The organism is Bacillus sp. SYZHCR11 (assembly GCF_057196865.1).
The window spans coordinates 344,901-401,166 of the sequence record NZ_JBXUND010000002.1 but is presented as its reverse complement, the minus strand read 5'-3'; the positions used below and the strand labels follow the sequence as shown (position 1 = coordinate 401,166).

The following is a 56,266-nucleotide window of genomic DNA, read 5'->3' as shown; positions in this document are numbered from 1 at the left end:
TGTATTTTTTGACACATGATATCCGGCATTGTTCAAAATCATGGCAAGGCTGGTCACCTCACAGCCATTGTACAGTCTGGGAGTATCCATCTGTCTGTACAGAACGACATTCAGCGGTGACGCGCTCCCTTTTAACGGTGTTTTCTCATCAGGCTCGTCGGACTGCTGATTGAAAAAATTTAAATGAATATCGTTTGTATAGATGTTATATCCCAGATAGACAAGGATGGCTGTCAGAATCAGCACACATAATGTTCCAAGCGTCTTCATTATCAATTATTCTCCCTTGTTTCTGATGAAGCTGTTCTATGTATTATAGCACTTCTGCTCAATATGATTCGATCGTTCCGATATGTTTACAGGTTTGTTCATTCTTTAGCCATGTTTATGGAAAAGAATAGGCGGACATTGGGCGTTGCAATCCATTCTTTTATCTGCTAACATATTATCATATTAGCGAACTAAAGGATTCGGAATTTTCCTTCAGACAAAGCGGAGGTGTAAAAGGCAAATGTTTATGTTTGAGAAACCGCATGGCATGAGAGATACGCTGCCCGGTTTATACGAAGCCAAGAAAAAAGTCCGTTCCACACTGACGGATTTAATTGATAAATGGGGTTATCAGTTTATGGAGACGCCGACCCTAGAATTCTATGAAACAGTAGGCGTCCAGTCAGCCATTGAAGAACAGCAGCTGTTTAAGCTTCTCGATCAGGACGGAAAAACGCTTGTGCTTCGGCCTGACATGACCGGACCGATTGCCAGGGTGGCGGCATCTAAGCTGCACAAACACAATCATCCGCTCAGAGCGGGGTACGCGGCAAGCGTCTATCGCGCTCAGGAGCGGGAAGGCGGACGTCCGGCCGAATTCGAACAGGTCGGCGCGGAGCTGATCGGCGACGGATCAACAAGCGCGGACGCCGAGGTGATTGCGCTGGCGGCCGGCGCTTTGAAAAACGCGGGATTGCAACGGTTTAAAATCGCGATCGGCCATGCCGGACTCGCTGATGAGCTGTTTGTCGAGGTTTTGGGTAATGCCGAGCGGGCGGATGTTCTGCGGCGCTTTCTCTTTGAAAAGAATTACGTGGGATACAGGGAACATGTCAAATCGCTTCCGCTTTCTTCAATAGACAAAAGCCGGCTGCTCGCACTTTTGGAATTGCGAGGCGGGAAAGAGATTTGCGCCAAAGCGGAGGAGATCATCGGAATCTCCGGACAAAGCTTAATTCAGGAGCTGGAAGACCTGTGGGACATTCTTGAGGATTACGGATGTGCCGAGCATATTCGCCTTGATCTGAATATGGTAAGCCATATGAGTTATTACACGGGAATTTTATTCGAAGTGTACGCGGCAAATGTCGGTTTCGTCATCGGAAGCGGCGGACGCTATAACAATCTCCTCGGCCATTTCGGCAGTCCCGCTCCTGCCACGGGCTTCGGGCTCCGTATCGACAGGCTGATTGAAGCGCTCGGCATTCAGGAAGAAACAAGTGAAGCGGACGCCGTGATTTTCAGCAAGGAGCAGCGGGCCCAGGCTATTTTATTCGCGGAGGAAGAAAGGGCGAGAGGCAGAAAAGTCGTCCTGCAGGATCTGGCGGGCATTGAAAATATCGATCACATGACAAAATCATTCGCAAACGTCACATACTTTATCGGTGCCAGAAAGGAAGAGAGGAATGGGTAAGGTACTCACAATGGCAATGCCAAAAGGACGGATATTCGAAGAAGCGGCCGGGTTGCTGAGGCAGGCCGGATACAGGCTGCCCGAGGAGTTTGAAGAATCGAGAAAACTGATCATTGACGTTCCTGAAGAAAATCTCCGCTTTATTCTGGCAAAGCCGATGGATGTTACGACTTATGTCGAGCATGGCGTCGCTGATGCCGGTATTGCCGGAAAGGATGTCATGCTTGAGGAAGAGCGTGACGTGTATGAGGTGCTCGATCTGAAAATCAGCAAATGCCATCTCGCCGTTGCGGGGCTTCCCGGGGCGGATTGGAACGGAGTCGCACCGAGGATTGCGACTAAATATCCGAATGTTGCGTCGAGTTATTTCAGAGAGCAGGGCGAGCAGGTGGAAATCATTAAGCTGAACGGCTCCATTGAGCTGGCGCCTTTAATCGGGCTTGCTGACAGAATCGTAGATATCGTATCAACCGGGCGGACATTAAAGGAAAACGGTCTCGTTGAATCAGAACATATTTGTGACATCACATCGCGTTTTATCGTCAATCCGGTCAGCTACCGCATGAAGGATGATGTAATCGACGAAATGGCGGCCAGGCTGGCACGGGTTGTGGAAGGAGAAACGGCAAAATGAACATAACCGCAGTAAAAAGAAGCGAGCGGTTTTCACTGAAGCGTTCCATCGACAGCGGAACCGAAGAGCAGCGGAAAACCGTCAGGGGGATTATTGAAGACGTCAGACAAAACGGTGACAAAGCCGTTTTGGCCTATACAAAAACATTTGACGGCATCAGCCTGAACCAAATGGCCGTGAGCGCAGAGGAAATCACCGAGGCATACCGTCTGCTTGATGATCAGCTGCTGGAAGTGATCAGACAGGCGATTGCCAATATTAAAAAATATCACGAGCGCCAGCTGCAATCCTCTTGGTTTTACCATCGCAAAGACGGCTCGATGCTCGGACAGAAAATAACGGCGCTCGATTCCGCGGGCGTATACGTGCCGGGCGGGACGGCCGCTTATCCGTCTTCCGTTTTAATGAATGTCATCCCCGCGCTCGCTGCGGGAGTGGAACGGATCGTTCTCGTCAGTCCTCCGGGAAAAGACGGCCGCCTTTCGCCGGGCGTTCTGGCGGCGGCCTCTGAGCTCGGCATAAAAGAAATTTACAAAGCGGGAGGCGCGCAGGCGATTGCCGCGCTCGCTTACGGAACGGAAACGATACAGCCTGTTGATAAGATCACGGGCCCCGGAAATATATTTGTAGCACTCGCGAAGCGCGAAGTCTTCGGCGTTGTGGATATTGACATGATTGCCGGGCCAAGTGAAATCGTGGTCCTGGCAGACGATACGGCGGTGCCCAAAGAAGTCGCCGCTGACCTGCTTTCACAGGCCGAACACGATATGCTCAGTTCAAGCGTGCTTGTCACCGATTCACAGAAGCTTGCCGAAGCGGTATCAGATGAGGTGAATAAACAGCTTCAGACCCTGCCGCGCAAAGAAATAGCCGAAGCGTCGATCAGGGATCACGGCCGCATTTATATTACGGAATCGATGGAAGATGCGGTGGACACGGTGAATGAGCTGGCGCCCGAGCATTTAGAAATCATGACGCATTCGCCGGAGGCTTTGCTTGGAAGCATCAGACACGCGGGGGCGATTTTCTTAGGACGATACAGCGCTGAACCGGTCGGCGATTATTTTGCCGGACCGAATCACGTTTTGCCGACAAACGGAACGGCGCGGTTTTCAAGCCCGCTGAATGTAACAGATTTTCAAAAGAAATCGAGCATCATCTCTTACAGCCGGAAGGCATTTGAAACGCACGCGGACAGCATTTCCGCCTTCGCGAGACTGGAAGGGCTTGAAGCGCACGCAAGATCGATTGAAGCGAGAAACGGAGGAATGACCGATGAGAAAAGCGGAACGCGCCAGAACAACAAATGAGACGGATATAAGGCTGGCTTTCGAAATAGACGGAGAAGGAAAAGCCGACATCAGCACGGATGTGCCGTTTATGACTCATATGCTTGATTTGTTCACAAAGCACGGGCAATTCAATTTAACGGTTGACGCAAAAGGCGATACGGAGATAGATGATCACCATACGACTGAAGATATCGGCATCTGTTTAGGGCAGGCTTTTTTGGAGGCGCTCGGTGATAAAAAAGGGATCAAACGGTACGGATCAGCGCTTGTGCCCATGGACGAAGCGCTCGCCCAAGTCGCCGTAGACCTGAGCAACCGGCCGCACCTTGAGATGCGCGCTGCATTTCCGCAAGCGAAAGTCGGAACGTTTGATACCGAGCTGGTACATGAATTCCTATGGAAACTGGCGCTCGAAGCGAGAATGAATCTGCACGTCATCGTTCATTACGGCACGAATACCCATCATATGATAGAAGCCGTATTTAAGGCGCTTGGCAGAGCGCTTGATGAAGCGTCATCCATTGATCCGCGCGTCAAGGGTGTGCCGTCTACGAAAGGAATGCTGTAAATGATCGGTGTAATTGATTACGGTATGGGCAATTTATTCAGCGTGTCGAAAGCGCTGGAACGCGTCGGCGTCCCGTATGTCGTATCAGACCGGCCGGAAGAGCTTGAAAAAGCGGATGCTTTTATTCTTCCAGGTGTCGGATCATTCAGTGACGCCATGGACAATTTACGCAGCACGAAGCTTGATCAATTCATACACCGTATGGTTGACGAGGGTAAGCTGCTCCTCGGCATCTGCCTCGGCATGCAGCTCATTTTCGAAGAAAGCACCGAAAACGGCTCTGCAAAAGGACTTGGTTTATTAGCCGGAAAAGCTGTGAGACTCAAAGACAGAGATGCCGAAGGAAACAAGCTGAAGGTGCCGCATATGGGCTGGAACCGGCTGACGTTTCACCAAACGTCTCCTTTGCTTTCGGAAGCGGAAGAAGGCTTCGTTTACTTTGTCCATTCCTATTATATAGACGGGATGGAAGACGGCGATCTTCTGGCAAGCGCTGAGTACGGCGTTCGTGTTCCGGCTGTCGTCGGGAAACGCAATATCTTCGGTGCACAGTTTCACCCAGAAAAAAGCGGTACAGCCGGAATGGCGATCTTAACACAATTTACAAAAATGGCAGCGGAACAGAAGGTGAAGAAATGAACGCTTTTACATTATATCCGGCAATCGATATGAGAAACGGCAAATGCGTCCGCCTCATCCAAGGCGATTACGGCAAGGAAACGATATACGGTGACTCTCCTTTAGACATGGCGGCGCAATTTGCACAAGAAGGCGCCGAATGGATTCATCTCGTGGACCTTGACGGCGCGAAAGCAGGCAGGAAAGTAAACGACAGGCATGTTCTTGACATTGCGCGGCAGCTTGATGTCAAAGTCGAGATCGGCGGCGGTATCCGTTCTGAAGCGGATGTGTACGGTTATTTATCACAAGGCGTTGATCGCGTCATTCTCGGCAGCTCGGCCGTTTCCGATCCGGCATTTGTGAAGAGCATGCTGAAACAATACGGCGGCAAAATCGCGATCGGCCTTGATGCAAGAAACGGTTATGTCTCGACGGAAGGCTGGCTGGAAACATCCTCGGTAAGGGCGGCCGATCTGGGCCGTGAATTGGCGGCCGAAGGAGCGGAAACCTTCATTTTCACGGATATTGCAACTGACGGCATGCTGTCAGGACCGAACATCGACAGCACCGTTCAGCTCGCAAAAGCAACGGGAAAAGACGTCATTGCTTCAGGCGGAGTCAGCTCAGTCGCCGATCTCAAAGCACTGGCCCGCTTCAAAGACGCCGGCGTATCGGGAGCGATTATCGGAAAAGCACTGTATACAAAACAATTTTCATTGGCTGAAGCGCTCAGCGGGGTGAAGGACGCATGATCACGAAACGAATCATTCCGTGTCTCGATGTGAAAGAAGGACGCGTCGTCAAGGGCATTCAATTTCTCGGGCTGAAAGATGCGGGCGATCCTGTCGAGCTGGCCGAAGCCTACGACAGGGAGGGCGCTGACGAACTTGTTTTTCTCGACATTTCCGCCTCTCACGAAGGCCGCAAGACGATGACAGACGTCGTAGAACAAGTTGCGGCAAAACTGGCGATTCCGTTTACGGTCGGCGGCGGAATCAATCAATTAAGCGATATGAAACGAATGCTTCGCGCCGGCGCTGACAAGGTATCCGTTAATACAGCGGCCGTTCTCCGTCCCGAGCTGATTACGGAAGGAGCTGAGTTTTTCGGCTCGCAATGCATCGTAGCGGCGATTGATGCAAAGTATGACGAAGATTCGGATTGCTATAAAGTGTACACGCACGGCGGCAGACAGAAAACCGAGCGGGAAGTCACGGCCTGGGCAAAAGAAGCCGTCAGCCGGGGAGCGGGTGAAATCCTGCTGACAAGCATGGACGCAGACGGTGAGAAAACAGGCTTTAATCATACGCTCACACAGCTTGTCTCACGTGCCGTCCCGGTGCCCGTCATTGCGTCAGGGGGAGCCGGCAGCGCGCGCCATATGCTTGAAGCCTTCACAGTCGGTGAAGCGGACGCCGCGCTTGCAGCTTCTATTTTCCATTACAAAGAGACATCTATAAAAGAAGTGAAAGATTATATGAAGAAACACGGGGTGAATGTGAGATGAAACAGGCAGATGAACTGCGGTTTGACGAGGCCGGACTGATACCCGCCATCATACAGGATGCGGCAAGCAAAGAAGTGCTGACACTGGCTTATATGAACCGAGAATCCTATGAAAAAACGATAGAAACGAAAGAAACCTGGTTTTACAGCCGTTCACGCGGGGAGCTGTGGCATAAAGGAGCGACATCGGGGAATACCCAAAAGGTGAAAGCCATCCGTTATGATTGCGATCAAGATGCCCTTGTCGTGCTTGCGGAGCCCTCAGGACCCGCATGCCATAAGGGAAGCTACAGCTGTTTTTCCACGGAAAAAGCAGACGCGCAGGATCGTTTCGGCATCTTAAATGAACTGGAAAGCGTGATCGCCAAACGGCAGGCGGAGATGCCTGACGGAGCCTACACAACGTACCTGTTTCGGGAAGGCGTCGATAAAATCCTCAAAAAAGTCGGCGAGGAAGCCGCAGAGGTTATTATCGCCGCAAAAAACCGCGACCATGAAGAATTAAAATGGGAAGCGGCGGATTTGCTGTATCATTTGCTCGTTCTTCTGCGTGAGCAGTCGCTTCCTTTGGATGACGTGCTTGACGTCCTTGCGAAACGCCATTCAGCATCTGAGTAAAAACAAACCTCACGGAGAGATCCGTGAGGTTTTTATTCTGTCAAACTTAAACATTCAATAAAATATTCCTTATTTCCGCAACCGAAGGCAGATGAATTTGATAATATTGACTAATAGAGTTTATTTTGGTTTTTATCAAAAATATACGTTTTGTTCATATTCCGTTCATGCACATCCGTTATAGTATAAACAGTGATATAGGAGGAAAACATATGCCGAATAAACAACCAAAACCAAAAGGGAAATTCAACTCATTCTTTTCATTAGTCAAAAAAACAAAACCATCATACGGTATGCTGGCCTTCGCGCTGTCTCTCAGTATTGTGACAACGCTCGTCAGCCTGCTGATTCCGCTGTTGACAAAGCAGCTCGTTGACGGCTTTTCCGTGTCGTCGCTGTCAGGCGTGCAAATCGGAATCATCGCAGCCGTGTTTATCGTACAGGCCGCATTAAGCGCCTACGCCACCTACGCCCTGAACTACAGCGGCCAGAAAATCATCTCGGGACTGCGTGATTTGTTGTGGCAGAAATTAATTAAACTGCCCGTCTCTTATTTTGACAAAAACGCCACGGGAGAAACGATCAGCCGTGTCACCAATGACACAATGGTGGTAAAAGAGCTGATCACAAACAATATCAGCGGATTTATTACCGGAATCATTTCCGTTATCGGGTCACTGACGATCTTATTTTTCATGAACTGGAAGCTCACATTGCTCGTGCTGATCGTCGTTCCGCTGGCTGCGGTGATTTTAGTGCCGATCGGCCGGAAAATGTTTAAAATTTCTCGGGAAACACAGGATGAAACGGCGAGATTCACAGGATTATTAAACCACATCCTCCCGGAAATCAGGCTTGTAAAAGCGTCAAACGCTGAAGAAGCGGAATACGGACGCGGAAAAGCAGGCATCATGGCGCTCTTTAAACTCGGGCTGCGTGAAGCGAAGGTGCAGTCGCTCGTAGGCCCGCTTATTACACTTGTATTAATGGCGGCGCTGGTCGCTGTCATCGGGTACGGCGGGATGCAGGTGTCATCCGGTGAATTGACAGCCGGCGCACTCGTTGCCTTTATCCTGTATTTGTTTCAGATCATTATGCCGATGGGCCAGATCACTTCATTTTTCACACAGCTTCAAAAATCCGTCGGCGCAACGGAACGGATGATTCATATTCTTGCAGAAAAAGAAGAAGATATCCAAACCGGAAAAGCCATTGAAAACGCAGATCAGCCGATTAAGCTCGAACAAGTCTCATTCGGCTACAAAACAGATCAAACCATCTTAAAAGACATTACGGCTACGATTGAGGCCGGCAAAGTCACCGCGATCGTCGGACCGAGCGGCGGCGGGAAAACAACGTTATTTAAGCTGCTTGAACGATTCTACAACCCGACTGCGGGCAGCATCCTGCTCGGAAATGAACCGATTGATGCGTATTCCCTTGAGTCATGGCGGGAGCATATCGGCTACGTGTCGCAAGAAAGCCCGTTAATGTCAGGCACCATCCGCGACAATATCTGCTACGGATTAAAACGCGAGGTGACCGATGAGGAACTGAGGCAAGCGGCTGACATGGCCTACGCCCTGCAATTTATTGAAGACTTACCGAAGAAATTTGAAACAGAGGTCGGTGAGCGGGGAATTATGCTGTCAGGCGGACAGCGCCAGCGCATCGCCATTGCCAGAGCGCTCCTTCGCAACCCGAGCATTCTGATGCTTGATGAAGCGACATCAAGTCTGGACAGCCAATCTGAAAAATGGGTGCAGCAGGCGCTGGAAGTTCTAATGGAAGGCCGCACCACGATCGTGATCGCCCATCGTTTATCCACGGTTGTGGATGCAGATCAGCTTCTCTTTGTCGAACAGGGTGAAATCACCGGACGGGGCACACACCATGAATTAATGGCATCCCATTCGCTGTACCGCGATTTTGCGGAGCAGCAGCTGAAGCTGAATGCCGACTTAGAAAACAAAGCTGTGTAAAGCAAGACTTTATGAATAGAAAGCAGCTGAAAAAGCTGCTTTTTATTTTGCAGCCGGAGTTCTCTTCATAGAAAGCGGGGGTTAAATTATGAAAAAACGCACAAAGATTTTTTATTGTCACGCGGCCTTACTGCTCGTATTCATGACTGCCGGGTGTACGGACGGTAACGATGAAGAGCCGAGCCATTCTTCAAGTCCGGCCGGAGAAAGCAGCGGCATCAACAAGGCTGAAACAGCATCAGCGGCAGAAAAAAAAGAACCCGTAAACAAAGGTTCACATCACATCTCTGCGGACAAAAGCCAACCGAACAACATGTCGGCAGATTATTCTCCTCTGCAAATTGAATATGCCCGCATCTGGCTGCAGCTTGGGGAAAATCAGCAGATAGATGAATTGAACGTTCGCCGCATTCCGGCCGGGGCATACGTCAACCCTGACGATCATACGAGCGCCCGCTATCCCGAAGATGTTACGCAGTTAGCAGGCTCCCGGTTAGTCGATGGGTCAGTCACTTACAGCAGCGATGGTGACGGTACCATTCAGGTATACAATGTTCCTTTGCGCTGGGAGTCTCGTGAAGATACTGATCAAGGCGTAATGAAAGAAGTGACGGAGGAAATGATCCGCCATACAAAAAAAGTGTCTGTCGATACAGGAGACAATGAAAAAATAAGACGGTTAATAGACATCATGTCGATTCATTAAAAGAAGACAGGCAAAAAAGCAGAAGGAGGGATTTTTATGGCTGTCATATTGGTTGCGGATGACGACCGCCATATCCGTGAGCTTGTCCGACTCATGATGGAGCAGAGCGGCTTTGACGTCGCAGAAGCGGAAGACGGGGAAGCGGCGGTGCGGCTGATCGAATCAGCACCTATTGATCTCATCATACTGGATGTGATGATGCCGAAAATGGACGGGTTTGAAGTCAGTGAAGCCGTCCGCAGCTTTACGGACATTCCGATTTTGATGCTGACGGCAAAAGGCGAAACGCTGGACAAAGTGCAAGGTTTTACTTCCGGAGCGGATGATTATCTCGTCAAACCGTTTGAGCCGCTTGAGCTGGAAGCAAGGGTCAAAGCATTGCTGAAACGGTACCGGATCACCGCTGAAAAACTGCTGACCATCGGAAATGTCACATTAGATAAGCAATCCCGCACCGTAACGCGCGGCGGCGGAGCGGGATTGACGCTGCCCCGGCGTGAATTTGAGCTTTTATTTAAGCTCGCCGGTTATCCGAATAAGACGTTTTCAAGAGAACAATTAATAGAAGATATTTGGGGCTTTGATTATGAAGGTGACGAGCGGACGGTTGATGTTCATGTTAAAAGGCTGAGGGAACGGTTTCCGGAAAAGGACTATCCGTTTGCCATCCATACGGTGCGGGGGCTCGGGTATCGGTTTGTGGTGACAGAATGAAACGGATCTTCAGAACGGCTGGAAAAATCATCATCCTTCTCACCGTCACCGCATTCTTATGGCTGGCGGCTCATCTGATCGTTCAGGGATTCGGTCTCATATGGCCGATTTTGCTTGTGCCGTACGCCGAGCAGATTCTGACGCTCTGGCTTGTTTTCGGCCTGCTGTTTATAACGATGTTTATCTTTTCAAAGTCAGCACGTGAAAGACATCATGCGATCTGGGATTCGCTGACCGCCACGATCAAGCAAATGTCGAGCGGCAACTTCACAGCGGCCGCCTCCAGGAAAATGGAGAAGATTGAACGGGACCACCCCGTGACGAAATTGGCTGATGAACTGTCGACACTCGCCGCGGAACTGAGTGAAATGGAAAAGCTGAAACAAGAATTTATTTCGAACGTTTCCCATGAAATCCAAACCCCGCTTACTTCATTAAAGGGCTACGCGCACCTCCTGAAAAAACCGGATTTATCATATGAGGAGCGGGGGCGCTATTTACACATCATCGAGACAGAAACAGAACGATTATCAAAAATCAGTGAAAATCTGCTGAAGCTCACTGCGCTTGAACGCCAAACCGAACCGATACAAAAAAAACCGTTCCGCATTGACAAACAGCTGCGGCGCACCATATTGACCTGTGAGCCTGAATGGTCCGCCAAACAGATTGAGTTTCTCATTGATTTACAGGAGTCGTATGTGTACGGAGATGAAGCGCTGCTCAGCCAAGTATGGATGAATCTGATTCACAATGCCGTGAAATTTACCGGTGAAGGCGGCAGCATTTCCGTTAAAATTGTTGATCTGCCGGGAGCGGCGGCTGTCGAAATCGCCGACGACGGAATCGGAATGGAGCCTGAACAGGCGGAGCGGGTATTTGAACGGTTTTATAAAGCGGATAAGGCGAGAAACGCAGGGGGAAGCGGGCTCGGCCTGTCCATCGCCCAAAAAATCGCAGAGCTGCACGGCGGTTCGATAGAGGTTGAGAGCAAGCGCGGCGAAGGAACCCTTTTCCGCGTCATTCTTCCAGCCGAGCCTCGTGAAAAAAACAGCTAAAATCTGGTCGAACCAGCCAGTAAAAAACGAAGCCGATCCTGTCTTTTGAACTATTGAGGCGAAACCGTTTTATGGTATACTACTGACGGTAATACGTATAAAACGGAGGATATTTGTGGGAAAACACACTTCTGAACAGAAAAAGCACGCGCAAATTGTCCAGCTGCTTCAGGATGGACAATATTTTTTTCATAAAGGCTTAAAAGCATATAAAGAGCGGAATTTAAAACGGGCCAGCAAACTGATTCAGCGGGCCGTCCATCTCGAGCCGAATGATTCCGAAATGCTGTCACGGCTGGCCGTCATTTATTCTGAAATGGGCCACTACCAGCAGTCAAATGAGCTGTTCGACTTTATTTTGGTGAACCTGAAAGAAGAAATGCCCGAGTGTCATTATTTTAAAGCGAATAATTTCGCGCATTTGGGGCTCTTTCAGGAAGCATACAAAGAAGCGGCGGCTTATTCAGATGCCGATCCGGACGGGGAATTCAGCGAAGAGATTGAAAATCTGATGGAGCTTTTGGATTTCGGCGAAGCGGGTGAAAACGAATCACTCTATGACCAGGATGAGCTGCTGATCAGGCAGGACCGGGCAAAAACGCTTCTTGAGAGCGGCCAGCTTCATGAAGCGGTTGTCATGCTTGAAGAGATTACGGCCGATTACCCCGAGCTTTGGTCTGCATACAACAACCTGGCGCTCGCTTACTTTTACTCAGGCAATGTTACAAAAGCGAAACAGACGGTATTCGAAGTGCTTGAGAAAAATGAAGGCAATCTCCATGCCCTGTGCAACCTCCTTGTATTCTGCTATTACGAGAGGGAAGATGAAAAAGTCGGAGAATTGAGCGGAAAACTCGCCAACGTGTATCCGATTTTATTCGAACAGCGCTATAAGCTGGGGGCGACGCTTGCGCTTGTCGGCAGACATGATCTCGGTTATAAATGGCTCCGTTCTCTTTACAAAAGCGGGTTCGAAGGCGACGAAACGTTTTATTACTGGCTTGCCGCCTCAGCCTACGGGACAGGCCGCACAGAATTTGCAGAAACCATTTGGAAGAAGGCCGAAGCCGAATTTCCCGAATCAGACCGGCCCGCGCCTTGGGCGGAGCGGCAGGAATCGCTGCCTGCTTCACTGGAACAGCGGCTTGCCGCCTATTATATCAGCAGCGCTGAAGGAGAGCGGAACCAGCTTGAAAAAGTTCTGACGGCAAAACGCGCCGTTTCACCGTTTGAACAAGATTTCGTCAGACTGCTGCTTTCCGGTGAAAAAGGCGCTTCAGGCGTCTCCGGTGACGCGCTGTTCACGTATCGGACGGTCAAGCTTCTGGAGAAAGCGGAAGCCGACAGTTTAAAAACTGACGTCATGAGCTGCTGGGTTTTTCACGTCATTCAGCACATCCGCGCCGCCGCTGCCGTACAGAATGAGCGGGCATGGGCCGCAGCCATCGCATACGTATGGAAAGAAGCAAACGGCGAAAAAACGACGAAAAAAGAAACGGCCGCCGTTTACGGTATAACCCCGGCAACCCTTTCGAAATACATCAGACAAATAGATGATATATTAGAATAAAACCGATTCTTTCTATATAAAGAGTCGGTTCTTTTTTTTATCAGAAAGGGGCAAAACAGAACTTTACCGCCGAAAAAAGAGGTATTCATACGTATTTTTTTGCTTTTTGAATCGAAATCAGGCCGTAATCACCGTTTATTTTGCAAAATATGAGATTTGCAATCACATTGAAATATAACTGTAATAAAAATTGTCGAAACATGATGGTATAATGAGTCTCGTACATAAGAGATTAGTTTATTTTACATGTGCTGTATAATCTATACCAATTAACCAGATTCAAAGAATCGTACATAAAAATCATCAGCCTCACGGGCATGTGAGGGAGCGTAACTTTGATGTTCATAATAGAATTCCAAATGAGAACAGGTTTAAAGTAAAAGGGAGGAAAGAAAAAGTGAAAAAGAGTTTATTAACACTTGGTTTGGCTTCCGTCATCGGGACAAGCAGTTTTTTGATCCCGTTTACAAAAACTGCATCGGCGGAAACATTAGACAGCAAAAAAGCGAAAATTGAAAGCAAGCAATCTGAGGTGGCTTCAAGCCTTGAAGCAAAAGAAAGAGAATTGTCCAAGCTTCAGGACAAACAGGCTAAGATTGAAAAAGAATTGAAAGACATTAACGCTAAAGCGTTGGATACAAGCAATAAAATCGAAGATAAAAAAGCTGAAAACGAAAAAACGAAAAAGCAGATCGCTGATTTGAAAAAAGAAATCAAAGAAACAGAAGCGCGTATTGAAAAACGCAATGAAATCCTGAAAAAACGCGTTCGCTCTTTACAGGAAAACGGCGGTTCTCAAGGATACATAGATGTACTTTTAGGGGCGACAAGCTTCGGAGACTTCATTTCCCGTGCGACTGCAGTATCTTCTATCGTTGATGCGGATAAAGACCTGATCAAACAGCAGGAGCAGGATAAAGCGAAACTCGAAGACGCAGAGGCTGAACTTAACGTGAAGCTGAAAAAAGTTCAAGATGATCTTGCGAAACTCGAGTCTATGCAAAAAGATCTGAACAAACAGCTTGATCAGAAAGACAAGCTTTTCGACGAAGCGAAAAACGGTCAGAAAAAAGCGGCTTCCGCTATCTCTGATCTGAAAAAAGAAGCGTCACAGCTTGCAAACCAAAAAGCTGACACTGAAAAAGAACAGAAGCGCATTAAAGCTGAGCAGGCTGCAGCGGCTGCCCTGATCAAAAAACAGGAAGAAGCGCAAAAAGCTTCTGAAGACCAAAACCAAAAAGATGACAGCCAGCCGGCACCGGCGGTTAAAACTGTGAAAAAAGCGGCTGTTTCAACATCATCTGATTCATCTGACAGCTCAAGCAAACCGAAGAGCACTTCAGGCGGATCATCTCATAACAGCGGCGGTTCAGATGATTCTGACGGGGGATCTGTTATTTCAAATTCAGGCGGTATTGAAGGCGCGATCAGCGTAGGATCAAGCCTTGTGGGTCAATCTCCGTATAAATTCGGCGGCGGACGCACTCAATCCGATATTGACAACCGTATCTTTGACTGCTCTTCATTCGTACGCTGGGCTTATGCTAACGCAGGCGTTAATCTCGGACCTGCAAGCGGCACAAACACAGATACATTAATCGGAAGAGGTAAAGCAGTAAGCGCGTCTGACATGAAACGCGGAGACTTAGTATTCTTCAACACGTATAAAACAAACGGCCACGTCGGCATCTACTTAGGTAACGGAACGTTCCTGAACGATAATACATCACACGGTGTATCCATTGATTCTATGAGCAACCCTTACTGGAAGAAAGCATTCAACGGCAATGTAAGACGTGTCGTGCAATAATGAATAAGACAAGGGCCTTCTATCCCGGAAGGCTCTTTCTTTATTTGTATACCCGCTCAGGAGCTCCCTAATCACGGTTTCTCAGAAAAATGAGCAAAAAAATAGCGAATTGCCCTCAGATTTAATAGGATATGGGTAAGGAATACGATTGATGGGGATTCTTAGTCATATAGGGTGCGCCCCATTTCGAAAAGGAGTGAATCATGGTGTCAGAAGAAAAAATTTATGATGTGATCATTATCGGCGCGGGTCCGGCGGGGATGACCGCTGCTGTTTACACATCACGAGCGAACTTATCCACATTAATGATCGAAAGAGGAATTCCGGGCGGCCAGATGGCCAATACGGAGGATGTTGAAAACTATCCGGGTTTTGAAAGCATTCTCGGCCCTGAACTTTCTAATAAAATGTTTGAACATGCGAAAAAATTCGGTGCGGAATATGCGTACGGCGATATTAAAGAAATCGTGGACGGTAAAGAATATAAAACGGTCAAAGCCGGTTCAAAAGAATATAAAGCGCGCGCCATCGTCATTTCTGCCGGAGCGGAATACAAAAAGATCGGCGTTCCCGGCGAAAAAGAACTGGGCGGCCGCGGCGTATCGTACTGCGCGGTTTGTGACGGCGCGTTCTTTAAAAATAAAGAGCTTGTCGTTGTCGGCGGCGGAGACTCCGCCGTTGAAGAAGGCGTCTATCTGACACGCTTCGCTTCAAAAGTCACCATCGTTCACAGACGTGACAAATTGCGTGCGCAAAGCATTCTTCAGGCGCGTGCCTTTGACAATGAGAAAATTGACTTCAAATGGAACAAAACCGTAAAAGAAATCCATGAGGAAAACGGAAAAGTCGGCAGACTTACTCTTGTGGATACCGTGACGGGAGAAGAGGAAGAATTCAAATCTGACGGCGTCTTTATTTATATCGGTATGCTTCCGCTTTCTAAACCGTTCGAAAACTTGGGCATCACAAATGAAGAAGGCTACATTGAAACAAATGCCCAAATGGAGACAAAAGTCCCAGGCATTTTCGCTGCGGGAGACATCCGTGAAAAAACGCTCCGCCAGATCGTAACGGCGACAGGCGACGGAAGTATTGCGGCTCAAAGCGTTCAGCATTATGTGGAAGAGCTTGAGGAAACGCTCAAAACCGTTAAATAATCACTGTAATGTTCAGTTTTTGAATCGTTACTGTGTTTTAATTACGCTGTAACACGGGTGAAATACTGATGTTTTAAGATGAATGTAGTAATTGACCCCCTTTTTAATGAATACACTTTGGCACGGATTCCAGTATCCGTGCCCTTTTTTTGCGATTTTTTGTTTTCTGTCAAATAAAAGAAAAGGATGTCGGTGTCTCTGCATTGTGAGAGACATGCCGAAACGGTATAATGAAGAGACGATGATTTGTTGAGAAGGTTAGGTGACGTACTTGTGCAAAGAGTGACAAATTGTGTGCTGCAGACAGATGATCAGGTTCTCCTTCTCCAAAAGCCGAGACGGGGCTGGTGGGTCGCGCCCGGCGGGAAGATGGAAAGCGGCGAATCCGTCAGAGATTCCGTCATCAGAGAGTACAGAGAAGAGACGGGCATTTATATACTAAATCCGCAGTTAAAAGGCGTGTTTACCTTTATTATTAAGGAACAGGAACAAATCGTGTCAGAGTGGATGATGTTTACTTTCGTCGCCGACTCCTACACGGGGCGGAATGTCGCTGAATCAGAGGAAGGCGTTCTGAAGTGGCATGACGTAAAAGATATCCACAGCCTTCCGATGGCCCCCGGAGACGGGCATATCCTTGATTTTATGATCAAGGGCCAAGGGCTTTTGCACGGCACCTTTACGTATACGCCGGACTTCGAGCTGCTCAGCTATCGTTTAGATCCGCAGCTTATCAAATAAAAGAAAGACCGCAGGGGGGAGAAAGATGAGTATGAATGAAAACCATGATATTCAGCTCGTCATCATTACGGGAATGTCTGGAGCGGGGAAAACCGTCGCCATTCAAAGCTTTGAGGATCTCGGCTATTTTTGCGTCGACAATCTGCCGCCTTCCTTGCTGCCGAAATTTTTGGAGCTGATGAAAGAATCAAGTTCAAAAATGAGCAAGGTTGCGCTTGTCATGGATCTGCGGGGACGTGAATTTTTTGACAGGCTGATTGAGGCGCTGGATGAAATGGCGGAAAATCCGTGGATTACACCGCGCATTCTCTTTTTAGACGCTAAGGATTCCATCCTTGTGACGAGATACAAAGAAACGAGGCGTTCTCACCCGCTGGCCGCTACCGGGCTTCCTCTTGAAGGAATCGCGCTGGAACGCCAGCTGCTTGAAGAATTGAAAGGGCGCTCTCAGCTGATCTATGACACATCGGATATGAAACCGCGTGATCTGCGTGAAAAAATCGTGGCGCATTTTGCCACGAACCAAGGTGAAACATTTACAGTGAACGTGATGTCATTCGGTTTCAAATACGGGCTTCCGATAGATGCCGACCTCGTGTTTGATGTAAGGTTTCTGCCGAATCCGTTCTACATTGAAAGCATGAGGCCGCTTACGGGGAAAGATGAGGAAGTGTCATCCTATGTGATGAAGTGGAACGAAACACAAAAGTTTATTGAAAAGCTTGTTGATCTGCTCGGCTTTATGCTTCCGTCTTATAAGCGGGAAGGTAAAAGCCAGCTTGTCATCGCGATCGGCTGTACGGGCGGCCAGCACCGCTCCGTCACGCTCGCTGAGTATTTGGCTGACTATTTTAAAAAAGATTTCTATACTCATGTCACTCACCGGGACATTGAAAAGAGAAGCCGGAAATGAATAAGAAGCCGAAAATCGCAATCTTCGGCGGCGGAACGGGTCTGTCCGTGCTGCTTCGGGGGTTAAAGCATAAGCCCGTTGATATTACGGCGATTGTGACAGTTGCTGATGACGGCGGAAGTTCAGGCCGTCTGCGGGATGAACTTCAAATTCCGCCGCCGGGTGACATTCGTAACGTACTGGCTGCTTTGTCAGATGTTGAGCCGCTCGTTGAAAATCTGTTTCAGCACCGTTTCAACAAAGGAAGCGACTTAACCGGACATTCGCTCGGCAATTTGATTTTGGCAGCGATGACAAATATAACCGGTGATTTCTTTCACGCTGTCACCGAAATGAGCAAGGTGCTGAATGTCCGCGGCAGAGTGCTGCCTGCTGCCAACACCAGTGTCGTTCTTCACGCTGAAATGGAGGACGGGCAGGTCGTCTCCGGAGAATCGACAATCCCTTCTTACGGCCAGCGGATTAAACGGGTATTTCTTACGCCTGAGAAAATTGATCCGCTCCCGGAAACGATTGACGTCATCCGTCAGGCCGATTTAATCATTATCGGTCCGGGAAGCCTGTACACAAGCATTCTTCCGAATCTGCTCGTGCCGAAAATCGGAGAGGAAGTCGTCAAGGCCGCGGCCAAAAAAGTATATATATGCAACGTCATGACACAGCCCGGCGAGACGCTTCAATACAGCGCGGCCGACCATGTCAAGGCGCTGAACGATCATATGGAGCAGCCGTTTATCGACACGATCTTAATCAACAATGAGGAGATCCCTGACGAAATCAAAAGCAAATATGCGAAAGAGCTGGCCCGGCCCGTCGACTTCAATGTTGAAAAGCTGAAATCCATGGGGCTTGAGGTCATCAGGGATCAGATTATCACGTATAAAAATGGCGTAATCCGTCACGATACACATAAAGTGGCTTCTCTTCTTGTCGATTTATTAAGGGACTAGAGGCCTTTTGAAATGAGGTGGCTAATATGTCATTTGCATCGGAAACAAAAAAAGAACTGACGAATCTGGAAGTGAAGGACTGCTGCGCCAAGGCGGAGCTGTCCGCGCTGATTCGGATGAACGGTTCCCTGTCATTTTCAAACCGCCATCTCGTGCTTGACGTTCAAACCGAAAATGCGGCGATTGCCCGCCGCATTTATACATTGCTGAAGAAACAATATGATGTATCGGTCGAACTGTTAGTCAGAAAAAAAATGCGGCTGAAAAAAAATAATGTTTATATTGTGCGCTTTTCTGAAAATGCAAAGCTGATTTTAGAGGAATTGAAAATCCTCGGGGAGAACTTTGTATTTGAACGGAATATTTCTGAGGAACTGGTGGCGAAACGGTGCTGCAAACGTTCTTATATGAGAGGGGCGTTTTTGGCGGGAGGATCTGTGAATAATCCCGAAACATCGTCGTACCACTTGGAAATCTTCTCGCTTTATAAGGAACATAACGATTCATTATGCGCCCTGCTGAATGATTTTCATCTGAACAGCAAAACGCTTGAACGGAAAAAAGGCTATATTACGTATTTAAAAGAGGCGGAAAAAATCACTGAATTTCTGAATGTCATCGGCGCTCACAATTCACTGCTGCGCTTTGAAGATGTGCGGATTGTCAGAGATATGAGAAACTCAGTGAACCGCCTCGTCAATTGTGAAACAGCAAACTTAAACAAAACCATCGGGGCTTCTCTCAGACAGGTGGAAAATATTAAATACATTGATGAACGGATCGGTCTTGAAGCGCTGCCGGAAAAGCTTCGCGAAATTGCGCAGCTGCGGATTGATTATCAGGAGGTCACGCTGAAAGAACTGGGGGAAATGGTTGCAAGCGGGAAAATCAGCAAATCCGGCATCAATCACAGGCTGAGAAAGCTCGATGAAATCGCAGAACAGCTGCGTACAGGACAAAGCATCACTTTGAAATAACCGTACAGAAAAGGGGAGATCTTATGGTTCAGGGGAAAGTGGAAGTGCGTTTAAAGACGGGATTGCAGGCGCGCCCCGCTGCATTGTTTGTACAGGAGGCAAATCGTTTTGCATCAGATGTGTTTCTTGAGAAAAACGGCAAGAAAGTGAATGCCAAAAGCATTATGGGATTAATGAGTCTGGCGGTCAGTACGGGGACGGAAGTCACTCTGATCGCTGAAGGCGACGATGAAAAGGAAGCGCTGGAAAAGTTGTCCGCTTATGTGCAGGAAGAAGTGTAAACACTTTGTAAGGGGGACGGAACGATGAATGAGTTTCTGAAAGATTGTTATCAAACGATAGGCTGGGAAAAGGATTCCCTCGATTTCAGCAACCTGCCGGAGTTTTTAAAGGCGCTCGCGTATCGGTTTCCGTTTGAAAACCGCGCCGTTTTGTCCAAAAAAGAATATGACGTCACGAAAGAAGGACTGTGGCGGCACATGGTGAAGGAACCTCACGGCGGTCTTTGTTATGACTTGAACGGACTGCTTTATTTCATCCTGAAAGATGCCGGATTTGATGTCAAATTGATCCGCGGAACGGTCTGGAAAAACGGCTGGGCGCTGCCCGGCACACATGCGGCCGTACTTCTTTCCGCCGGGGGAAATGAGTACATCGCTGATGCAGGCTTCGGCCTCAATCTCGCCATGCAGCCTGTGCCGATGTCGGGAGACGAGACGGTATCAGCGGCCGGAGCGTTCCGCGTGAGGATAGAAGAGACGGAATTCGGGACATACGTGCTTGAAATGAACAAAGGGGACGGCTGGCAGACAGGCTACGCATTTTCGCTTGAAGAAATCGATGAAAAGGACCTCAAGTCTATGAAACAAACAATCTTTGAACATGAACGTTCTCCTTTCAACAAACGCCTGCTGGCTTCTAAGCGGACACCGGAAGGGCACATGGTTCTGTCTGAACGCAATATAACAATAAAAAAACACGATGGCACGGCGGAAAACAGCAGAATAGACCGCTCAGAGTTTGAAGAAAAATTTACTGCTCATTTTATATGAAGCTTGCAGATTCTCTGCAAAAAAACGGCCTCCGCAGGGAAGCCGTTTTTTGTATGTGTTTATCTCATTTTTGTAAAGGTTTGATAGTGGTCTGTCGTCTTATAAATCAGCCAGTCGCTTGAGTAAAGAATCCGGTCTGAATTTCTGAAGCCTGATGTATAGTTAATATCCGCTTCACGCCACGTCCGTCCGCTTTTTACAGGGAGTTTGCCTTCCCTGTTTGAGAAGATGTCCCCGCCGATGCTTTTCCCCGGGGCGACGTCCGCCAGATTCCCCTTTGATGCCACCCAGCCGAGGGCCTGTGCTTCTGATTTTGTAATGTAGTTATCAGGAAGCTTGTGATAGGTCTGAAGATAATCCGCAACCCCGTCAAACGTGTTGATAACCTGTGCTTCAGTGTGCGCCTTGTGAGAAGATGTATCCGTCTTGGCAGCCGTTGAAAACAGCATCCCCGCCGCGGAGAACAGCACCAGCAAACAAACGGAAATCCACGATAATCGTTTTTTCAAAGCAATACCTCCCATTTTTATCATGTGAAGCTGATTCCTTTTCATTGTATCAGCATCAAGAGAAAGGAATAGAAAGAATTTTAAAATAGTACTTTTGATCTAGTGAAAAATAAACCCCGGCTGAAACGGCCGGGATTTTTCATCTCATTGAAATTCCTTCGTGAGGTTTTTCGGTGTTTTTCCGTATACGGCGTCAATCATGTTCTGTGCGGCTTGCTTGAACATATTCAAGCGGATTTTTGCGGTTGCTGACCCGATATGCGGAAGCAATGTGACGTTTTCCAGCTGCAGGAGCGGATTATCTTCGGCGATCGGCTCTTTTTCAAACACATCTAAACCGGCGCCTTTTATCCAGCCCTCTTGCAATGCGCGGATGAGCGCTTTCTCATCAACTGTCTTTCCCCGGGAAATATTGACGAAACATGCCGTATCTTTCATCAATTTAAATTCCCTCTCTCCCATCATATGATATGTTTCGTCAGTAAGCGGGGTAATTAAAAGCACAAAGTCTGATGTTTTCAGCAGTGTATCTAAGTCGGTATATGTAACCCCGAGTTCCTTCTCGGCATCCGGTTTTCTGCTGCGGTTATAATACAGCACGTCCATATCGAAGCCGAATTTTGCCCGTTTGGCAGCTTGTTCACCGATTCTGCCCATGCCGATAATTCCTAATGTCTGATGGTGGACATCCATACCGAAAAGAGATTCCTCCTCAACGGTTCCCCATTTGCCGGCGCGGACGAATCGATCCAATTCGGCAACCCGTCTGGCGGAAGACAGAATTAATGAAAAAGCCAGATCAGCGACAGTGTCATCTAAGGTGTACGGTGTATGCGTGCCGACAACCCCGCGTCTTTTCATTTCTTCAATATTAAAATTATCATAGCCGACTGAATTATTGCTGACGACTTTCAGCTTCGGCGCGTGATCCAGCAAATCACTGTCAATTGCCGTTCCGGATGTCAGCAGCCCTTCAGCATCTTTCATTTTTTCGTACAGTTTCTCTTTTGGAATGGTATCTTCTTTCCAGATGTCATAGCGGCAATGCTCGCCTATCATTTGTTCGACTTCGGGCGGTATCGGTTTCGCGATGAATACATAGGGTTTCAACGGGCTTCTCCTCCTTTGTCTTTCTTCTCTATTTTATTATATAAGAGAAGCGGTAACGTGAGAAATAATCAAACGCATTACGATAAATTTCTGGTTCTTTTGAACTTAAAATGAAAGAAAAAGGAATGTACATGCTTGATTTCTCCAAACAATAACAGAATCCGCCTATATTTCTGAAGGCAAAATGAGCGGAACCGCTGTTTTCAAAAGCTTTATAGGTTGGTGTAAAGATAAATTTTATTATTTTTGAAAGATATAAATGAATATAATCTGAATTTACAGTCAAATTATCGTGTCTTTTTTTGAAAGCGCTTTTGAGGCCTTTTTCTGTGCTATAATTCCTTACTGTAAGCTGGGTAAGAAGGCTTGCAATACAATCGGATGGGAGATGAATAGAAAAATGGTTTCTTTAACAAGCATTTTGGAGCACAACCAGCAGTTTGTCCAAGAAAGGAAATATGAACCTTACCAAACGACAAAATTCCCGAAAAAAAAGCTTGTCATCGTATCCTGTATGGATACAAGGCTGACGGAGCTTCTGCCGCAGGCGATGGGACTCAGAAACGGCGATGCCAAAATCATAAAAAACGCGGGAGCCATTGTTTCTCACCCATTTGGAAGTGTCATGCGGAGCATTTTGGTTGCCGTTTATGAACTGCAGGCAGAGGAAGTCTGCATCATAGGTCACCGCGAGTGCGGAATGTCGGGATTAAATGCGGCTTCCATATTAAATAAAGCAAAAGAGCGCGGGGTGGAGGACAAATGTCTCAGCCTTCTGCAGCATGCGGGAGTCGATTTGGAAACATGGCTGACCGGTTTTCACAGCGTCGAAGAAAGCGTGGCCCACAGCGTGAATATGGTCAGGCATCATCCGCTCTTGCCTGAAGAGGTGCCGGTGCACGGGCTGGTGATCGATCCGGGAACGGGGACGCTGGATGTAGTCGTTGACGGTTATGAAACAGTCAAAGGAGGATGCAGCTGACGATGCAATTTACCGGCAGATATCAGGGATACAATTTGCAGAAATTTCAGAAAGACCTAATCGCGGGAATTGTGGTCGGAATTGTAGCGATTCCACTGGGGATGGCCTTTGCCATCGCCTCGGGGGTCGGTCCGGAATACGGGCTTTACACCGTTATTGTGGCCGGAATTCTGATTTCGCTGTTGGGCGGCTCTAAATATCAGATCGGCGGGCCTACAGGGGCGTTTGTTCCCATTTTATTTGCCATTGTGATGCAGTATGGTTTTGAGAATTTACTTGTAGCCGGTTTTATGGCAGGCGTCATGCTCGTCCTGTTTGGCGTATTTAAGCTCGGAAAGATTATGAAATTCGTGCCGAAGCCGGTGATCGTCGGATTTACGGCCGGGATCGCGGTGCTGATTTTCTCGGAGCAGATTGCCCATTTTCTCGGTCTGCGCGATATCCAAAAGCATGAAAGCTTTATCCTCAACATTGCGGAAATAGGCAAGAAGATCGGAACCTTTAATTTGTACAGCATCCTCATCGCGGGAATTGCTTTGGCCATTTTGCTGTTATCAGCCAGGCTGATGCCGAAGATCCCGGGCGCGCTTGTGGCGCTGCTTGTCTCTACAGCCGCGGCGGTCGTGTTTTTTCCTGACAAAATGGCGACAATCGGTTCTGCTTACGGAGAAATTCCGCGGCAGCTTCCGGCTTTCCAGCTTCCGGATTTCTCAATTGATAACATGGTGATGATGTTTCCGTCGGCTCTGATCATTGCGCTTCTCGGCGGACTTGAATCCATATTATCGGCGATGGTCGCGGACAATATGAAAGGATCACGGCATGACAGCAATAGGGAGCTTGTCGGGCAGGGCATCGCCAATATGGCAGCGCCGCTTTTCGGCGGCATACCGGCAACGGGAGCGATTGCGCGGACCGCAACAAATATTAAAAACGGCGCAGTTTCTCCGATTTCCGGTGTTGTCCACGGAGTCACCGTCCTCCTCGTCCTGCTCGTCTTCGCCCCGCTTGCCGTTCACGTACCGCTGGCAAGCATGGCGCCGGTATTGATGGTTGTGGCTTGGAACATGAGTGAGCGGAGAGAAGTCGCCAATATGATGCGGCTGAAAAACACTGATTCATTCGTACTGGCGGCAACCTTTTTGCTGACGGTTCTGTTTGATTTAATTATCGGCGTTTCTGCCGGTCTTGTGCTCGCTTTTATTTTCTTTATCAGAAAAATGAGCGAATCAACAAGCATTAAAACACCGCATGCCGCAGTCAAATCGGTTAAAAATGATTCGTCCGTCAGCACATATTCCATTGAAGGACCGCTGTTTTTCGGTTCAATTGATTCACTGGAATCATCGCTGCTGGAGAGGCTTCAGGAAAAGCCGAAGACGCTTATTCTGCTGATGAATAATGTGCATTACATGGATACCTCCGCAGAAGCGGTGCTGGGGAATGTAATGAACCGGATCAAACGGCATAACGGGAGATTGATGATCGTCGGATTGCAGTCACAGCCGAGAGAGCTGATCCGGAAGACGGGGCTGTTTCATAAAATCGGGAAACAGCATTTCTTTGAGCATCAGGACGAGATAACGGGATAAATTCAGATACGGCCTGTCCATGAAAAAGCGGACGGGCCGTGTTTTTATTCGGTTTCAAAGCGCTTGATCAGTTTTTCCTGATGGGCTTTCATCGCATCTTCTAACGTGATTCCGTACTTATCGGCAAGGATAGCCAGATTTCCGAGGACGTCACCCATTTCTTCAATCAGCTCCTGCCTGCGTTCAGCCTGGGTCGCGTCCTTTTCATCCGGCCGGTCTCTGCCGATTTCATATGCTCTTACCGCCCGGGCGAGCTCACCCGCCTCTTCCATTAAAAAGCCGATTCTGATAAATGGCCCGTACGCCGTCCATCCTCGTTTTTCGTAAAAATCTTTCGTCCATTGTTCTGCTTCAGCCATCTGCATGTGAAACACTCCTTATGTCCTGTATGATTCTTATTGATATTATCATATAGAGATGGGACAATATATAGTGTATTTTGGTTTATTGATGTACATATATAGATGCGGAGATGAAAAAATGAAAACCATTTGTGTATTTGCGGGGTCAAACCCGGGGGTAAATGAAGAGTACAAACGCAAAGCGGCCGAACTGGGTGAATATATGGCGGAGCAGGGAATCGGCCTTGTTTACGGCGGTTCACGGGTCGGTCTGATGGGAACCGTCGCTGATGCGTTAATGGCAGGCGGCGGAAAAGCTGTCGGCGTCATGCCGAGCGGGCTTTTCAGCGGAGAGATTGTTCATCAGAATCTGACGGAGCTGATTGAAGTCAGCGGCATGCATGAGCGGAAAGCGAAAATGAGTGAACTTGCCGACGGGTACATTGCCATGCCCGGCGGTTTCGGAACATATGAAGAGTTATTTGAAGTGCTGTGCTGGGCGCAAATCGGCATTCATCAAAAACCGATCGGGCTGTACAATGTGAACGGGTATTTTGAGCCGATGATGAAGATGGTCAAGTACAGCATCCAGGAAGGATTTTCGAATGAGTCTCATTTAAAGCTGATACATAGTTCCTCCCGGCCGGATGAGCTGATTGAGCAGATGAATCGGTATACATACCCGATTTTAGATAAGAAATGGCGTGAATTGTAAGGCAGCGGTCTAAAATATGTTTCGGCGGCTGCATCTAATTCATTCTGACGGAAAGTTCTTTTCTCCTTCTCATGCGTACCACGCCTTTCTTCGTAATAAGAGATATGTCTGAGAATAAGAGGCGAATGAGAATGCTGTTGGGGTTGAAAGAAGAACATCCATTTCCTCAAAGGAGATGGATGTTTTGCGGTTTCCAGACTGTATGCGTTTACAACTTTTGTTGCACGAAAGTTTCTTCCGATATGAAATCATCCTGCTCCATCTTTTGTTTTTTTGAACCGATTCCAAATATACCGACTGTCAGTGCACAAAGAAACCAGCAGCCTGTAAAGAATAAGAAAACACTTAAAAATCCGTAGCCTGAATACAGGAAACTGACGACAAAGGGACCGGCTACATTTGCAAGGCGTCCTACGCCGTAAGTGAGGCCATTTCCAGATGCCCTGGCTTCAACCGGATATAATTCCGGCGTATAAGCATATGCGATCGAACTGAAAGTACGCTCAAACATATGCATGAGAAATCCGCATACGATAATGACCATCGGCAAAGGATTGATGCCGTAAAAGAATCCAAGCGCCATAATAATTAACGATAAAACAGAAATGGCCCACTTTCGATCCACACGGTCAGAGATTTGCGCCGCAATGAGAGCGCCCAGCGGGGCACCGATCGTTCCCAGAGTGACGTATACGATAGACTCATCCATTGATACGCCTTCTTTCACCAGAAGGGTGGGAACCCACGTGCCAAAGCCTTGAATTGCAATGGTGGAAGCTGCCCACATCGTCATTAAAACAAAAGTTCTTCCTGCTAAAGGCTTTTGAAACAGCGTCCGATATGGAACGGATTTTACAGCGGTTTGTCTGCTTTGCAGAGCCGGAGCTGGTTCAGGCAGTTCACCCTTTTCATTTTCTGCTTTTGCCTCCAGTTCAAGCAGAATGCGGTGTGCTTGTTCGCTTTTTCCTTTCGTGTCCAGCCATTTCGGTGATTCTTCCAGTTTTCTGGCGATCAGCGGAAAAAAAATACCGACCGCGCCGAATAGAAAGACAAACCGCCAGCCGTAAGAGGCGGACGGCACGACCAATTTAGCCACCCAGCCGGCCGCAGGAATTCCGCATATGCCGATTGTAATACAGATTGCCTGGTATTTGCCTTTAGTTGCGGATGGGAAAAATTCGCTGATATACGTACTCGCCACAATCGTTGTGGCGCCGATACCTAAACTCGTAAAAAATCTAAAAACACCGAGTATTTCTGGGTTCCAAGCCAGAGAAGAGAGGAGGGAGAAGGAAGAGAAAAAGGTGACAACCAGAATTAAACCTTTTTTCCTTCCGAAACGGTCTGAAAACCATCCTCCGGCAGAGGCGCCGATAAACATTCCGAAATAGGAGACAGATGTAATAAAAGCGATAGTATGAGTGGATATGTTCCATTCCTTTAAAAGTGAAGGCGCCGCATATGAAAACGTATTTAAATCGATAAAATCAAAAAAGTAAGCGAATGAAAGGATAACGAGCACTGCTTGATGGGCCCTTGAAAAAGGCAGTCTGTTTAATCGATTAGACGCATTTACATTGATCATCTCGTATTCCTCCGTTTATCTTTGACTTGTCTGAAGACGGTATTAACCAATGTGATTGAGCGTATTCATGCTGTAACTTTGTTTAGTAAACACATAGCCTTCAGAGATTTTTCTTGCTGTGCGTACTACTTTAATCGTTGTTCCGTCCGGATCAACATCTGCCTCGGTTTTTAAAATACCGCTTGGATGCCCCAATCGGATCGTTCTCCCGGAGAATGAAAATTCAGATAATATTGTATCTTGCAATAGCATGCCGGCAGTCGTACATACCGCCCCTGTAATGGCTAAAGCTTGATGCGGTTTTTGCATGGACATCATACGAATGACAAGATCCATCTCTTCTGCGTGTCTCTTTATCCCTTTTGTATCGATATAATCCGCTGGAGATGAGATTAATGTCAGTTTTGGTACGGCCGGTGATTTTGCAGCAGCCTCATGTCTCGGAGCGAATCTGCATTTCTCGGCTGCAATCGATCGGATCATTTCGAGCTTTTCCAATATATCCGGGGTATATTCATCCGGAAGTTCTAAGCCGGTAAGCCCCGTGTCCTCTGCTTTTACAAAGACAAGCGGATTGGCGTAATCAATAATCGATACCGAGATATTTCCATACGGGGTATCGAGAACATCAATAGGCTGACCGGTGGGAAACAGCTTACCGGTCACCGCTCCTTCAGCCTGGTGAAATGAAAGATAAATAGGAGAAGCTGTACCTGGAACCCCCGGAATAGAGCAGTCCCCCTGGTAATGAAATGTTCCATTTCTGACTTCGACTTCTGCTGCGATCACTTTTTGAGTGTTTGTATTTAAAATTCTGACTTTTGTAACCGGCTCTTCAGCTTGAACGAGCCCTTTCTCAATAGCATAAGGGCCTACGGCAGAAGAGATATTTCCGCAATTGCCTTTGAAGTCGGTAAATTTGTCAGTCAGACTGACCTGAGCAAACGTATACTCAACATCTGCATCCTTTCTGGCGGATTTCTTAATAATGGCTGCCTTGCTTGTGAGAGAATGGCCGCCGCCGAGACCGTCAATTTGTCTCTCGTCAGGGCTCCCCATAATGTCTAAAAGAAAATCGCTCCATAGGTTTGTATCGTCTGGCATGTCTTTTTGAAGAATAAAAACGCCTTTGCTGGTGCCGCCTCTCATAACGGTTACAGGAACTTTTTCCATGCTGTCTCATCCTTACATCATTTTGTGTGGATAAAAAGGTACCGGTCCCTTTGGAAGATATCGTATGATAAATAAGGATTATAAGTAAAACATATAATTTTTATAAAGTTGAATAAAAAACTTTTATAATAGGAGAAAATTTTATAGCAGAAAAATATTTTGGGGGATTTCATATGGATGAAAAGGATTGGATTGTGCTCATTACATTATTCGAAGAAAAAAATATGACGAAGGCGGCAGAGCGATTATATATGACACAGCCGGCGTTAAGTTATCGGCTCAAAAACCTGGAAGCACAATTCGGAGTGCGCCTTTTTTATAAAAGAAAAAAAGGGATGGAGTTCACTTCAGAAGGTGAACATCTGGTTGATTATTCGAAAGAGATGCTGCAGGAGTTCAGAAGAGTGAAGGATGATATGCTCAATATGAGCCATGAAGTCAGCGGGGTTCTCAGATTAGGAGTCTCAAGCAATTTTGCTCAGTATAAGCTCCCGGCGATTCTAAAACGGTTTTCTGATCAGTATCCGTCTGTTCAATTCCACGTCAATACGGGATGGAGTGCGAAGGTGATGGATCTGCTTCATCATTCGGGGGTACACCTTGGGATTATGAGGGGGAATTATGATTGGCAAGGAGAAAAACAACTGCTGAATGAAGAGAGGCTGTACCTTATTTCAAAAACTGAAATCAACAGTGAGGACCTTCCCAAATTGCCGATGATTTATTATCAAACTGATGCTTCTTTGAAAAGTTTGATTCAAAAATGGTGGAATAACCAATTTACTGAACCGCCTTTCATTGCAATGGAGGTAGACAGGCAGGAAACCTGTAAAGAGATGGTGAAAAACGGCCTCGGTTATTCTGTTGTGCCGGAAATCTGTCTTCAGCCTTCTGATGAATTATACACATTGGCGCTATCCTATAAAAATAATGAGCCTGTGATACGCGATACTTGGCTCATGTATGATTCTTCAGCGTTAGAATTATCTGTCGTCAAAGCATTCATTACTTTTTTGAATGGGAATAAAGCATAAAAAAACCTGCAAGAGACATCATCTCTTGCAGGTTTTTTGGGCATTACTTCTGGTCTTCCGTATTGCGTGTCAGCACTTTATCGATTAAGCCGTATTCTAAAGCTTCATCAGCTGATTTGAAGTTGTCGCGGTCTGTATCGCGCTCAATGACTTCAAGCGGCTGGCCGGTACGTTCAGCAAGCACTTTGTTTAATTTGTCGCGAAGCAAGAGAATGCGTTTTGCGGCGATTTCAATTTCTGTCGCCTGTCCTTGCGCTCCGCCAAGCGGCTGGTGAATCATAACTTCACTGTTAGGAAGCGCGTAACGTTTGCCTTTTTCTCCGGCTGCAAGTAAAAATGCTCCCATAGAAGCGGCCATACCGATGCAGATCGTGGATACTTTCGGTTTAATGAACTGCATTGTATCATAGATTGCCATACCGGCAGTGATTGATCCGCCAGGGCTGTTAATGTAAATGGAAATATCTTTTTCAGGGTCTTCCGCTTCAAGGAATAAAAGCTGTGACACGATGGAGTTCGCAACGTTGTCATCAATCGCAGATCCAAGCATGATAATACGGTCCTTCAAAAGACGGGAGTAAATGTCATAAGCTCTTTCTCCGCGGTTCGTTTGTTCAATGACTGTAGGTATTAAATTCATAATGCTCCTCCTTCACCTTTTAGGTAAGTATGTATTTACATGATACATTTTTGGTCAATAAAGGTCAAACAAAACGCTGACCAAAATGCCAACCTTTTCTTCTAACACCATTTTTCCCATAAAACAAAAAGTTCAAACAGCAAAGTGAAAATGAGGATGATCAGCGCCGGAGCCTTGAGAAAATGATATGGCCGGAGCGCTCAAAATAGACCGCAGTCGCGTCGGTACATACGGCTGAACGGTCTGACTACGTTGTCCGTCCTTCCAAAAGCCGTACCGGCAAATACGTTTCCAGCGGCAAATCATCAAATTCGCCTTCAATTTCTTTTGCTAAAATCTCGATGGCTGTTTTGGAAATCAATTCGATCGGCTGCTGGATGGTTGTCAAGTCCGGCAGAACCGATTGAACGGTTTCAGTGCCGTCATAACCGATCACTTTTAATTGATTCGGGATGTCTTTCCCCCGTTTTTTGGCCTCGGTCATCACGGCAGCCGCCATGATATCATCGCTGGCAAAAATTCCGTCGGTGTCAGGCTGTTCATCGAATAATGTTGAAATAATATCATGGTAATGCTGATAAAAGGGTACTTCATATGTAATAGGCTTCCGTCCGTGTTCATGCATGACGTCTTCGTATGCTTTTCTTCTGAGGTTTGCCGGTGTTTCGAGTTCAATCGGGCCGTTGAGATGGACGATGTGCCGGCACCCTTTTTCAATCAGCAGTTCAGCCGCCTTTTTTCCGCCGTCATAGTTGTCTGAGCCGACGACGGGAATCGTGTCCGATAAGTAATGATCAATGGCGACAATCGGCAGATTCTGCTTGTGATAATTGAGAATTCCCCGGTTATAAGTCACGGCGATCACGCCGTCCACTTGGTTTCTTATCAGCATCTCCAAATATTTTTCTTCCTTATCCTTTCGATGTAAACTGTTGCAAAGCAGCAGTTTGTAGCCCATGGACGTACAAATGCTTTCAATATGAAAGGCGAGTTCGCCGAAAAACGGGTTGCTGGAGTTTGGGATGATAAGTCCTATTAAATTGGTTCGTTTTCGGAATAAAGAGCGGGCCAGATCGTTTGGAAAGTAATTGATTTCTTCCATCGCCTTGTACACTTTTTCTTTTGTTTTTTCGCTGATATAGCCGCGGTTATTTAATACCCGCGAAACGGTTGTAGATGAAACTCCCGCTATTTTCGCAACATCATGAATGTTAGGCTTCATTCCCGTGCCCTCCTGCTTACTGAAATGGCTTACAATTTCCGTCACGCACTTATTTTAGAGAATCAGGCTGACATGTGCAAGGACATTCCATGTTTCTGTTTTCATATAAAGAGGGTGCGTTTTGTTTGATTGGAATAATCAGAAAATCATATGTCAACCGATTGACATATGAAACCGGTTGACATACAATTCTTTTTGAAAGCGCTTTATTTACGGAGTGAAGGGAAGTGACGGGTATGGAGAGATGGCTGGCGGCAATAAAGTGAAAGAATCAAGCAGCGGCGGAAAGTAAGCGCTTACTCAGAGCTCGCATGTATGTGATGAATATGAAGAAGGAAGTATGCGGCTCAAAATGACTATTAAAAGGTCCTATTAAAGGAGCGGTGCAAATGAAAAGCTCAAAAAGTCTGTATTGGAAACTGAGTGCTTATTTCTTCTTTTTCTTTTTTACTTGGTCTTCCAGCTATTCTTTATTTGCGATTTGGTTAGGGCAGGAAATCAATTTAAACGGATCAGCGACAGGCATTATCTTTTCTGTAAACGCCGTATTTGCCCTGTGCATGCAGCCTCTTTACGGTTTTATCTCTGACAAATTGGGGCTGAAGAAAAAGATTTTGTTTATGATCAGCTGTCTTCTCATATTCACGGGTCCGTTTTATATCTACGTCTATGGGCCGCTTTTACAATACAACGTCTTTCTTGGCGCCGTTGTCGGAGGCTTATATTTGGGAGCCGCTTTTTTGGCGGGAATAGGCGCGATTGAAACGTACATTGAAAAGGTCAGCCGTAAGTATGATTTCGAGTATGGAAAATCAAGAATGTGGGGCTCGCTGGGCTGGGCGGCGGCTGCATTTTTTGCAGGGCAGCTTTTCAATATCAATCCCAATATCAACTTCTGGATCGCGTCTGTTTCAGCCGTCATATTAACGGCCATTATCATGTCCGTGAAAATAGAAATGACCGATCATGAGAAAAACAGAGCGGAATCGGTCCGGTTAAAAGATGTGGGGCGGCTCTTTTTATTAAAAGATTTCTGGTTTTTTATGATGTACATTATCGGGGTGACTTGCATTTACGGCGTTTATGATCAGCAGTTCCCGATCTACTATGCGTCTTTGTTTCCTTCAGTGTCGATGGGTAACCAAGTATTCGGCTATCTGAATTCATTCCAGGTGTTTTTGGAGGCCGGCATGATGTTTCTTGCGCCTTTTATCGTCAATAAGTTCGGAGCGAAAAACAGTTTGATTTTAGCGGGGTTTTTAATGGCTTTCCGCATCGTCGGGTCCGGAATTGCAGTTGAGCCTGTAGGCATTTCATCAATGAAACTCATCCACGCACTGGAATTGCCGATTATGCTGATCGCCGTTTTTAAATATTTGGCCGCCAATTTTGATACGCGTCTGTCGTCCGTCCTTTATCTCGTCGGTTTTCAATTCGCATCTCAGGCAGGCGCGTCGATTCTGTCGCCGCTTGCGGGAGGATTATATGACAGTGCGGGGTTCCGTCAAACCTATCTCATCATGGGATTCGTCGTCTTTGGTTTTACCGTCATCTCCATATTTACTTTATTGGGCCCGAAACAAAACAGCAGGCGTGTCCAGCGTCTGCAAAAAATCGGATAGAGAGGATGTTACAAATGGACAGAATTCAGCAGGCGGAAGAAGCTTTGAAGGAAGCCGAGGGTAAAGTGAAACAAAGATATCGATTGGGGTATCATATTATGCCGCGGGCGAATTGGATCAATGATCCGAACGGGCTTATTCAGTTTAAAGGAGAATACCACGTCTTTTTTCAGCATCATCCGTATGATGAGCATTGGGGGCCGATGCATTGGGGACATGTAAAAAGTAAAGATCTCATTCATTGGGAGCACCTGCCGGTTGCCTTAGCTCCGGGGGACGAATTCGATCAAAGCGGCTGTTTTTCGGGAAGCGCGGTCGATGATCATGGAAGATTAGCCCTTATCTATACAGGACATAATATAATTGATCAAGAGAAAGACCTATTCTATCAGACTCAAAATATCGCTGTCAGCCAAGATGGAACCGTGTTTGAAAAGCTTCAGGAAAACCCTGTTATTACGGAACCGCCGGAAGACAGCGCCCGTCATTTCCGCGATCCGAAAGTATGGAAGCATCGCGATGTTTGGTATATGGTCATCGGCAACTCTTCAAAAGAAAACGTCGGACGGGTCGTTTTATACCGTTCACCTGATTTGCGTGATTGGGAATACGCGGGGGTTCTCGCCCAAAGTGACGGTAATCTCGGTTATATGTGGGAATGTCCTGATTTCTTTGAATTAGGCGGCAAACATGTCCTGCTGATTTCGCCCCAGGGTATCGAGGCGGACGGCGATTCATATAACAATTTACATCAAACCGGCTATTTAATCGGTGACTATAATAATGAAACAAACAAATTTACACACGGCGCTTTTAAAGAACTGGATCACGGCCATGACTTTTACGCCGTGCAAACATTATTAGATGATAAAGGACGCAGAATTGCCATCGGCTGGATGGATATGTGGGAATCTGAGATGCCGACAAAAGCGGACGGATGGTGCGGTGCACTGACTTTGCCGCGGGAACTGACCTTGCGTGATGATCATAAACTTTTGATGAATCCCGTGGAAGAAACCAAGCAGCTGCGGAAAATGGAATATCGGGAATGTGCCGGACGATCGGTTTCAGGGAGTTACTTGGCAAAGACGTCCGAAGACCTGCTTGAAGTCCGAGCCGTGTTTGATGTAAACGATTCTGATGCCGAAACGGCAGGTTTTAAGATTCGCGGCCTTGACGAAGAAGAACTTGTGCTGGCATACAATCTAACGGATAAAAAGCTGACACTTGATTGCACCAAGATGGGGAAAGAGAAAGACGGTGTGAGAAGGGTGCGGCTGGATGCAAACGGCAAGCTGGCGCTGCGTATCTTTATTGACAGATCCTCGATTGAAGTATTCGCCAATCATGGAGAAACAACGATGACAAGCCGTATCTATCCGAATGAAGGCAGATTGGGGATTGAGCTGTTTTCTGAGAAAGGCGCCGTAAAGGTTGAGGAATTCACCTATTGGACGTTAAAGGACATTTGGAAAAAAAGCTGAAACGGGTGATTATCGCTTTTTCTGAAGCGGGTGGAAATGTACCGAGCCGAGGGCAGTCCGCCTGAAATACATTTTTTGTGAAAATCAATGCCGTTAAACGATGCAGGATTATGCTGCACGAGGACGCTGCATAATCCTGTTGTGTATAATCAAAAAAGAGTTGCTTTCTGTGCGTTTCTTTATTATAATATAAAGGTATCTGATTGAAAAAACGTGCGCTCGTAGCTCAGTTGGATAGAGCGGTGGTTTCCGGTACCACGTCTGTCGGGGGTTCGAATCCCTCCGAGCGCGTCTCAGTTAAGAAGATAGGAAAAACCTCGCAGATGATAAATCTGCGAGGTTTTTTTATTTTATCTTGTTTTGAAACTGTTAATGAATGTGTCTCTGTTATGTTCGGTGCCGGCAATCAGCCGCGCACTTTCACTGATCCGCTGCGCAAGAGCTTTTTGCGCCTTGCCTTCAAAGCTGTTCAATAGTGCTGAATACACTTCATATAATTCATCTTTCAACGTATCCATTTCGAATGTCGGTTTCAGCGTTTGGCGCACTGTTTCCAGTTTTGTCCCCGCTGCCTGCGTCATGGCGGTTTTCAGCATCTGCCGCTGCAGCCTTTTCTTCATCGGGTCGTCCTTGTGTTCTAAAAGTTCGTCTAATGTCGGCATTATGTATCCACCTCTATCATCTTAACCAGTTTGCGAGCATCTGGTCTTTTTCCTGAAATTCGTCCGCTATTTTATGTAAGAATCCGCCGATCTCTTCAAGGTCCGTGATCGCCGCCTGCAAAGAATCAATAAACGCCTGCTCAGCCTGTGTGTCGTAAAAAATCGGTCCTTTATCGTAGGATTGCGCAATATCTTCAATTGTATTGGTCACGTCCTGTGCTTGAAGCTGATCAAACAAGCCGTGTCCGACTTGGCCGTAAAATTCCGTTTTCAGCTCGGCGATTTTTTCATCGTGCTCCTGATAGGCGTTCTGCGCTTCTTTTTTCATCGTCCGCAAATCCTCAGTCATGGCCTGCACCTTTTCAGCCAGCTTCTTTGCGTTTTTCGGCGTTACTTTTATCGCGTCTCCGCTTCCGATCGCACCGGCCGGCAGAAGAGCGCCGAGATTTTTATCGAAGACTAACTCATCTCCGTTCGGATTTGTGATGTTTCCGTTTCGGTCAAATATGAAATTCGCTTCATTTAAGCCGTGTGTATCCGGATTTCTCAGAATGACGGTAGTAAAGAAATAAGCGAGATTTTTGCCGATCTGCTCGTTCAAGTTCCCATCAAGCCGCTGCTTCCGGCTGAACTGTGAGAGTGAGGGGTTTTTCGTATAAATCGTTGTCCCGTTGTGGCGGTCATATTCGTTCCAATAACCCGCCCCGACCATGTCGTCCGGATTGATAATTGACCGGATGTAAGGATCGTATATGCCGCTGTTGATGTCTTTCTTTGTTTCCTCATCGTGCAGTTTCACGACGGAAGGGCTGTTAAACGCGACGGCGTACACATCATTATTCACCGCGCTGTATTCGGCCTCAGCGCCGCCGAGTGAATGGCCGGTTGTTGAAATAATCGTTGATGTTCCGGCATACTTTTTCTTTACGCTGCGTACCAGCTGATCGGCTTGATCGATTTGCGATGTTTTCGTTATCAGCTTATACTTTCCGGTTGTGAGCATGGCGTCTTGAGAGGGCGTTCCATTATATTTTCCGAGTGTTTTCGAGGTATCCTCCGCGCCTTTTTTTACAATATAATACACTTCTTTTTGCGGATCATTTCCGAAAACAATATTCCCGCCGTCCGCTTTTACGCCGTCATTGATCGGGTCTTTTCCGATATCGGTTCCCGCAAAAGCGACGACCACGTTTTCGGGGTTTTTTGATTTTATCCATTTTCCGTTTTTGGACTTGATGCCTTTTGAGAATACAAAGGCATCAAGACCCGTATCAGAATCCTGCTTCACTTTCTCAACGTACCAATATGACGTCTTACTTATTTTATAAGGAGTTTTATATTTCATATGCAGGGCTAACATTTTATAATTGTAAGCTGCTTGACTCAAACGGTAATATTCTTTATCTGTGACATCAGAGACGGTTATTTCTTTTCCTTTTGGCATATATACATCACCTTTCTTATATTGTAAAATAGTTCCGAAAGGATGATACGCATGAGAAAATACATTATTATCCTAATTGTTATAATTATAGCAGTGGGAGGTTTTTTCGTGAAGCATCAATATGATAAACATAAAAACGAAGAAAAACTTGTGATTGAGGCGCAAGATCATATGAGGAATTACTTAAAAAAAGACTATAAAAATGTACAGGAAGTTCACTTTTCAAAAGACTACAATATCGATCCGACAGGCGGAGTTGAAGTTTCAGGCTACATAAATAATAATAAAGAAAAAGAATTTTCCGGTATATATGATCCAACGAACAAGGAGATAGGTATTTCAGTGGTCAATGCCGAAGAAAGGTAAAATACCCACCTCAGGATGAGTGGGTATTTATTTTGTTTAATTATCTTACAAAATTCGTGATATGTTTCTCATACAGTTCAAACCTATTCCTGAGATCAATCGCCTCTACCGTCTCATTTGTCGAGGTATCCCCGATATTAACGGTAAACGCGTACAAATATCATGACAACTCAACGACAGGAAAACGTCAGATCAGCATTTTACTCGCTTTAAGTTCCAATCTTAACTTGTCAGCAACAATCGCGATGAATTCTGAATTGGTTAGCTTTGCTTTTGACATGCTGAAAGTATATTCATATCAAGTTTTCGCTCATTTCGTTTACTTAAGAACGACAGTTATTTATAGGAAGGGATTGATTTCCAAATGAAAAAGAAAAAGTACATAATTATCCTTATTTTAATAATTATAGCAGTTGGGGGACTTTTTATGAAGCATCAGTATGATCAGAAGGAAAAAGAGATTGCGTTATTCGAAGAAGCCCAGAATCATATGGAAAAGTTTTTAACAATGAACTATAAAAATGTGGATAATATCCATTTTTCCGAGGATTACCATATTAATCCAATGGGTGGTATTAGTATTAAGGGTTATACGAATGGAAAAAAAGAGTTTGAAGGTCTATATGATCCAGGCAATAAAGAAATATTATCATATACGGTTGATGCCGAACCCAAAGAAGAATGTAAAGATAAGCTTTGTACAAGATAAATTAGCCAGCTCAATCGAGCTGAGCTAATTTTGTTTTATTGCTCTTACTCTATCTCCTCGACATAAAACAAATCTTCCATAGGTACATTTAATCCTCAGTTAATAATGAATAGTGTTGTGATATCATATCTTGTATTTGTTTTAAATCTGCTTATCGCAGCCTCAGTAGAACCAACTAAATCAGCCAATTCCTTCTGGATTTGAATTCCTTTCTCCTTCATTACTTCATTTAACCTAGATCTAACTATAACTAACGCTTATAAAAAAGTATTCTCGATCACTGATACTTGATACGTTGATGTTTTTTAGACATGTACAACACCCCGAGGTTGATATAAATTTAATCTAAGAAAGGATGAGTTTGTGAAGAGATGCAAAATTGCCCTAATATTTGTGATAACTATAGCGTCAGGAAGTATCTACATGAAGTACCACCATGATTAAAAAGAAGCAGAACAAGAACTTTTTATCCAAGCGAAAAATAAAATGGAAAGTTATATAAAAGCTAATTACAAAAATATAAAGCGGATTACATACATTAACAATTATAAAATAAATCCTATGGGTGGTATTTCCTTGAAGGGGTACTTGAATGGTAATAAGGAAAAAGAATTTTTCGGACTTTATGACAAAACGAATGATGAAATAGGAGTTTCGTCAGTCGATGCAGAAGAGAAACCCGAATGTCAGGAAAAAGAATGTGAATACTAAAAAGACGCTGGAATAAAGAAGTACTCTGGATTGCCGCTTATTTGATCCTCTGCGGACATTGAAGAAAAATCTTAAGACCCTAAATGCATCGGATGTCACCACCATTTTTCCATTCCGCGAGCTTCATCATAACTGATGGGACGGATGATTCTGTGAAAAAATATATTATTATCTTCATTATCTTAATAGCAGTTGGGGGTTTTATAATGAAGAATATTAATGATAAAAATGAACAGGCAGAAGAGGTAAAGATTGCTCAAGAACGAATGGAGAAATTTATCAAAGCGAATTATGAAGGAATACATAACGTTACATTTAAAGATAAATATGAAACAGATCCAATGGGCGGGATAGAGGTATTTGGCTATTACAACGATGATACATCAAATAAATTTGACGGTATTTATGATAAAGCAAATGACAAGATTATGGGACACACTATAGATGCTGTGAGAAAGAAAGAATGTAGAGATAAAGACTGCGATTATTAATAAAGACGCCAGTGTGGCGTCTTTTTTGTATTATACCTTCAATTGCTTCGGAAATTGTGGACCATTTTTCTATTCCGCGAGCTACATGTGTACCTTTGCCTGCTATTGTTGCGTATGCTTCATATGTATTATTGGCTGGCCCCAAAAACTCTAATCGATAAATCCTTTTGCTTAAAGAGTAGCCATTCTTGTTTTTCTCTTTATAATACACTTCTGTTTTCGGATCATTCCGAAAACAATATTTCCACAGTCAAAGATCGGGCCTTTTGCGATTTCGGTTCCTGCAAAGGGGACGACCACGTTTTCGAGTTTTTTGATTTTACGCATTTTCCGTTTTTCTTCACTGCTTGTACTAATACAACCGAATCAAGTCCTGTATTATCGTCTGATTTTATTTGATCGACGTACCAGTAAGTAGGTTTTGAAATGAAAGAATTAGTACGTATATACTCAGTGTTCACTAATTTCCTTTTAAGATAGTCACAGTTATAAGCACGTTGACTCATCCTGTAATATGTTTCATTTGTCAGGCTTGAAGTCCTGATTTTCTTGCTCAAGATATATAGCACCTTTCTTGTCATGTAAAATAGGGTAGGGAAAGGGATGATTTTTTTTGAAAAAATACCTTATTATTGTATCGGTGTTAATTATAACTGTTGGAGGGTTGATTATGAAGCATCAATATGATGTGAAAAAGGAAGAAAAGGCTCTTTTTGAAAAAGCCAAAAGTAAAATGACCGAATACTTGCATCACGAGTACAAGGGAATAGAGAAAATTTCTTATGATGATTATTTTATTGATCCAACTGGCGGAATTACAGTTGAGGGGTATCTAAACGGCGATAAAACTAAAGAATTTGACGGTTTATATGATCCTGTAGGTGACAAAATAGGAAGCTCCTCTGTGGATGCGGAAGAAAAATCTTTAGACGCCCAGCTGGCATTTTTATTTTTGTAAGATTCCTTTTATTGCAGCAGATGTCGCGGATCATTCTTTCTAATCCGCGAGCTGCATATGGAGCATGAAGCGGTAATGAATTTGTACTAAACGAAAAAGACAAGGGTTTCGGCATGTGCCGCCCTTGTCTTTTTTATTGAACACTGTAAAACATAACCGGAAACAGCTCATTATTTGACAGTCCATTTTAACAGCGTTACAATTAATCATGTAAATAGTTACATGTTTAAACAAACATAATGTCTCGGGAGGTGATACGTCCTTGAATGAACCTTCTTTAAAAAAGTCATTTATGAGTCAGTGAAACGCATCATTGATCCCGAGCACGTGTATTTCCGCACTGTGCCTGTGTTTGAAACAAGCAGTGAGGCATATCAGCATCTGCAGGACCGGCTGTTTATCGGGGCTGCGGTCAGATTGCCGGATGACATTCGGTTAGATATTTATGAAATTCAATAATAAGATGGAGAGTGAGTCAACATGGAAAACTTTATCGGAAGCCATATGATTTACACGTATGAAAACGGCTGGGAGTATGAAATCTATATTAAAAATGATCATACGATCGACTATCGGATTCATAGCGGAATGGTAGGCGGCCGTTGGGTGCGCGACCAGGAAGTGAATATCGTCAAGCTGACAGAAGGCGTATACAAAGTGTCATGGACTGAACCGACAGGCACAGACGTTTCCTTAAACTTTATGCCGAATGAAAAACGGATGCACGGAATTATTTTCTTCCCGAAATGGGTGCATGAGCATCCGGAAATCACGGTGTGCTACCAAAATGATTACATTGACGTGATGAAAGAGTCACGTGAGAAATATGAAACGTACCCGAAATATGTCGTTCCCGAGTTTGCGGATATTACGTATCTTAACAATGCGGGAATCAATAACGAAACATTGATTTCAGAAGCGCCGTACGAAGGAATGACCGATGATATCCGTGCGGGAAAATTAAAATAAGAGAAAAAACCCGGCAGCTTGGCCGGGTTTTTTGTATCCTTTTACGAGAGGGTTTTGGTCATGATAAAGTCGACTTGTTTATCATCCCCCATATAAAAAGAGTGTTCTCCGGTTTGGACAAACCCCATTTTTTGATAAAAGGCGATTGCATTTTCGTTTTTTTCCCATACGCCCAGCCAGATGTTCTTTTTATTGTGTGCTGTTGCGATTTTCACAGCTTCATTCAGCAGATATTTGCCAAGCCCGTGTTTCTGATGGCTTTTTCTTATATAAATTCTCTCAATCTCAAGAGAATCATCCCCCATTTTTTCTGACTGTGCTTCGTTCATGTTGACTTTTACATACCCCGCAAGGTCATCATGATAATAAATAAAATAGAATTGAGAAGACGGATTGGATAATTCCTTTTTCAGCTGTTCAGAGCGGAATGCATTTTCCAAATAAGCTTTCATATTTTCAGGTGAATTTTGATCTTTAAATGTATCATTGAATGTTTCAATGCTTATCTCCCGGAGCTCTGTTATATCGTTAAGGCTGCACTTTTTTAATTGAATACTCATGGTCATACAGCTCCTTTCTTCATTTATCATATCAGCTGAATTTTGTTGTATTTGCAATGAAAATACCGTATAGTAAACATACCGTAATTTTGTTGTATTTGCAACATAAAATAAGAAAATGAGGACGATAAAGTGAAATATGTTTTTTATGTTTTAGGAATCATGATCTTGACCTTTGGTATTTCTGTCACGATTCAATCAGATCTTGGAACATCGCCTTTTGATGCGCTTATTGTGGGATTGTCCGTCCATGCAGGGCTTACCGTGGGAAGCTGGGAAATCATCATCGCTTTCCTGTTAATTTGCTGTAATTCAATGTTAAAAAGGCAAAGACCGGAATTTTCAGGGATGATTACGGCGTTCATAACGGGAATCGGGATTGATATGTGGCTTTTTTTTCTGCATCGAGTCATAACGCCTGAACTATGGTACGGAAAGGCGGGCTGTTTTGCAATCGGTTTAGTTGTGATAGGGATAGGAACCGCAACCTATCTGCACACAAATTTCGCACCGATCCCGGTTGATCGGTTAACGCTAATTGTCCGTGATTTAACCGGGAGAAGCATCTTTTTTTCAAGAACGGTCATTTACTTCATATTTTTCATACTGGCCGTGATGCTAAAAGGTCCGGTAGGCATCGGAACGTTATTAACCGTTTGTTTAGGCGGGATCATCCTTCATTTCTTTATGCCGATTACCGGAAGATGGATAGACGGCATATTAACAGCATCTCCAAAGCAGGAAGAAACGAAAACCCGGTAACGGCGGTTTTTACCCGATTTTATCATTTTTCATTTCACCCGCATGTTTAAGGTATAATAAAAAAGGGGGAGGGATTTTTATGAGCGGTCAAAGAAAGCTCGTTTTTTACGGAGCTGTCAGCGCAGATGGCTATCTTGCGCGGGAAAATCATTCTTTAGATTGGTTAATCGGAACTGAAGGTGAAGACAGCACCGATTATGAAGCTTTCTATGAATCTGTCGATACGATCATTATGGGCAGAAAAACATACGAGGAAATATTGGTTTTATTGCCTGAGGAATTTCCGTACAAAGGTAAAGAATGCTATGTGTTTTCGCGGACATTGACCGGGCGTACTGAACATGTGCGGTTTATTCATGAAGAGCCTGCCGATTTTATAAATGCATTGAAACGGCAAGAAGGCAAGCGGATTTGGATTGTCGGCGGGAGTGATCTGCTGCACCCGGTTTTGGAGGAAAAACTTGTCGATGAGTTTATCATTCAGATCGCCCCCGTTCTGCTCGGCCGCGGAATTTCTTTGTTTAAACCCGGAGACCGGGAGACAGGACTGAAGCTGACTGATGTCAGGCGTTACAAACAATTTGCGGAGTTGCATTATGAAGTGAGATAAAATGAAATGTATGAACGAAACCCAGTAAAGGTTACCGGGTTTCTTTTTCATGTTTGTTTTTATGTTTTGAAATGGTGTGGGCCGGACCGAATGAAAACCCTGCAACCATGATAACAACCCCTATCCACCTCACGGCATAGAAATCAGTGTCGCGCAGGAAGATAAATGAAACTAAGATAATAAGCGCCCCGATTATAACGGCAGCTGTACCGATAATACTTGATTTCTCCATATAGAAACTCCTTTATGAATGTTTGGTTAACGTATTGGGTTGGAATATAACATATCAGGGGTAATGCGGAAATGGATATGCTGCGAAGCTGACTGATGTCTGTAAGATGAAAATGAAACGCCAAGGGAGCCGGCTCCCTTGGCGTTTGTTATGCTTGAAACAGGATGCGGCGTTTTGCTGAATCGGGATCACTTTCGACAGCGGTATCCGTGTTGAAAAGCAAAGTTTCGCGTGAATCGGTTTCATATTCAGGCCAATTGAAGTGAGAGGTGTTCGGGTTTCCGGTTTTTGCAAAAGCGAGCCATGCGGATTGAATTTGTTTGGAAAGCTGTTCTGCGTCATCACCGAGCGGCTCTTGCAGCGTCTTTCTCAAAGAATCAAAGTTTCCGAACACAAACGGCAATTCCAGAGCGTGAACGGCTTTATGAAACGGCGGTGTTTCGCCATGCCAATCAAAGCGGTACATCCAGACCGGTGCGTGTTGCGACTGTCCTTGTGCGAAAGCGACAGCCGGCCGCCAGAAAATCAGATCCGTCATCATATCGATTTGTCCCTTTAATGAATGCGGATATAAATCTGCCGCTTGCTCGGTGCAGTTTTCTCCGAGGTGATAATGCAAATAATCTTGCTGCTTTTTCTCGGAGTGAATGTCTGTATCAGGGGTGAAAAACAAATATGCTTCATCACGATTGGTTCCGATGATCATAGGTATGCCTTCTGCGGCCCCGTCTGCTATGGCTTTCACCGGTTCCGCAGGCAATGTGGCCGGATCGATGGCGGGCTGAAACAAAAGCTGAAAAATGTTTTGATCCAGTGAGCGCCGCACTTTATCCGCAGTCTTAAGCAGGTCATTAACGGAAAGCTCCTGCAATTGATCAGTGCCGGCTTCATGAATAAATGCCGCCGCGATGTCTTTTGCCATATCCGCCGGCATCGTATGAGAGGCGCCGCTTTCTAAAATGGCTTTATGAAACAGGCCTTTTGCGTCAGGCATTGCCATAAGCGCAGCGATGCTCATACCGCCTGCCGATTCACCAAATATCGTAACGTTATCCGGGTCTCCTCCAAATTCGGAGATATTGTCCCTCACCCAGCGCAGCGCGGCGATCTGATCGAGCAGCCCGATATTGGCGGAATACGCGTCATGAATAGAAGACAAATGTAAAAAGCCTAACGGTCCGAGCCTGTAATTGAGTGTCACGACAATGACATCTCCGTCAGCGGCAAGGGCAGATCCGTCGTAAAGCGGTTCGCTTCCGGCACCTAAATAAAATGCCCCGCCGTGTATCCATACCATGACAGGCTTTTTTTCGCCCTCTGAATCGGGGGCGAAAACGTTGAGGTAAAGGCAATCTTCAGATTGAGGCGGTATATCTCCGGAAAACGATATGGACAGCATATCATCCGGCTGCGGACAAATCGGCCCGAACGAATCGGCATGTTTTATGCCGTCCCAAGGTGCGGGCGGCTCCGGCGCTTTAAATCTCAGCTCTCCGACGGGCGGCTTCGCGTACGGTATGCCCTTCCATGTGCGGGCACCGCGGCCGGCAGTTCCTTTCAGTGCGCCGCAGCGGGTTTGAACGGTAAGTTTTGTCATGATTTCATCCCCTTTTTTCTTTTCATTATAAACAGAGATGAAGGCATGAAGCGAATAAAAGCCCTTTCATCAGCATATCATCAGTAACGCTTCCGTTCTAAAAATGATCTGACTTCCTGAACGGACAAGCCGAGTTCTTTTGCTTCCTGCATCAGCGCTTTCCATTCTTCAATGTTGGATTCAGTCAGTTTTCTGTTGCGGTAGGGTGCGGGCTCCGGGCGCTTTTCAGTCAGTTTGTTCGTAAAGGTGAACAGTTCTTCTTTCGGCATGCCCGACTGCACGGCCTGCACAAGGTGGATGCGCCACTCATCTTCCGTGCCTCCCATGTGATGCAGCATCGTTTCGGCATCAAAAAGCTCCGTCAGATCGACCTGCAGGGTGGCGGATACTTTTTTCAGAAATTGGATGGACGGATTTGAGTGAACCCCCCGTTCTATCTTGCTTAAATAAGATTTAGAGACACCTGCTTCAACTGCTAGCTGATTAATAGAGTAGCCTTTTCTTCTGCGGTATAAACGAATTATTCTTCCAATCATTGTGCTGAATTCTCCCCTGTATACTGGCATTTTTTTGTTCATTATAAGAAATTTTTCGTTCTTTATAAAATTTAAAATTATAAGGGAAGTGCAGTAAATAAGAGGAAAATCATGATAATGTTCTCTAAAAAGAACTAAATGGCTTAATTTGAAATTTTCAAATTTCGACCTTTTCTTTTATAATCCAATCATTAACAGAAGGGGGCGTTTAAGCCTGATGCAATAAGGATGAGGCTGTAATTACATGAATGAGAATATGAGTTTTAAAGAGTTATTTGACATTATTAAACACAGATTTTTACTGATTTTTATCATGACAGCAGTTGTAACGCTGGTGACGGGATACATCCAATTCCGGGTGATTTCGCCCGTTTATCAGGCATCGACCCAAGTGCTCATTCATGAAACAAGCGGTGAAAAAAATTCGAATCTCAGCGACGTTCAGCTGAATCTTCATTACAACAATACGTTTCAAACGATAATGAAAAGCCCGGTTGTGCTTGAGAAAGTGAAACAGAAGCTGCATCTTTCTGAGACGGCATCCGCTTTAAAAGCAAAGATCACGACAAGCAGCGAAACCGATTCAGAGATCATTAACGCAGCGGTGCAGGACGAGAACCCGAAACAGGCCGCCGCTATAGCGAACACGCTGATGAAGACATTTAAAAAAGAAGTCCGTGACAGGATGAATATAAAAGGCGTCATTGTTTTGTCCGAGGCAAAAGCATCGGAAAGCCCGATGGTCAAGCCTTCGCGCATCAGGAATATCATGATGGCGTTCGGTGCGGCTCTCATGGCGGGTGTGACGCTTGCGTTTTTTCTCCACTTTCTTGATGAAACCGTTAAAAGCGAGCGGCAGCTCAGCGAAAAAACAGACTTGCCTGTTTTAGGGGTTGTGTATGACATCAAAAATCAGCAGACACGGTCTGATGAAAAACATTTCGGGGAGTGAGGCGTTTGGGATTCAGAAAAAAGAAATCAAGAAGGGGACTGGCTCAAATATCCGTTTTACATCACAAATCATTGGTGGCTGAACAATACCGCACCATTCGGACAAATATTGAGTTCTCCTCTGTTCAGACCCATTTGCGCTCTATTCTCGTCACTTCCTCCGTTCCGGGAGAAGGAAAGTCATTCAGCGCCGCCAACCTTGCCGCGGTATTTGCGCAGCAGGAAAAAAAGGTGCTGCTCGTCGATGCGGATTTACGAAAACCGACGATACACGAGACCTATCAGCTTGAAAATGTACAAGGCCTTACGAATGTGTTAGTCGGAAACGCTTCCCTCGGCGAAACGGTGCAAAAAACGCTGATTGATAACCTTTACGTCTTAACGAGCGGGCCGACGCCGCCGAATCCGGCCGAGCTTTTATCTTCAAAGGCGATGGGAGAGCTGATTCAGGAGATGTACAGCCGGTACAGTCTGGTTATTTTCGATTCACCTCCGCTTTTGGCGGTGGCGGACGGCCAGATTTTAGCGAACCAGACAGATGGAAGCGTTCTCGTCGTCTTGAGCGGAAAAACGAAAATGGATACCGTCCAAAAGGCGAAAGACGCGCTCCAGCAGTCAAAGGCAAAGCTTTTGGGGGCGCTGCTGAATAAAAAGAAAATCAAAAAAACAGAGCACTACTCGTATTGAGCGGTGCAGGTGATGTCTCCTTACCTTTATCAACGGAGGCACTCGGCTCTGCTGTGGGCGGCGTTTTCCGCCGCCTTAGATGCTGGTCGTCGGTGGCGGGGTGTGAGGACGGGTTAAATGCCCAATTTATCTTAAGATGATGCATTGTTATCGGCTTAGCTGTTATGTCTGTTTTTACGAAAACCGTATCAGCTAAACCGATAAATGAGGAGGGGAAAGATTGACTTACCGGAGAAGACTTTCAATGATTTTTGCATTGGATACGTATCTCGTTTTACTTTCCGTTGTTATAGGATATCAATTTTTTGAGGATTCTTATCACTTTTATGACTCCGGAGCGTTGCTGCTGACCGCCGTGACCATGCTGATCAGCCATCATGTATGCGCTTTTATGTTTCACCAGTATAAGCAGGTATGGACGTATACGGGAATAGGCGAGCTGCTTGATCTGCTGAAGGGGATCACGCTGTCCGCAGCTGTCACAGCCGCCGTCCAATACGGGGTGTTCCACACGATTTTGTTCCGGCTGTTAGCCGTCAGCTGGATGGTTCAGCTATTGTTCATCGGAGGAAGCCGGATGATTTCGCGCGTGCTGAAAGAAACGATCGGCAGGAAGCAAAATGACTCTTCCCGGGCGCTGATCATCGGCGCAGGCGCGGGAGGAACGCTGCTCGTCCGTCAGCTTACGCAGAAAAATGATCTCGGAATCATGCCTGTGGCTTTTATTGATGATGATCAGACGAAGCATAAGCTCAAAATCATGGGCCTGCCCGTCATCGGCGGAAAAGAAAGCATTATGCCGGCGGTGCAGAGGCTGAGAATTCACCACATCATCATCGCCATTCCGTCTCTTTGCACCCATGAGCTCCAGACGCTGTACAAAGAATGTGTACAGACGGGCGCTCATATTAAAATCATGCCGCAATTTGATGAGATCCTGCTCGGAACGCAGGCTGCCGGACACATCAGGGATGTGAAAGCCGAAGATCTCCTCGGCAGAAAGCCGGTCACCCTTGATACGAGCAAAATTTCTGACAGCATCAAAGGGAAAACGATTCTGGTCACGGGCGCCGGCGGCTCTATCGGTTCTGAAATCTGCCGCCAGATCAGCTCGTTTCTTCCGCATGAAATCGTCCTTCTCGGCCACGGGGAGAACAGCATTTATTCGGTGCATAACGAACTGTCCGCACGCTTCGGCAAAGAGGTGCTTTTTCACGCGGAGATCGCCGATATTCAGGACAGAGATAAAATCTTTACGTTGATGAAAAAATACGAGCCGCACGTCGTCTATCATGCGGCCGCCCATAAACATGTGCCGTTAATGGAACATAATCCGGAAGAAGCCGTCAAAAACAATATTATCGGCACGAAAAATGTCGCCGAAGCCGCCGATATGTGCGGAACGGAAACATTCGTGCTGATTTCTTCTGACAAAGCGGTCAATCCGGCCAATGTCATGGGCGCGACGAAGCGGTTTGCGGAAATGGTCATCATGAACCTCGGAAAGGTCAGCAACACCAAATTCGCCGCCGTCCGTTTCGGGAATGTGCTCGGAAGCCGCGGCAGCGTCATTCCGATTTTCAAAAAGCAGATTGAAAAAGGCGGACCCGTCACCGTCACGCATCCGGCGATGACAAGATATTTTATGACGATCCCCGAAGCGTCAAGACTCGTCATTCAGGCGGGGGCGCTTGCAAAAGGGCGGCAGATTTTCGTTCTGGATATGGGAGAACCCGTCAAAATCGTCGACTTGGCAAAAAACCTGATTCATTTATCAGGCTATACGACAGAACAGATTCCTATTGAATTCTCCGGCATCCGCCCGGGAGAAAAGATGTATGAAGAACTGCTGAATCATAATGAAGTACATACGGAACAGATTTTTCCGAAAATCCATATCGGGAAAGCGATCGACGGGGATTGGGCCGTGCTCATCCGTTTTATGGAGGAATTCAGCCGTCTGCCTGAAGATGAGCTGAGAAAACGTCTGTTTGAGGCGATCGAATCAGTACATGAAGAAGCGGCCGCAGGTGTGTGATGGGAGGACAGAAAGATGACGAAAAAAGTATTATTCTGCGCCACTGTCGATTATCATTTTAAAGCCTTTCATCTTCCGTATTTTCAATGGTTTCAGGATATGGGCTGGGAGGTGCACGTCGCGGCAGGCGGCAATATGAATCTTCCATTCGTTGATGAAAAGTTTTCCATTCCGATCCGGCGCTCGCCGTTTCATCCCGAAAATCTTTCTGTTTACAGGCGGCTGAAACGGCTCATTCAGGCTAACGGCTACGACATGATTCACTGTCATACGCCGGTCGGCGGCGTGCTTGCACGCCTTGCGGCGAGACAAGCGCGCCAAAAAGGGACAAAGGTGCTGTACACCGCGCACGGCTTTCACTTCTGCGATGGAGCGCCCCTGAAAAATTGGCTTCTTTATTACCCGATCGAAAAATTTCTCTCTTCTTACACGGATTGTTTGATTACGATTAATGAAGAGGATTACGAACGGGCCAAGCAAATGAAAAAAACAGCTTGCGGCGCGAAGAAAATACACGGCATCGGCGTGAATACAGACAGGTTTCGCCCTGTGAGCCGGGCAGAGAGTGAACGTCTGAGAGAAAAACACGGCTTCGGCGCCGGGGAATTTATCCTCATATACCCCGCTGAATTAAACGGCAATAAAAACCAGGGACTTCTCATTGAGGCTGCGGCACTGCTGAAGAACCGCATTCCGGAGCTGAAACTCGTATTTGCCGGAGAAGGCGCGATGGAAGAGCCGTACAGAAAAAAGGCTGAATCACTCGGGGTATCCGACATTGTGCGGTTTTACGGTTTTTGCCGTGACATTCATGAGCTGATTCAGCTTGCCGATCTGTCCGTCGCCTCAAGCATCCGCGAAGGGCTCGGCATGAATCTGCTTGAGGGGATGGCTGCCGAAAAGCCCGCCGTTGCCGCAGACAACAGGGGGCACCGTGAGATCATCGAAGACGGTGTGAACGGTTTTCTCGTGCCGGCAGGGGACAGCGCGGCATTTGCCGATCGGATTGAAAAGCTGTACCGATCCCCGGGTCTGCGAAAAGCAATGGGACAAGAAGGGCGCAGGACGGCGGAATTTTTTTCAGAAACACGTACGGTAAAGGAAATGGCGCACATTTACGCCGGTTATATGGATAAAAAGGAGAAAAGCGTATGAATGCAGGAGCACAACCGAAAATTTCCGTTATCATGGGAATTTATAATTGCGAAGAGACTTTAGCGGAGAGTATTGAATCCATCCTGAGCCAATCGTATAAGAATTGGGAACTGATTATGTGTGATGACGCGTCAACTGACGGAACGTATCAGATTGCGCGCCGTTACACGGATCATTACAGCGACCGGATCACGCTGATTCAAAATAAGACGAATCAACGGCTTGCCGCTTCGCTGAACCGCTGTCTGACATACGCAACGGGGGATTATATCGCCAGGCAGGACGGTGATGACATCTCCAACCCGAGGAGACTGGAAAAACAGGCCGCTTTCTTAAACAAGCACGCCCACTATCAAGTCGTGGGCACGGGGATGCTCGTATTTGATGAATTCGGCGTCAGGGGCGCCCGGCTTTTGCCGCCCGTGCCGAAACCGGGAATTATGGCGAAAGGCACACCGTTCTGCCACGGCACCATTATGATGCGGGCTGAAGCGTACAAAGCGCTTGGAGGCTACCGGTCAGTCAGGCGGACGCGGCGGATGGAGGATATCGATTTGTGGCTGCGCTTTTTTGAAGCGGGTTTCCGAGGGTACAATCTCCAGGAAACGCTGTATAAAGTAAGAGAGGACAGTGATGCGTTCAAAAGGAGATCGTTTACGTATTCCATTGATAATGCGGTGCTCGTTTTTCAGGCATGCAGACGGCTGAAGCTGCCGATTTCCCATTACGCGTATATCGCAAAACCGCTCATCCGCGCCATTACGCCGCCCGCGGTCATGAACCGTTATCATAAAAACAAGGACATCCGCCAAAAAGAAGGGCTTGCCGAACATGACTGACAAACCGATGCGGGTGCTGCACATCTTCAGCGGGATGAACAGGGGCGGCGCAGAAACGATGATGATGAATTTGTACCGGAAGATGGACAGAACGAAGGTGCAGTTTGATTTTTTAACCCATAGGAACGATCCGTGCGCTTATGACGAGGAAATTCTCGCTCTCGGCGGACGGCTTTTTTATGTGCCGAGCATCGGCAGCACAAACCCGATTACATTTGTTAAACAGGTCAAGCGGGTGATTCAGGAAAAAGGCCCGTTTGCCGCCGTGCACGCCCATACCGATTTTCAGTCTGGATTTATCGCGCTTGCCGCTCGTTTAGCCGGCGTCCCGGTGCGGATCTGCCATTCGCACAGTACGTCGTGGCGGGGGCGGGCGTCGCGGCTTGCCGGGATGCAGCTGTTTGTTTTCAGACGGCTGATCACGGCAAACGCCACGGCACTGTGCGCCTGCGGAAAAGAGGCGGGCCGTTTCTTATTCGGGAAAGATAAAGACGTGCATCTTTTGCCGAACGGCATTGATCTCGACTTATTTGCCGGCGGGTGCGCGGACACAGAAGCTGAAAAAAGGAAGCGGGGCATTGCAGACGGCCGTTTGGTGATCGGCCATATCGGCCGCTTTACAGAAGAAAAAAACCACGAATTTCTGCTCCGGCTGGCCGCTGATATGAAAGAGCGGGGCATCGGCTTACAGCTGATTCTCGCCGGAGACGGTCCTCTTCGCACCGATATGGAAAATCTGGCGGCGAAGCTGGGGCTTGATGATGATGTGCGTTTTATCGGTATAGAAGACCGCGTTCATGATCTGCTGAAAACGCTGGATGTATTTGTCATGCCGTCTCTTTATGAAGGGCTGCCCGTCACGCTCGTTGAAGCGCAGGCCTCCGGGGTGCCGTGCGTGATATCAGACGGCATAACGGAAGAAGCCGATGCCGGGCTCGGGCTGGTCAAAAGGCTCAGCCTCAAAGAACCGCCGGGACAATGGGCATCCGCGGTTTTACGGGCAGCAGAGGCGGCAAAGCCTGACGGGGCGCGCATTAAAGAAACCCTCAGTCGGCTGGGATATGACGCGGGAGAAAATGCGGGGGCTGTTATGAAGCTTTACAATATGAATTGGAAAAAGGAACAGTAACGAATGATTGTATATGTAGTCAATATGGGAATTGTTTATATTTGGTCATGGTTCGCGAAAATGTGCGGCGGGCGTGATCAATCGCTTTCGACCGGATACCGGCCGAATCAGCTCGTCATGCTCGTTCCGCTGCTATCGCTGGTATTGGTCTCCGGTTTGCGCTACAGAGTCGGGACGGATTTTCAGACGTACGCCCTGATGTACAAGCTGGCGGGAAATTACGGCAGCATTTGGGAGATCTTCGGGTTCGGAGCAAAAAAAGCAGCCGTTGATCCGGGGTTTACGGCTCTCATCTGGCTCATGAATTTTATCACGAAAGATCCGCAAATCATGTATTTCACCGTGGCGGTCGTGACATGCAGCTTTATTTTAAAGGGGCTCGTTGAGTTCGGCCGTCCGTTTGAGCTGAGTGTATTTTTGTTTTTGGGCACGTATCACTATTACGCTTCCTTTAACGGGATCAGGCAGTATATGGTGGCGGCCGTTTTGTTTTGGGCCGTCCGCTACGTGATCAGCGGAAGCTGGAAGCGTTATATGTCAATCGTGCTTCTGTGTTCGCTTTTTCATTCCTCAGCGCTGATTATGATTCCGGTTTATTTTCTCGTCAGAAAAAGAGCCTGGTCGCCCGCGATTTTCGGACTGTCGGCATTGTTTCTTCTTATGACGTTTCTGTATCAGAAGTTCATTTCGCTGTTTGTCGTCGTGCTGGAAAACAGCTCGTACGGCCATTATGAGAAATGGCTGATGACGAATACGAACGGGATGAACGTCGTAAAAATCGCGGTGCTGCTGCTGCCGCTGTTTTTGGCTTTCTGCTACCGGGAGCGGCTGCGGAAGCTCTGGCCTGACATTGATGTCATCGTGAATTTCTGTCTGCTCGGCCTGCTTTTCGGTCTTTTGGCGACAAAGGATGTTATTTTCGCCCGGTTTAATATATATTTCGGCCTGTACCAAATGATCCTGATCCCTTATTTTGTGAGAATTTTTGATGAAAAATCAAATGCGCTGATTTATATCGCCATTATTGTCTGTTATTTTCTTTACAGTTACTTGCTTATGCCGGTCGATTCGTCTGTGCTTCCGTACAGAACGATTTTTTCCCGGTAATGGACACTGGAGGTTTATATGGAAACACCCGCGGTCAGTTTATTAATTGCTGTGTATAATACGGAAACTTATTTAGAAAGGTGCTTAGATTCATTGCTCAATCAGTCGCTCGCCAATATCGAAATCGTGGCCGTTAATGACGGGTCAACGGATCAAAGCCCGGCGATTCTTGAAACCTATCAGAAGCGGGATGAGAGAATCAGGGTCGTTCATCAGCAAAACCGGGGGCTCGGCGCGGTCCGCAACAAGGGCATCGAGGCGGCGCACGGCGAATTTATCGCTTTTATTGATGCGGACGACTGGGTTGAACCTGATTATTGCCTGCGCATGTATGAAAAAGCGAAGGCTGACCAGGCTGATCTCGTGATTTGCGAATATGCGGCTGAATTTGCGGATACGGGGAAGACCGCTGTTTCAACGATCGCTTCAGCGTACGAGGGCCGCCCGAAACAACGGTACCTGAAAGATTTATTTGAAGGAAGAGTCAGCGGTTTTTCATGGAACAAGCTGTACAAAAGATCTATGATCGAGCATCATCAGCTGCGCTTTCCGCTTCGTGATGAGCTGGAGCACGTGGAGGATCAGTATTTCAGCCTCCGGGCGCATGTTTTCGCAGGTGCCGTCTCATACGTGGATCAGCCGCTCTATCATTATCGGATTCACTTGACTTCCATTGTGCAAAGCTATCAGAAAAAGCTGTTTGACTCAGGTCTCGTTCTCTATCGGCTGAACGAGGCTTTTTTGCGTGAAAACGGCTGCTTACACGAATACCGGCAGGAGCTGGATTTTTTCATCGTTCAGCACGGAACAGTCTGCCTGCTGAATGAATGGAAGCGGAATAACGGCGGCCGGTTTTCTGAGAAGTGGAAGAATATCAGCCGGATATGCGCTGATCCCGTATTCCGCATGAGCCTTTCCAAAACGGGAACGGCGCCGTTTGACGCCAAACGCTCATGCCTTCTGCTTTTGGCGAAGCTGAAGCTGATTCCGTTCGTGTCGCTGGCATCAGCCGCGTATCAGCGGGCAATCGAGTACAAAATGAAAATCAGAGGGTGAAGACATGTCGATACAATCTTTAAAAATCAATCTCGCGGAATGGCTTTTGCTTAAGGTCAAATACCCGTCCCAATTTCATTTCGGAACGGGAGCGGATGGGGCGGGGCTTACAGCGGCAAGAAAAAAGATCATTCTGACGCTGCTCCCGTCCCATGATAATCTCGGCGATCACGCCATCGCCTACGCAAGCAAAAAATTTCTTGAACGGGAGTATCCCGATTTTGACATTGTCGAGGTGGATATGAAGGATATATACAGATCGGCAAAAGCGCTGATCAAAAAGCGCCACCCCGATGATATGGTATTCATCATCGGCGGCGGGAATATGGGGGATTTGTACCGGTATGAGGAATGGACGCGCCGCTTTATCATAAAAACATTCCGGCAATATCGGATCGTTCAGCTTCCGGCGACGGCTCACTTTTCTGAATCAAAAAAGGGACGGAAGGAACTGAAGCGCGCCCGAAAAGTGTACAATGCGCATCCCGACCTTTTGTTGATGGCGAGAGATGAGACGACGTATCAATGGATGAAGCGTCATTTTCCCGAAAAAACAGTGCTCAAACAGCCTGACATGGTCTTATATTTGGATAAAAGCGAGCGGGGCATAGCGCGGGAAGGGATCTACCTCTGTTTACGGGAGGATAAGGAGAGCGCGCTGACGGCTGAGGACAGAACGATGGTAAAAGAAGCTTTGGCCAAAGAGTACGGAGAGCTGTATTCCTTTACCACGACGGTCGGCCGGAGGGTCAGCCGCCATACACGCGAAAAGGAGCTGGAAGCGCTTTGGAATACGCTGAAAGGCGCGGAAGCCGTCGTCACTGACAGGCTTCACGGGATGATTTTTTGTGCGCTGACGAAAACGCCTTGTGTCGTCATTCGTTCGTTTGATCATAAGGTGATGGAAGGCTATCAATGGCTGAAAAACATACCGAACATGACATTGCTTGAACATCCCGACCCTGAAGCCGTAACATCCGCCGTAAATCGGCTGCTCAGCGGCAAGCATGAGGAAGGCGGTTCTTTGCGAAGTGTTTATTTTGCCGGGCTGCGCTCGAAAATCAGCGGTGATGCCCAATGACCGCGCCGCTTGTGAGCGTGATCGTGCCGATGTATAAGACAGAGCCTTTTATTAAAGAATGCGCGGTTTCTTTAACAAAACAGACGCTGAGAGACATCGAAATCATTTTCGTCAATGACGGTTCACCGGATCAGTCAGGCCGGATGGCTGAACAATTCGCCGCAGAAGATGCGAGAGTCCGGGTGATTCATAAAGAAAACGGCGGCCTCAGCTCGGCCCGCAATGCCGGAATAAAAGCCGCCCGCGGCTGTTATATCGGTTTTGCGGACGGCGATGATTATGTGACGGAAACAATGTTCGAGCGGCTTTATGAAGAAGCGGAGAAGAACCGGCTGGATATCGCCGGCTGCGGTTATTATAAGGAAACGCCGTCTAAGAAAAGAACGTATATGCCGCCGTCCCTTCCGCCGGGCCGCGTCTTCACAGCGGATGAAATGACCGCATTGCTGACCCGCGCGCACGAACATCGGTTTATTTGGTATGTGTGGCGCTATATATACCGGCGAGAAGCATTGCAAGGGCTGTTGTTCCATGAAGATATCCGGTTTGCCGAGGACTCTCCGTTTAACTTGGCAGCGTTCCGCCAAGCCGCGCGTGTCAAAGTGATAGACGAAGGGCTGTATATCTACCGGGAAAATCCGCAAAGTCTTACAGAAACACCGTTTAAGCCCCGCTTAGATCACGAACTGCAAAAGCAATATGCAGCGAAAATGGCTTTTTATGAGGCAAACGGGCTGACGGACGCCTGCCGGAGCGATATTGATACATATTTGTGCAAGCATCAGATTCCGATGCTGATCGCCAACGCATGCGCCGCCCCGCAGCCGTCACACCAGATTACGGCGCATATCGGCAGAATCTTAACGTATGACATGGTAAAAACGGCCGTGCGCAGGACGCCGTGCCGCCATAAACAGCTGCTGGCCGGGGAGCGCGTGGTGCTCGGTCTGTGCAAAATGCGCCTTCCTCTTCTTCTTCATGCGTTTTTCGAACGGAAATCGAAAGAGAAAGGCAGTGCGGAAGGAGCATGAAATTTGCCATTAATTTCGGCGCC

At 46.6% G+C, this 56,266-nt stretch carries 62 protein-coding genes, 1 tRNA gene and 1 pseudogene (2 of these 64 only partly in view); 48 read left to right on the top strand and 16 right to left on the bottom strand.

Features of this window, described 5'->3' with window-relative positions; translation table 11 throughout:
• Positions 1–270, bottom strand: partial view of a C39 family peptidase gene (locus tag AC2CGA_RS08715; RefSeq protein WP_052586736.1) — the beginning only. The gene continues 456 nt to the left of window position 1, outside the view; 270 of the gene's 726 nt are visible here — the first part of the coding sequence; its start codon is at positions 268–270; the stop codon falls past the left edge of the window.
• A gap of 241 nt (positions 271–511) precedes the next feature.
• Between AC2CGA_RS08715 and AC2CGA_RS08710 the strand changes: the two genes are divergently transcribed.
• The 21 genes from AC2CGA_RS08710 (at position 512) to AC2CGA_RS08610 (ending at position 20,553) form a co-directional block, all read left to right on the top strand.
• On the top strand, positions 512–1,684 hold the full coding sequence (locus AC2CGA_RS08710; RefSeq protein WP_044052863.1) for an ATP phosphoribosyltransferase regulatory subunit: 1,173 nt from the start codon (positions 512–514) through the stop codon (positions 1,682–1,684).
• Positions 1,677–2,318 (top strand): ATP phosphoribosyltransferase, encoded by a 642-nt coding sequence (hisG, locus tag AC2CGA_RS08705; protein WP_015387648.1) that lies wholly within the window; start codon positions 1,677–1,679, stop codon positions 2,316–2,318. The genes AC2CGA_RS08710 and hisG overlap by 8 nt, the downstream gene beginning before the upstream one ends.
• Positions 2,315–3,628 carry a histidinol dehydrogenase gene (gene hisD / locus AC2CGA_RS08700; RefSeq protein WP_052586733.1) on the top strand — a complete coding sequence of 438 codons (1,314 nt, stop codon included), beginning with the start codon at positions 2,315–2,317 and terminating at the stop codon, positions 3,626–3,628. Before hisG ends, hisD begins: the two co-directional genes overlap by 4 nt.
• Positions 3,594–4,178, top strand: coding sequence for an imidazoleglycerol-phosphate dehydratase HisB (hisB, locus tag AC2CGA_RS08695; RefSeq protein WP_003151464.1), 585 nt, complete (start codon positions 3,594–3,596; stop codon positions 4,176–4,178). Before hisD ends, hisB begins: the two co-directional genes overlap by 35 nt.
• Positions 4,179–4,817, top strand: a complete 639-nt coding sequence (hisH, locus tag AC2CGA_RS08690) for an imidazole glycerol phosphate synthase subunit HisH (protein ID WP_024085845.1) — start codon at positions 4,179–4,181, stop codon at positions 4,815–4,817.
• Complete coding sequence (hisA, locus tag AC2CGA_RS08685; RefSeq protein WP_014305905.1) at positions 4,814–5,551, top strand: 1-(5-phosphoribosyl)-5-[(5-phosphoribosylamino)methylideneamino]imidazole-4-carboxamide isomerase; 738 nt, start codon at positions 4,814–4,816, stop codon at positions 5,549–5,551. Before hisH ends, hisA begins: the two co-directional genes overlap by 4 nt.
• On the top strand, positions 5,548–6,306 hold the full coding sequence (hisF, locus tag AC2CGA_RS08680) for an imidazole glycerol phosphate synthase subunit HisF (protein WP_014305904.1): 759 nt from the start codon (positions 5,548–5,550) through the stop codon (positions 6,304–6,306). Before hisA ends, hisF begins: the two co-directional genes overlap by 4 nt.
• The gene (gene hisIE / locus AC2CGA_RS08675; RefSeq protein WP_014305903.1) at positions 6,303–6,923 is read left to right on the top strand and encodes a bifunctional phosphoribosyl-AMP cyclohydrolase/phosphoribosyl-ATP diphosphatase HisIE; all 621 of its coding nucleotides are present in this window, start codon (positions 6,303–6,305) and stop codon (positions 6,921–6,923) included. Before hisF ends, hisIE begins: the two co-directional genes overlap by 4 nt.
• A 212-nt stretch (positions 6,924–7,135) precedes the next feature.
• Positions 7,136–8,905 (top strand): ABC transporter ATP-binding protein, encoded by a 1,770-nt coding sequence (locus tag AC2CGA_RS08670; protein WP_024085844.1) that lies wholly within the window; start codon positions 7,136–7,138, stop codon positions 8,903–8,905.
• An 88-nt stretch (positions 8,906–8,993) separates the two neighbouring features.
• Positions 8,994–9,611 (top strand): hypothetical protein, encoded by a 618-nt coding sequence (locus tag AC2CGA_RS08665; protein WP_484480169.1) that lies wholly within the window; start codon positions 8,994–8,996, stop codon positions 9,609–9,611.
• Between the two features lie 36 nt (positions 9,612–9,647).
• Positions 9,648–10,325, top strand: a complete 678-nt coding sequence (locus AC2CGA_RS08660) for a response regulator transcription factor (protein ID WP_015387652.1) — start codon at positions 9,648–9,650, stop codon at positions 10,323–10,325.
• Positions 10,322–11,383 (top strand): sensor histidine kinase, encoded by a 1,062-nt coding sequence (locus AC2CGA_RS08655; RefSeq protein WP_003151480.1) that lies wholly within the window; start codon positions 10,322–10,324, stop codon positions 11,381–11,383. The genes AC2CGA_RS08660 and AC2CGA_RS08655 overlap by 4 nt, the downstream gene beginning before the upstream one ends.
• Before the next feature lie 115 nt (positions 11,384–11,498).
• A complete protein-coding gene (locus tag AC2CGA_RS08650) occupies positions 11,499–12,953 on the top strand; it encodes a tetratricopeptide repeat protein (protein WP_484480168.1) in 1,455 nt (484 codons plus the stop codon).
• Positions 12,954–13,350: 397 nt separating this feature from the next.
• Positions 13,351–14,763: a peptidoglycan DL-endopeptidase CwlO gene (gene cwlO, locus AC2CGA_RS08645; protein ID WP_003151485.1), complete on the top strand. Its 1,413-nt coding sequence runs from the start codon at positions 13,351–13,353 to the stop codon at positions 14,761–14,763.
• Between the two features lie 206 nt (positions 14,764–14,969).
• On the top strand, positions 14,970–15,920 hold the full coding sequence (gene trxB, locus AC2CGA_RS08640) for a thioredoxin-disulfide reductase (protein WP_003151487.1): 951 nt from the start codon (positions 14,970–14,972) through the stop codon (positions 15,918–15,920).
• A gap of 273 nt (positions 15,921–16,193) precedes the next feature.
• Positions 16,194–16,661, top strand: coding sequence for an 8-oxo-dGTP diphosphatase (locus AC2CGA_RS08635; RefSeq protein WP_003151491.1), 468 nt, complete (start codon positions 16,194–16,196; stop codon positions 16,659–16,661).
• Between the two features lie 25 nt (positions 16,662–16,686).
• On the top strand, positions 16,687–17,574 hold the full coding sequence (rapZ, locus tag AC2CGA_RS08630) for an RNase adapter RapZ (RefSeq protein ID WP_012118535.1): 888 nt from the start codon (positions 16,687–16,689) through the stop codon (positions 17,572–17,574).
• Positions 17,571–18,524 (top strand): gluconeogenesis factor YvcK family protein, encoded by a 954-nt coding sequence (locus AC2CGA_RS08625; protein ID WP_007407422.1) that lies wholly within the window; start codon positions 17,571–17,573, stop codon positions 18,522–18,524. The genes rapZ and AC2CGA_RS08625 overlap by 4 nt, the downstream gene beginning before the upstream one ends.
• Before the next feature lie 26 nt (positions 18,525–18,550).
• Complete coding sequence (gene whiA, locus AC2CGA_RS08620; RefSeq protein ID WP_003151494.1) at positions 18,551–19,501, top strand: DNA-binding protein WhiA; 951 nt, start codon at positions 18,551–18,553, stop codon at positions 19,499–19,501.
• Between the two features lie 23 nt (positions 19,502–19,524).
• Complete coding sequence (locus AC2CGA_RS08615; RefSeq protein WP_003151495.1) at positions 19,525–19,782, top strand: HPr family phosphocarrier protein; 258 nt, start codon at positions 19,525–19,527, stop codon at positions 19,780–19,782.
• 24 nt (positions 19,783–19,806) lie between these two features.
• The gene (locus tag AC2CGA_RS08610) at positions 19,807–20,553 is read left to right on the top strand and encodes an arylamine N-acetyltransferase family protein (protein WP_014305898.1); all 747 of its coding nucleotides are present in this window, start codon (positions 19,807–19,809) and stop codon (positions 20,551–20,553) included.
• A 59-nt stretch (positions 20,554–20,612) separates the two neighbouring features.
• Here the strand turns inward: AC2CGA_RS08610 and AC2CGA_RS08605 are convergent, their stop codons facing one another.
• On the bottom strand, positions 20,613–21,002 hold the full coding sequence (locus AC2CGA_RS08605; RefSeq protein WP_223203805.1) for a ribonuclease: 390 nt from the start codon (positions 21,000–21,002) through the stop codon (positions 20,613–20,615).
• 204 nt (positions 21,003–21,206) lie between these two features.
• Positions 21,207–22,172, bottom strand: coding sequence for a 2-hydroxyacid dehydrogenase (locus AC2CGA_RS08600; protein WP_014305897.1), 966 nt, complete (start codon positions 22,170–22,172; stop codon positions 21,207–21,209).
• Between the two features lie 400 nt (positions 22,173–22,572).
• Between AC2CGA_RS08600 and AC2CGA_RS08595 the strand changes: the two genes are divergently transcribed.
• The gene (locus tag AC2CGA_RS08595; RefSeq protein WP_044052869.1) at positions 22,573–23,154 is read left to right on the top strand and encodes a beta-class carbonic anhydrase; all 582 of its coding nucleotides are present in this window, start codon (positions 22,573–22,575) and stop codon (positions 23,152–23,154) included.
• 2 nt (positions 23,155–23,156) lie between these two features.
• Positions 23,157–24,746: a SulP family inorganic anion transporter gene (locus AC2CGA_RS08590; protein ID WP_015387657.1), complete on the top strand. Its 1,590-nt coding sequence runs from the start codon at positions 23,157–23,159 to the stop codon at positions 24,744–24,746.
• A 44-nt stretch (positions 24,747–24,790) separates the two neighbouring features.
• Here AC2CGA_RS08590 and AC2CGA_RS08585 read toward each other — a convergent pair whose 3' ends face one another.
• Positions 24,791–25,111 carry a MazG nucleotide pyrophosphohydrolase domain-containing protein gene (locus AC2CGA_RS08585; RefSeq protein ID WP_003151506.1) on the bottom strand — a complete coding sequence of 107 codons (321 nt, stop codon included), beginning with the start codon at positions 25,109–25,111 and terminating at the stop codon, positions 24,791–24,793.
• A 115-nt stretch (positions 25,112–25,226) separates the two neighbouring features.
• Here AC2CGA_RS08585 and AC2CGA_RS08580 point away from each other — a divergent pair, with 115 nt between their 5' ends.
• Positions 25,227–25,802, top strand: coding sequence for an LOG family protein (locus AC2CGA_RS08580; RefSeq protein ID WP_015387658.1), 576 nt, complete (start codon positions 25,227–25,229; stop codon positions 25,800–25,802).
• Positions 25,803–26,010: 208 nt separating this feature from the next.
• On the opposite strand, the gene AC2CGA_RS08575 is transcribed toward AC2CGA_RS08580, so the two are convergent.
• Positions 26,011–27,387: an MFS transporter gene (locus tag AC2CGA_RS08575; protein WP_015387659.1), complete on the bottom strand. Its 1,377-nt coding sequence runs from the start codon at positions 27,385–27,387 to the stop codon at positions 26,011–26,013.
• Positions 27,388–27,429: 42 nt separating this feature from the next.
• Positions 27,430–28,560 carry a 2-methylaconitate cis-trans isomerase PrpF family protein gene (locus AC2CGA_RS08570; protein ID WP_014305893.1) on the bottom strand — a complete coding sequence of 377 codons (1,131 nt, stop codon included), beginning with the start codon at positions 28,558–28,560 and terminating at the stop codon, positions 27,430–27,432.
• A gap of 173 nt (positions 28,561–28,733) precedes the next feature.
• On the opposite strand from AC2CGA_RS08570, the gene AC2CGA_RS08565 reads away from it, so the two are divergent.
• Complete coding sequence (locus tag AC2CGA_RS08565; protein WP_003151510.1) at positions 28,734–29,594, top strand: LysR family transcriptional regulator; 861 nt, start codon at positions 28,734–28,736, stop codon at positions 29,592–29,594.
• A gap of 43 nt (positions 29,595–29,637) precedes the next feature.
• On the opposite strand, the gene clpP is transcribed toward AC2CGA_RS08565, so the two are convergent.
• Together clpP and AC2CGA_RS08555 are read right to left on the bottom strand one after the other, a co-directional pair.
• The gene (clpP, locus tag AC2CGA_RS08560) at positions 29,638–30,234 is read right to left on the bottom strand and encodes an ATP-dependent Clp endopeptidase proteolytic subunit ClpP (protein ID WP_003151513.1); all 597 of its coding nucleotides are present in this window, start codon (positions 30,232–30,234) and stop codon (positions 29,638–29,640) included.
• 247 nt (positions 30,235–30,481) lie between these two features.
• Complete coding sequence (locus AC2CGA_RS08555; protein ID WP_024085838.1) at positions 30,482–31,456, bottom strand: LacI family DNA-binding transcriptional regulator; 975 nt, start codon at positions 31,454–31,456, stop codon at positions 30,482–30,484.
• Positions 31,457–31,845: 389 nt separating this feature from the next.
• Here AC2CGA_RS08555 and AC2CGA_RS08550 point away from each other — a divergent pair, with 389 nt between their 5' ends.
• The 3 genes from AC2CGA_RS08550 (at position 31,846) to AC2CGA_RS08540 (ending at position 34,853) form a co-directional block, all read left to right on the top strand.
• Positions 31,846–33,078, top strand: coding sequence for an MFS transporter (locus AC2CGA_RS08550; protein WP_024085837.1), 1,233 nt, complete (start codon positions 31,846–31,848; stop codon positions 33,076–33,078).
• A gap of 14 nt (positions 33,079–33,092) precedes the next feature.
• A complete protein-coding gene (locus AC2CGA_RS08545; RefSeq protein WP_230639648.1) occupies positions 33,093–34,562 on the top strand; it encodes a glycoside hydrolase family 32 protein in 1,470 nt (489 codons plus the stop codon).
• Positions 34,563–34,777: 215 nt separating this feature from the next.
• A tRNA-Arg gene (locus tag AC2CGA_RS08540) sits at positions 34,778–34,853 on the top strand.
• 59 nt (positions 34,854–34,912) lie between these two features.
• Here the strand turns inward: AC2CGA_RS08540 and AC2CGA_RS08535 are convergent.
• Positions 34,913–35,224: a hypothetical protein gene (locus AC2CGA_RS08535; protein WP_003151521.1), complete on the bottom strand. Its 312-nt coding sequence runs from the start codon at positions 35,222–35,224 to the stop codon at positions 34,913–34,915.
• A 16-nt stretch (positions 35,225–35,240) separates the two neighbouring features.
• Positions 35,241–36,668: a lipase gene (locus AC2CGA_RS08530; protein ID WP_349686214.1), complete on the bottom strand. Its 1,428-nt coding sequence runs from the start codon at positions 36,666–36,668 to the stop codon at positions 35,241–35,243.
• Positions 36,669–36,719: 51 nt separating this feature from the next.
• On the opposite strand from AC2CGA_RS08530, the gene AC2CGA_RS08525 reads away from it, so the two are divergent.
• A complete protein-coding gene (locus AC2CGA_RS08525) occupies positions 36,720–37,034 on the top strand; it encodes a DUF1433 domain-containing protein (protein WP_014305887.1) in 315 nt (104 codons plus the stop codon).
• Positions 37,035–37,221: 187 nt separating this feature from the next.
• On the opposite strand, the pseudogene AC2CGA_RS08520 reads toward AC2CGA_RS08525, so the two are convergent.
• Positions 37,222–37,332: pseudogene (locus tag AC2CGA_RS08520) on the bottom strand (sporulation transcription factor Spo0A); the annotation flags it as partial.
• Positions 37,333–37,398: 66 nt separating this feature from the next.
• Between AC2CGA_RS08520 and AC2CGA_RS08515 the strand changes: the two are divergent.
• Entirely contained in the window at positions 37,399–37,743 is a 345-nt protein-coding gene (locus AC2CGA_RS08515) for a DUF1433 domain-containing protein (protein ID WP_015387665.1), read from the top strand.
• Positions 37,744–37,838: 95 nt separating this feature from the next.
• Here AC2CGA_RS08515 and AC2CGA_RS08510 read toward each other — a convergent pair whose 3' ends face one another.
• Complete coding sequence (locus AC2CGA_RS08510; RefSeq protein WP_015387666.1) at positions 37,839–37,964, bottom strand: hypothetical protein; 126 nt, start codon at positions 37,962–37,964, stop codon at positions 37,839–37,841.
• A 247-nt stretch (positions 37,965–38,211) separates the two neighbouring features.
• On the opposite strand from AC2CGA_RS08510, the gene AC2CGA_RS08505 reads away from it, so the two are divergent.
• The 5 genes from AC2CGA_RS08505 (at position 38,212) to AC2CGA_RS08485 (ending at position 40,872) form a co-directional block, all read left to right on the top strand.
• Complete coding sequence (locus AC2CGA_RS08505) at positions 38,212–38,454, top strand: DUF1433 domain-containing protein (protein ID WP_223203804.1); 243 nt, start codon at positions 38,212–38,214, stop codon at positions 38,452–38,454.
• Positions 38,455–38,660: 206 nt separating this feature from the next.
• On the top strand, positions 38,661–38,945 hold the full coding sequence (locus AC2CGA_RS08500; RefSeq protein ID WP_014305885.1) for a DUF1433 domain-containing protein: 285 nt from the start codon (positions 38,661–38,663) through the stop codon (positions 38,943–38,945).
• Between the two features lie 613 nt (positions 38,946–39,558).
• Positions 39,559–39,903 (top strand): DUF1433 domain-containing protein, encoded by a 345-nt coding sequence (locus tag AC2CGA_RS08495; RefSeq protein WP_021734097.1) that lies wholly within the window; start codon positions 39,559–39,561, stop codon positions 39,901–39,903.
• A 300-nt stretch (positions 39,904–40,203) separates the two neighbouring features.
• Complete coding sequence (locus AC2CGA_RS08490) at positions 40,204–40,362, top strand: DUF3237 family protein (RefSeq protein WP_003151533.1); 159 nt, start codon at positions 40,204–40,206, stop codon at positions 40,360–40,362.
• A 21-nt stretch (positions 40,363–40,383) separates the two neighbouring features.
• Positions 40,384–40,872, top strand: coding sequence for a phenolic acid decarboxylase (locus AC2CGA_RS08485; RefSeq protein ID WP_014305882.1), 489 nt, complete (start codon positions 40,384–40,386; stop codon positions 40,870–40,872).
• A 41-nt stretch (positions 40,873–40,913) separates the two neighbouring features.
• Here the strand turns inward: AC2CGA_RS08485 and paiA are convergent, their stop codons facing one another.
• A complete protein-coding gene (paiA, locus tag AC2CGA_RS08480) occupies positions 40,914–41,432 on the bottom strand; it encodes a spermidine/spermine N(1)-acetyltransferase (protein WP_060387177.1) in 519 nt (172 codons plus the stop codon).
• Between the two features lie 132 nt (positions 41,433–41,564).
• Between paiA and AC2CGA_RS08475 the strand changes: the two genes are divergently transcribed.
• Both AC2CGA_RS08475 and AC2CGA_RS08470 read left to right on the top strand, forming a co-directional pair.
• Entirely contained in the window at positions 41,565–42,194 is a 630-nt protein-coding gene (locus AC2CGA_RS08475; protein WP_014305880.1) for a YczE/YyaS/YitT family protein, read from the top strand.
• A gap of 79 nt (positions 42,195–42,273) precedes the next feature.
• Positions 42,274–42,804, top strand: a complete 531-nt coding sequence (locus AC2CGA_RS08470) for a dihydrofolate reductase family protein (protein WP_003151538.1) — start codon at positions 42,274–42,276, stop codon at positions 42,802–42,804.
• 31 nt (positions 42,805–42,835) lie between these two features.
• Here AC2CGA_RS08470 and AC2CGA_RS08465 read toward each other — a convergent pair whose 3' ends face one another.
• From AC2CGA_RS08465 to slrR, 3 genes are all read right to left on the bottom strand, one after another.
• The gene (locus AC2CGA_RS08465; protein ID WP_003151539.1) at positions 42,836–43,036 is read right to left on the bottom strand and encodes a hypothetical protein; all 201 of its coding nucleotides are present in this window, start codon (positions 43,034–43,036) and stop codon (positions 42,836–42,838) included.
• 148 nt (positions 43,037–43,184) lie between these two features.
• Positions 43,185–44,633, bottom strand: coding sequence for a carboxylesterase/lipase family protein (locus AC2CGA_RS08460; protein WP_015387670.1), 1,449 nt, complete (start codon positions 44,631–44,633; stop codon positions 43,185–43,187).
• Between the two features lie 80 nt (positions 44,634–44,713).
• Complete coding sequence (gene slrR / locus AC2CGA_RS08455) at positions 44,714–45,169, bottom strand: HTH-type transcriptional regulator SlrR (RefSeq protein ID WP_003151541.1); 456 nt, start codon at positions 45,167–45,169, stop codon at positions 44,714–44,716.
• 244 nt (positions 45,170–45,413) lie between these two features.
• Between slrR and AC2CGA_RS08450 the strand changes: the two genes are divergently transcribed.
• From AC2CGA_RS08450 to AC2CGA_RS08400, 11 genes are all read left to right on the top strand, one after another.
• On the top strand, positions 45,414–46,121 hold the full coding sequence (locus AC2CGA_RS08450) for a YveK family protein (protein WP_014305878.1): 708 nt from the start codon (positions 45,414–45,416) through the stop codon (positions 46,119–46,121).
• A gap of 5 nt (positions 46,122–46,126) precedes the next feature.
• Positions 46,127–46,807: a protein tyrosine kinase EpsB gene (epsB, locus tag AC2CGA_RS08445; RefSeq protein ID WP_003151543.1), complete on the top strand. Its 681-nt coding sequence runs from the start codon at positions 46,127–46,129 to the stop codon at positions 46,805–46,807.
• Positions 46,808–47,027: 220 nt separating this feature from the next.
• Positions 47,028–48,845 carry a polysaccharide biosynthesis protein gene (locus tag AC2CGA_RS08440; RefSeq protein WP_169539199.1) on the top strand — a complete coding sequence of 606 codons (1,818 nt, stop codon included), beginning with the start codon at positions 47,028–47,030 and terminating at the stop codon, positions 48,843–48,845.
• Positions 48,846–48,860: 15 nt separating this feature from the next.
• Positions 48,861–50,000 (top strand): glycosyltransferase family 4 protein, encoded by a 1,140-nt coding sequence (locus AC2CGA_RS08435; RefSeq protein WP_079004906.1) that lies wholly within the window; start codon positions 48,861–48,863, stop codon positions 49,998–50,000.
• Positions 49,997–50,839, top strand: a complete 843-nt coding sequence (epsE, locus tag AC2CGA_RS08430) for a glycosyltransferase EpsE (protein ID WP_139885384.1) — start codon at positions 49,997–49,999, stop codon at positions 50,837–50,839. The genes AC2CGA_RS08435 and epsE overlap by 4 nt, the downstream gene beginning before the upstream one ends.
• Positions 50,832–51,968 carry a glycosyltransferase family 1 protein gene (locus AC2CGA_RS08425; RefSeq protein WP_139885385.1) on the top strand — a complete coding sequence of 379 codons (1,137 nt, stop codon included), beginning with the start codon at positions 50,832–50,834 and terminating at the stop codon, positions 51,966–51,968. The genes epsE and AC2CGA_RS08425 overlap by 8 nt, the downstream gene beginning before the upstream one ends.
• Before the next feature lie 3 nt (positions 51,969–51,971).
• The gene (gene epsG / locus AC2CGA_RS08420; RefSeq protein WP_014305874.1) at positions 51,972–53,075 is read left to right on the top strand and encodes a biofilm exopolysaccharide biosynthesis protein EpsG; all 1,104 of its coding nucleotides are present in this window, start codon (positions 51,972–51,974) and stop codon (positions 53,073–53,075) included.
• 18 nt (positions 53,076–53,093) lie between these two features.
• Complete coding sequence (locus AC2CGA_RS08415) at positions 53,094–54,131, top strand: glycosyltransferase family 2 protein (RefSeq protein ID WP_043867449.1); 1,038 nt, start codon at positions 53,094–53,096, stop codon at positions 54,129–54,131.
• A gap of 4 nt (positions 54,132–54,135) precedes the next feature.
• Positions 54,136–55,212, top strand: coding sequence for a polysaccharide pyruvyl transferase family protein (locus AC2CGA_RS08410; RefSeq protein WP_484480167.1), 1,077 nt, complete (start codon positions 54,136–54,138; stop codon positions 55,210–55,212).
• A complete protein-coding gene (locus AC2CGA_RS08405; RefSeq protein ID WP_117614693.1) occupies positions 55,209–56,243 on the top strand; it encodes a glycosyltransferase in 1,035 nt (344 codons plus the stop codon). Before AC2CGA_RS08410 ends, AC2CGA_RS08405 begins: the two co-directional genes overlap by 4 nt.
• Positions 56,240–56,266 carry the beginning of an MATE family efflux transporter gene (locus AC2CGA_RS08400; RefSeq protein WP_041481923.1) on the top strand. Its footprint extends 1,491 nt past the window's final position, so only the first 27 of its 1,518 coding nucleotides appear in the window; the start codon lies at positions 56,240–56,242; its stop codon lies off the right edge, out of view. The genes AC2CGA_RS08405 and AC2CGA_RS08400 overlap by 4 nt, the downstream gene beginning before the upstream one ends.

What these genes read in the sequence shown, in the direction of transcription:
- hisIE (WP_014305903.1), top strand. Translation starts at nt 6,303, where the DNA reads ATGAAACAGGCAGATGAACTGCGGTTTGACGAGGCCGGACTGATACCC.
- AC2CGA_RS08450 (WP_014305878.1), top strand. Translation starts at nt 45,414, where the DNA reads ATGAATGAGAATATGAGTTTTAAAGAGTTATTTGACATTATTAAACAC.
- AC2CGA_RS08515 (WP_015387665.1), top strand. Translation starts at nt 37,399, where the DNA reads ATGAAAAAGAAAAAGTACATAATTATCCTTATTTTAATAATTATAGCA.
- AC2CGA_RS08510 (WP_015387666.1), bottom strand. Translation starts at nt 37,964, where the DNA reads ATGAAGGAGAAAGGAATTCAAATCCAGAAGGAATTGGCTGATTTAGTT.
- epsG (WP_014305874.1), top strand. Translation starts at nt 51,972, where the DNA reads ATGATTGTATATGTAGTCAATATGGGAATTGTTTATATTTGGTCATGG.
- hisG (WP_015387648.1), top strand. Translation starts at nt 1,677, where the DNA reads ATGGGTAAGGTACTCACAATGGCAATGCCAAAAGGACGGATATTCGAA.
- AC2CGA_RS08610 (WP_014305898.1), top strand. Translation starts at nt 19,807, where the DNA reads ATGAATGAGTTTCTGAAAGATTGTTATCAAACGATAGGCTGGGAAAAG.
- AC2CGA_RS08585 (WP_003151506.1), bottom strand. Translation starts at nt 25,111, where the DNA reads ATGCAGATGGCTGAAGCAGAACAATGGACGAAAGATTTTTACGAAAAA.
- rapZ (WP_012118535.1), top strand. Translation starts at nt 16,687, where the DNA reads ATGAGTATGAATGAAAACCATGATATTCAGCTCGTCATCATTACGGGA.
- AC2CGA_RS08590 (WP_015387657.1), top strand. Translation starts at nt 23,157, where the DNA reads ATGCAATTTACCGGCAGATATCAGGGATACAATTTGCAGAAATTTCAG.
- AC2CGA_RS08580 (WP_015387658.1), top strand. Translation starts at nt 25,227, where the DNA reads ATGAAAACCATTTGTGTATTTGCGGGGTCAAACCCGGGGGTAAATGAA.
- AC2CGA_RS08575 (WP_015387659.1), bottom strand. Translation starts at nt 27,387, where the DNA reads ATGATCAATGTAAATGCGTCTAATCGATTAAACAGACTGCCTTTTTCA.
- AC2CGA_RS08485 (WP_014305882.1), top strand. Translation starts at nt 40,384, where the DNA reads ATGGAAAACTTTATCGGAAGCCATATGATTTACACGTATGAAAACGGC.
- AC2CGA_RS08665 (WP_484480169.1), top strand. Translation starts at nt 8,994, where the DNA reads ATGAAAAAACGCACAAAGATTTTTTATTGTCACGCGGCCTTACTGCTC.
- AC2CGA_RS08470 (WP_003151538.1), top strand. Translation starts at nt 42,274, where the DNA reads ATGAGCGGTCAAAGAAAGCTCGTTTTTTACGGAGCTGTCAGCGCAGAT.
- clpP (WP_003151513.1), bottom strand. Translation starts at nt 30,234, where the DNA reads ATGAATTTAATACCTACAGTCATTGAACAAACGAACCGCGGAGAAAGA.
- AC2CGA_RS08595 (WP_044052869.1), top strand. Translation starts at nt 22,573, where the DNA reads ATGGTTTCTTTAACAAGCATTTTGGAGCACAACCAGCAGTTTGTCCAA.
- AC2CGA_RS08710 (WP_044052863.1), top strand. Translation starts at nt 512, where the DNA reads ATGTTTATGTTTGAGAAACCGCATGGCATGAGAGATACGCTGCCCGGT.
- AC2CGA_RS08555 (WP_024085838.1), bottom strand. Translation starts at nt 31,456, where the DNA reads ATGAAGCCTAACATTCATGATGTTGCGAAAATAGCGGGAGTTTCATCT.
- AC2CGA_RS08570 (WP_014305893.1), bottom strand. Translation starts at nt 28,560, where the DNA reads ATGGAAAAAGTTCCTGTAACCGTTATGAGAGGCGGCACCAGCAAAGGC.
- AC2CGA_RS08550 (WP_024085837.1), top strand. Translation starts at nt 31,846, where the DNA reads ATGAAAAGCTCAAAAAGTCTGTATTGGAAACTGAGTGCTTATTTCTTC.
- AC2CGA_RS08535 (WP_003151521.1), bottom strand. Translation starts at nt 35,224, where the DNA reads ATGCCGACATTAGACGAACTTTTAGAACACAAGGACGACCCGATGAAG.
- hisH (WP_024085845.1), top strand. Translation starts at nt 4,179, where the DNA reads ATGATCGGTGTAATTGATTACGGTATGGGCAATTTATTCAGCGTGTCG.
- slrR (WP_003151541.1), bottom strand. Translation starts at nt 45,169, where the DNA reads ATGATTGGAAGAATAATTCGTTTATACCGCAGAAGAAAAGGCTACTCT.
- AC2CGA_RS08525 (WP_014305887.1), top strand. Translation starts at nt 36,720, where the DNA reads ATGAGAAAATACATTATTATCCTAATTGTTATAATTATAGCAGTGGGA.
- AC2CGA_RS08415 (WP_043867449.1), top strand. Translation starts at nt 53,094, where the DNA reads ATGGAAACACCCGCGGTCAGTTTATTAATTGCTGTGTATAATACGGAA.
- AC2CGA_RS08660 (WP_015387652.1), top strand. Translation starts at nt 9,648, where the DNA reads ATGGCTGTCATATTGGTTGCGGATGACGACCGCCATATCCGTGAGCTT.
- whiA (WP_003151494.1), top strand. Translation starts at nt 18,551, where the DNA reads ATGTCATTTGCATCGGAAACAAAAAAAGAACTGACGAATCTGGAAGTG.
- hisD (WP_052586733.1), top strand. Translation starts at nt 2,315, where the DNA reads ATGAACATAACCGCAGTAAAAAGAAGCGAGCGGTTTTCACTGAAGCGT.
- AC2CGA_RS08605 (WP_223203805.1), bottom strand. Translation starts at nt 21,002, where the DNA reads ATGCTGTTTTCAACGGCTGCCAAGACGGATACATCTTCTCACAAGGCG.
- AC2CGA_RS08465 (WP_003151539.1), bottom strand. Translation starts at nt 43,036, where the DNA reads ATGGAGAAATCAAGTATTATCGGTACAGCTGCCGTTATAATCGGGGCG.
- AC2CGA_RS08405 (WP_117614693.1), top strand. Translation starts at nt 55,209, where the DNA reads ATGACCGCGCCGCTTGTGAGCGTGATCGTGCCGATGTATAAGACAGAG.
- AC2CGA_RS08425 (WP_139885385.1), top strand. Translation starts at nt 50,832, where the DNA reads ATGACTGACAAACCGATGCGGGTGCTGCACATCTTCAGCGGGATGAAC.
- AC2CGA_RS08670 (WP_024085844.1), top strand. Translation starts at nt 7,136, where the DNA reads ATGCCGAATAAACAACCAAAACCAAAAGGGAAATTCAACTCATTCTTT.
- AC2CGA_RS08460 (WP_015387670.1), bottom strand. Translation starts at nt 44,633, where the DNA reads ATGACAAAACTTACCGTTCAAACCCGCTGCGGCGCACTGAAAGGAACT.
- epsE (WP_139885384.1), top strand. Translation starts at nt 49,997, where the DNA reads ATGAATGCAGGAGCACAACCGAAAATTTCCGTTATCATGGGAATTTAT.
- AC2CGA_RS08410 (WP_484480167.1), top strand. Translation starts at nt 54,136, where the DNA reads ATGTCGATACAATCTTTAAAAATCAATCTCGCGGAATGGCTTTTGCTT.
- hisA (WP_014305905.1), top strand. Translation starts at nt 4,814, where the DNA reads ATGAACGCTTTTACATTATATCCGGCAATCGATATGAGAAACGGCAAA.
- paiA (WP_060387177.1), bottom strand. Translation starts at nt 41,432, where the DNA reads ATGAGTATTCAATTAAAAAAGTGCAGCCTTAACGATATAACAGAGCTC.
- AC2CGA_RS08615 (WP_003151495.1), top strand. Translation starts at nt 19,525, where the DNA reads ATGGTTCAGGGGAAAGTGGAAGTGCGTTTAAAGACGGGATTGCAGGCG.
- AC2CGA_RS08530 (WP_349686214.1), bottom strand. Translation starts at nt 36,668, where the DNA reads ATGCCAAAAGGAAAAGAAATAACCGTCTCTGATGTCACAGATAAAGAA.
- AC2CGA_RS08655 (WP_003151480.1), top strand. Translation starts at nt 10,322, where the DNA reads ATGAAACGGATCTTCAGAACGGCTGGAAAAATCATCATCCTTCTCACC.
- hisB (WP_003151464.1), top strand. Translation starts at nt 3,594, where the DNA reads ATGAGAAAAGCGGAACGCGCCAGAACAACAAATGAGACGGATATAAGG.
- AC2CGA_RS08545 (WP_230639648.1), top strand. Translation starts at nt 33,093, where the DNA reads ATGGACAGAATTCAGCAGGCGGAAGAAGCTTTGAAGGAAGCCGAGGGT.
- hisF (WP_014305904.1), top strand. Translation starts at nt 5,548, where the DNA reads ATGATCACGAAACGAATCATTCCGTGTCTCGATGTGAAAGAAGGACGC.
- AC2CGA_RS08500 (WP_014305885.1), top strand. Translation starts at nt 38,661, where the DNA reads ATGAAGAATATTAATGATAAAAATGAACAGGCAGAAGAGGTAAAGATT.
- AC2CGA_RS08565 (WP_003151510.1), top strand. Translation starts at nt 28,734, where the DNA reads ATGGATGAAAAGGATTGGATTGTGCTCATTACATTATTCGAAGAAAAA.
- AC2CGA_RS08435 (WP_079004906.1), top strand. Translation starts at nt 48,861, where the DNA reads ATGACGAAAAAAGTATTATTCTGCGCCACTGTCGATTATCATTTTAAA.
- AC2CGA_RS08625 (WP_007407422.1), top strand. Translation starts at nt 17,571, where the DNA reads ATGAATAAGAAGCCGAAAATCGCAATCTTCGGCGGCGGAACGGGTCTG.